53 protein-coding genes and 1 tRNA gene (2 of these 54 running past the window's edge) are annotated in these 57,671 nt (G+C 35.7%); 33 read left to right on the top strand and 21 right to left on the bottom strand.

The annotated features are described in order from the left end of the window. Positions 1-1,475, bottom strand: partial view of a hybrid sensor histidine kinase/response regulator gene (locus QWY91_RS12015; RefSeq protein ID WP_290235407.1) — the 5' portion only. 964 nt of this gene lie to the left of the window's left edge; only the first 1,475 of its 2,439 coding nucleotides appear in the window; its start codon is at positions 1,473-1,475; its stop codon lies beyond the left edge, outside the window. Between the two features lie 288 nt (positions 1,476-1,763). Between QWY91_RS12015 and QWY91_RS12010 the strand changes: the two genes are divergently transcribed. After that, positions 1,764-4,118, top strand: a complete 2,355-nt coding sequence (locus tag QWY91_RS12010) for a TonB-dependent receptor (protein WP_290235406.1) — start codon at positions 1,764-1,766, stop codon at positions 4,116-4,118. 123 nt (positions 4,119-4,241) lie between these two features. Here the strand turns inward: QWY91_RS12010 and QWY91_RS12005 are convergent, their stop codons facing one another. Continuing rightward, the gene (locus QWY91_RS12005) at positions 4,242-4,676 is read right to left on the bottom strand and encodes a Rieske (2Fe-2S) protein (RefSeq protein ID WP_290235402.1); all 435 of its coding nucleotides are present in this window, start codon (positions 4,674-4,676) and stop codon (positions 4,242-4,244) included. 289 nt (positions 4,677-4,965) lie between these two features. Here QWY91_RS12005 and greA point away from each other — a divergent pair, with 289 nt between their 5' ends. From greA to QWY91_RS11990, 3 genes are all read left to right on the top strand, one after another. Next, entirely contained in the window at positions 4,966-5,442 is a 477-nt protein-coding gene (greA, locus tag QWY91_RS12000; protein WP_290235399.1) for a transcription elongation factor GreA, read from the top strand. Positions 5,443-5,544: 102 nt separating this feature from the next. Next, positions 5,545-5,934 (top strand): HIT family protein, encoded by a 390-nt coding sequence (locus QWY91_RS11995; protein WP_290235395.1) that lies wholly within the window; start codon positions 5,545-5,547, stop codon positions 5,932-5,934. Between the two features lie 7 nt (positions 5,935-5,941). Next, on the top strand, positions 5,942-6,340 hold the full coding sequence (locus tag QWY91_RS11990) for an acyl-CoA thioesterase (RefSeq protein ID WP_290235393.1): 399 nt from the start codon (positions 5,942-5,944) through the stop codon (positions 6,338-6,340). Here QWY91_RS11990 and QWY91_RS11985 read toward each other — a convergent pair. Then, on the bottom strand, positions 6,337-7,488 hold the full coding sequence (locus QWY91_RS11985; RefSeq protein WP_290235391.1) for a sensor histidine kinase: 1,152 nt from the start codon (positions 7,486-7,488) through the stop codon (positions 6,337-6,339). The two genes, QWY91_RS11990 and QWY91_RS11985, sit on opposite strands and share 4 nt — an antisense overlap. 117 nt (positions 7,489-7,605) lie before the next feature. Here QWY91_RS11985 and QWY91_RS11980 point away from each other — a divergent pair, with 117 nt between their 5' ends. The 4 genes from QWY91_RS11980 (at position 7,606) to QWY91_RS11965 (ending at position 10,081) form a co-directional block, all read left to right on the top strand. Beyond that, entirely contained in the window at positions 7,606-8,481 is an 876-nt protein-coding gene (locus QWY91_RS11980; protein WP_290237094.1) for a flavin reductase family protein, read from the top strand. 6 nt (positions 8,482-8,487) lie between these two features. After that, entirely contained in the window at positions 8,488-8,865 is a 378-nt protein-coding gene (locus QWY91_RS11975; RefSeq protein ID WP_290235388.1) for a DUF3127 domain-containing protein, read from the top strand. 95 nt (positions 8,866-8,960) lie between these two features. Beyond that, complete coding sequence (aat, locus tag QWY91_RS11970) at positions 8,961-9,599, top strand: leucyl/phenylalanyl-tRNA--protein transferase (RefSeq protein ID WP_290235385.1); 639 nt, start codon at positions 8,961-8,963, stop codon at positions 9,597-9,599. A 44-nt stretch (positions 9,600-9,643) separates the two neighbouring features. Then, positions 9,644-10,081, top strand: coding sequence for a membrane lipoprotein lipid attachment site-containing protein (locus tag QWY91_RS11965; protein ID WP_290235383.1), 438 nt, complete (start codon positions 9,644-9,646; stop codon positions 10,079-10,081). Between the two features lie 3 nt (positions 10,082-10,084). Here QWY91_RS11965 and QWY91_RS11960 read toward each other — a convergent pair whose 3' ends face one another. Then, positions 10,085-10,663, bottom strand: coding sequence for a DNA-3-methyladenine glycosylase I (locus tag QWY91_RS11960; protein ID WP_290235381.1), 579 nt, complete (start codon positions 10,661-10,663; stop codon positions 10,085-10,087). Between the two features lie 8 nt (positions 10,664-10,671). Next, on the bottom strand, positions 10,672-11,382 hold the full coding sequence (locus QWY91_RS11955) for a hypothetical protein (RefSeq protein ID WP_290235378.1): 711 nt from the start codon (positions 11,380-11,382) through the stop codon (positions 10,672-10,674). A gap of 212 nt (positions 11,383-11,594) precedes the next feature. Here QWY91_RS11955 and QWY91_RS11950 point away from each other — a divergent pair, with 212 nt between their 5' ends. After that, a complete protein-coding gene (locus QWY91_RS11950; RefSeq protein WP_290235375.1) occupies positions 11,595-12,155 on the top strand; it encodes a hypothetical protein in 561 nt (186 codons plus the stop codon). Here QWY91_RS11950 and truB read toward each other — a convergent pair. From truB to QWY91_RS11930, 4 genes are all read right to left on the bottom strand, one after another. After that, entirely contained in the window at positions 12,152-12,862 is a 711-nt protein-coding gene (truB, locus tag QWY91_RS11945; protein ID WP_290235373.1) for a tRNA pseudouridine(55) synthase TruB, read from the bottom strand. The genes QWY91_RS11950 and truB overlap by 4 nt on opposite strands. A gap of 149 nt (positions 12,863-13,011) precedes the next feature. Then, positions 13,012-13,806 carry an undecaprenyl-diphosphate phosphatase gene (locus QWY91_RS11940; protein WP_290235370.1) on the bottom strand — a complete coding sequence of 265 codons (795 nt, stop codon included), beginning with the start codon at positions 13,804-13,806 and terminating at the stop codon, positions 13,012-13,014. A gap of 3 nt (positions 13,807-13,809) precedes the next feature. Continuing rightward, on the bottom strand, positions 13,810-14,064 hold the full coding sequence (locus QWY91_RS11935) for a DUF3098 domain-containing protein (RefSeq protein ID WP_290235369.1): 255 nt from the start codon (positions 14,062-14,064) through the stop codon (positions 13,810-13,812). A gap of 17 nt (positions 14,065-14,081) precedes the next feature. Beyond that, positions 14,082-14,960, bottom strand: a complete 879-nt coding sequence (locus tag QWY91_RS11930) for a cell division protein FtsX (protein WP_290235366.1) — start codon at positions 14,958-14,960, stop codon at positions 14,082-14,084. 178 nt (positions 14,961-15,138) lie between these two features. Here QWY91_RS11930 and QWY91_RS11925 point away from each other — a divergent pair, with 178 nt between their 5' ends. Beyond that, on the top strand, positions 15,139-16,062 hold the full coding sequence (locus tag QWY91_RS11925) for a ketopantoate reductase family protein (protein WP_290235364.1): 924 nt from the start codon (positions 15,139-15,141) through the stop codon (positions 16,060-16,062). Between the two features lie 325 nt (positions 16,063-16,387). Next, positions 16,388-19,411 carry a leucine--tRNA ligase gene (locus QWY91_RS11920; RefSeq protein WP_290235362.1) on the top strand — a complete coding sequence of 1,008 codons (3,024 nt, stop codon included), beginning with the start codon at positions 16,388-16,390 and terminating at the stop codon, positions 19,409-19,411. 548 nt (positions 19,412-19,959) lie between these two features. On the opposite strand, the gene rimM is transcribed toward QWY91_RS11920, so the two are convergent. After that, positions 19,960-20,487 carry a ribosome maturation factor RimM gene (gene rimM, locus QWY91_RS11915; RefSeq protein ID WP_290235359.1) on the bottom strand — a complete coding sequence of 176 codons (528 nt, stop codon included), beginning with the start codon at positions 20,485-20,487 and terminating at the stop codon, positions 19,960-19,962. A gap of 14 nt (positions 20,488-20,501) precedes the next feature. Next, entirely contained in the window at positions 20,502-21,050 is a 549-nt protein-coding gene (locus tag QWY91_RS11910; protein WP_290235354.1) for a 30S ribosomal protein S16, read from the bottom strand. Positions 21,051-21,322: 272 nt separating this feature from the next. Between QWY91_RS11910 and QWY91_RS11905 the strand changes: the two genes are divergently transcribed. The 5 genes from QWY91_RS11905 to QWY91_RS11885 all read left to right on the top strand — a co-directional run bounded on the left by QWY91_RS11905 (position 21,323) and on the right by QWY91_RS11885 (position 28,296). Beyond that, on the top strand, positions 21,323-21,772 hold the full coding sequence (locus QWY91_RS11905) for a ferritin-like domain-containing protein (protein ID WP_290235352.1): 450 nt from the start codon (positions 21,323-21,325) through the stop codon (positions 21,770-21,772). Positions 21,773-22,011: 239 nt separating this feature from the next. Beyond that, positions 22,012-26,400, top strand: coding sequence for a DNA polymerase III subunit alpha (gene dnaE, locus QWY91_RS11900; RefSeq protein WP_290235350.1), 4,389 nt, complete (start codon positions 22,012-22,014; stop codon positions 26,398-26,400). A 213-nt stretch (positions 26,401-26,613) separates the two neighbouring features. Continuing rightward, complete coding sequence (gene trxA, locus QWY91_RS11895) at positions 26,614-26,931, top strand: thioredoxin (protein ID WP_290235346.1); 318 nt, start codon at positions 26,614-26,616, stop codon at positions 26,929-26,931. A gap of 275 nt (positions 26,932-27,206) precedes the next feature. Further along, on the top strand, positions 27,207-28,136 hold the full coding sequence (locus tag QWY91_RS11890) for a DUF58 domain-containing protein (protein WP_290235344.1): 930 nt from the start codon (positions 27,207-27,209) through the stop codon (positions 28,134-28,136). A gap of 86 nt (positions 28,137-28,222) precedes the next feature. Continuing rightward, positions 28,223-28,296 (top strand) — tRNA-Asp (locus tag QWY91_RS11885). A gap of 366 nt (positions 28,297-28,662) precedes the next feature. On the opposite strand, the gene QWY91_RS11880 is transcribed toward QWY91_RS11885, so the two are convergent. The 4 genes from QWY91_RS11880 to QWY91_RS11865 form a co-directional block, all read right to left on the bottom strand. Beyond that, positions 28,663-29,838, bottom strand: a complete 1,176-nt coding sequence (locus QWY91_RS11880; protein ID WP_290235341.1) for a porin — start codon at positions 29,836-29,838, stop codon at positions 28,663-28,665. Continuing rightward, positions 29,838-30,284, bottom strand: a complete 447-nt coding sequence (locus tag QWY91_RS11875; RefSeq protein WP_290235339.1) for a PepSY-like domain-containing protein — start codon at positions 30,282-30,284, stop codon at positions 29,838-29,840. Before QWY91_RS11875 ends, QWY91_RS11880 begins: the two co-directional genes overlap by 1 nt. Before the next feature lie 74 nt (positions 30,285-30,358). After that, on the bottom strand, positions 30,359-31,636 hold the full coding sequence (locus tag QWY91_RS11870; protein ID WP_290235337.1) for a sensor histidine kinase: 1,278 nt from the start codon (positions 31,634-31,636) through the stop codon (positions 30,359-30,361). After that, positions 31,633-32,310: a response regulator transcription factor gene (locus QWY91_RS11865; protein WP_290235334.1), complete on the bottom strand. Its 678-nt coding sequence runs from the start codon at positions 32,308-32,310 to the stop codon at positions 31,633-31,635. The genes QWY91_RS11870 and QWY91_RS11865 overlap by 4 nt, the downstream gene beginning before the upstream one ends. Positions 32,311-32,996: 686 nt before the next feature. Between QWY91_RS11865 and QWY91_RS11860 the strand changes: the two genes are divergently transcribed. From QWY91_RS11860 to QWY91_RS11850, 3 genes are all read left to right on the top strand, one after another. Continuing rightward, positions 32,997-33,332 (top strand): single-stranded DNA-binding protein, encoded by a 336-nt coding sequence (locus QWY91_RS11860; RefSeq protein ID WP_290235331.1) that lies wholly within the window; start codon positions 32,997-32,999, stop codon positions 33,330-33,332. An 84-nt stretch (positions 33,333-33,416) separates the two neighbouring features. Further along, the gene (locus QWY91_RS11855; RefSeq protein ID WP_290235329.1) at positions 33,417-33,866 is read left to right on the top strand and encodes a JAB domain-containing protein; all 450 of its coding nucleotides are present in this window, start codon (positions 33,417-33,419) and stop codon (positions 33,864-33,866) included. A 614-nt stretch (positions 33,867-34,480) separates the two neighbouring features. Beyond that, positions 34,481-35,203, top strand: coding sequence for a helix-turn-helix domain-containing protein (locus QWY91_RS11850; RefSeq protein ID WP_290235326.1), 723 nt, complete (start codon positions 34,481-34,483; stop codon positions 35,201-35,203). Between the two features lie 47 nt (positions 35,204-35,250). On the opposite strand, the gene QWY91_RS11845 is transcribed toward QWY91_RS11850, so the two are convergent. The 4 genes from QWY91_RS11845 to QWY91_RS11830 all read right to left on the bottom strand — a co-directional run bounded on the left by QWY91_RS11845 (position 35,251) and on the right by QWY91_RS11830 (position 38,810). Further along, positions 35,251-36,087: a helix-turn-helix domain-containing protein gene (locus QWY91_RS11845; protein WP_290235324.1), complete on the bottom strand. Its 837-nt coding sequence runs from the start codon at positions 36,085-36,087 to the stop codon at positions 35,251-35,253. Positions 36,088-36,097: 10 nt separating this feature from the next. After that, complete coding sequence (locus tag QWY91_RS11840) at positions 36,098-36,982, bottom strand: NAD(P)/FAD-dependent oxidoreductase (RefSeq protein WP_290235321.1); 885 nt, start codon at positions 36,980-36,982, stop codon at positions 36,098-36,100. Between the two features lie 380 nt (positions 36,983-37,362). Then, positions 37,363-38,175, bottom strand: coding sequence for an SDR family oxidoreductase (locus tag QWY91_RS11835; protein ID WP_290235320.1), 813 nt, complete (start codon positions 38,173-38,175; stop codon positions 37,363-37,365). 77 nt (positions 38,176-38,252) lie between these two features. Next, a complete protein-coding gene (locus QWY91_RS11830) occupies positions 38,253-38,810 on the bottom strand; it encodes a Crp/Fnr family transcriptional regulator (protein ID WP_290235318.1) in 558 nt (185 codons plus the stop codon). 182 nt (positions 38,811-38,992) lie between these two features. Here QWY91_RS11830 and QWY91_RS11825 point away from each other — a divergent pair, with 182 nt between their 5' ends. The 8 genes from QWY91_RS11825 to QWY91_RS11790 all read left to right on the top strand — a co-directional run bounded on the left by QWY91_RS11825 (position 38,993) and on the right by QWY91_RS11790 (position 45,538). Further along, a complete protein-coding gene (locus QWY91_RS11825; protein WP_290235316.1) occupies positions 38,993-39,940 on the top strand; it encodes an NAD(P)-dependent alcohol dehydrogenase in 948 nt (315 codons plus the stop codon). Between the two features lie 9 nt (positions 39,941-39,949). Beyond that, on the top strand, positions 39,950-40,096 hold the full coding sequence (locus tag QWY91_RS11820; RefSeq protein WP_290235315.1) for a hypothetical protein: 147 nt from the start codon (positions 39,950-39,952) through the stop codon (positions 40,094-40,096). A 5-nt stretch (positions 40,097-40,101) separates the two neighbouring features. Next, complete coding sequence (locus QWY91_RS11815; protein ID WP_290235313.1) at positions 40,102-40,647, top strand: SRPBCC family protein; 546 nt, start codon at positions 40,102-40,104, stop codon at positions 40,645-40,647. Positions 40,648-40,732: 85 nt separating this feature from the next. Beyond that, positions 40,733-41,629: an NmrA family NAD(P)-binding protein gene (locus QWY91_RS11810; RefSeq protein ID WP_290235312.1), complete on the top strand. Its 897-nt coding sequence runs from the start codon at positions 40,733-40,735 to the stop codon at positions 41,627-41,629. Between the two features lie 18 nt (positions 41,630-41,647). Then, on the top strand, positions 41,648-42,811 hold the full coding sequence (locus QWY91_RS11805) for an alkene reductase (protein ID WP_290235310.1): 1,164 nt from the start codon (positions 41,648-41,650) through the stop codon (positions 42,809-42,811). Further along, positions 42,808-43,389, top strand: a complete 582-nt coding sequence (locus QWY91_RS11800; protein WP_290235307.1) for a TetR/AcrR family transcriptional regulator — start codon at positions 42,808-42,810, stop codon at positions 43,387-43,389. The genes QWY91_RS11805 and QWY91_RS11800 overlap by 4 nt, the downstream gene beginning before the upstream one ends. Positions 43,390-43,434: 45 nt before the next feature. After that, positions 43,435-44,226: an SDR family NAD(P)-dependent oxidoreductase gene (locus QWY91_RS11795; RefSeq protein ID WP_290235305.1), complete on the top strand. Its 792-nt coding sequence runs from the start codon at positions 43,435-43,437 to the stop codon at positions 44,224-44,226. A gap of 211 nt (positions 44,227-44,437) precedes the next feature. Continuing rightward, on the top strand, positions 44,438-45,538 hold the full coding sequence (locus tag QWY91_RS11790) for a Fic family protein (protein ID WP_290235304.1): 1,101 nt from the start codon (positions 44,438-44,440) through the stop codon (positions 45,536-45,538). Positions 45,539-45,638: 100 nt separating this feature from the next. Here QWY91_RS11790 and QWY91_RS11785 read toward each other — a convergent pair whose 3' ends face one another. Next, positions 45,639-46,220, bottom strand: coding sequence for an RNA polymerase sigma factor (locus tag QWY91_RS11785; RefSeq protein ID WP_290235302.1), 582 nt, complete (start codon positions 46,218-46,220; stop codon positions 45,639-45,641). Positions 46,221-46,329: 109 nt separating this feature from the next. On the opposite strand from QWY91_RS11785, the gene QWY91_RS11780 reads away from it, so the two are divergent. From QWY91_RS11780 to QWY91_RS11760, 5 genes are all read left to right on the top strand, one after another. Beyond that, entirely contained in the window at positions 46,330-47,490 is a 1,161-nt protein-coding gene (locus tag QWY91_RS11780) for a FecR family protein (protein WP_290235300.1), read from the top strand. A gap of 153 nt (positions 47,491-47,643) precedes the next feature. Beyond that, the gene (locus tag QWY91_RS11775; RefSeq protein ID WP_290235298.1) at positions 47,644-50,874 is read left to right on the top strand and encodes a SusC/RagA family TonB-linked outer membrane protein; all 3,231 of its coding nucleotides are present in this window, start codon (positions 47,644-47,646) and stop codon (positions 50,872-50,874) included. A gap of 12 nt (positions 50,875-50,886) precedes the next feature. After that, positions 50,887-52,404, top strand: coding sequence for a RagB/SusD family nutrient uptake outer membrane protein (locus QWY91_RS11770; protein ID WP_290235297.1), 1,518 nt, complete (start codon positions 50,887-50,889; stop codon positions 52,402-52,404). Positions 52,405-52,543: 139 nt separating this feature from the next. After that, positions 52,544-54,475, top strand: coding sequence for a pectinesterase family protein (locus QWY91_RS11765; protein ID WP_290235296.1), 1,932 nt, complete (start codon positions 52,544-52,546; stop codon positions 54,473-54,475). Between the two features lie 921 nt (positions 54,476-55,396). Continuing rightward, positions 55,397-55,912 (top strand): outer membrane beta-barrel protein, encoded by a 516-nt coding sequence (locus QWY91_RS11760; RefSeq protein WP_290235294.1) that lies wholly within the window; start codon positions 55,397-55,399, stop codon positions 55,910-55,912. A 193-nt stretch (positions 55,913-56,105) separates the two neighbouring features. Here QWY91_RS11760 and QWY91_RS11755 read toward each other — a convergent pair whose 3' ends face one another. Further along, positions 56,106-57,227, bottom strand: a complete 1,122-nt coding sequence (locus tag QWY91_RS11755) for a 5-methyltetrahydropteroyltriglutamate--homocysteine S-methyltransferase (protein ID WP_290235292.1) — start codon at positions 57,225-57,227, stop codon at positions 56,106-56,108. Positions 57,228-57,388: 161 nt separating this feature from the next. Between QWY91_RS11755 and QWY91_RS11750 the strand changes: the two genes are divergently transcribed. Continuing rightward, positions 57,389-57,671, top strand: partial view of an Lrp/AsnC family transcriptional regulator gene (locus QWY91_RS11750; protein ID WP_290235291.1) — the 5' portion only. 182 nt of this gene lie beyond the right edge of the window; 283 of the gene's 465 nt are visible here — the first part of the coding sequence; the start codon lies at positions 57,389-57,391; its stop codon lies beyond the right edge, outside the window.

Genomic DNA, 57,671 nt, shown 5'->3' with positions numbered 1-57,671 from the left:
CTAAATTCTTCAAATATGACCTCTTGTTTTTCTTTAGAAATTCCGATACCGGTATCCTTTACTTTAATAATCAGCGAAGAATGCTTGCTTCTTTTCTGAATAGCACCTGTGACGAGAATTTCACCTTTTTCAGTAAATTTAATAGCATTGGTTACCAAATTCGCGATGATTTGTTTGATTCTGAAAGGATCACTGGAATATTGTGAATCGGCTTCTTCAGAAATTTCAATGTTAATTTCAAGATCTTTATTTTGCTTTGCAGGAATATTATTTTGGACTGTATCGGTAATAAGATTTTTGGGATTGAAAGGTAAATTTTCAACCAACATTTTACCGGCTTCCAGTTTCGATAGATCCAGTAAGTCGTTTACCAATCGGAGAATAAAATCTGACGACTTGTTAATCTGACTCAAATAGTGTTGCTGTTTGCTGGCAAGTTTGGTTTTATCCAGTAATTCAGAATAGCCAATCACAGTATTCAATGGTGAGCGAAGATCGTGCGTAATGGCCGCCATTAATTGCTCTCTTCTTTTTAACAAGGTCTCCGCGAAGTTTTTTGCTTCCTCCAGTTCTAAACGATATTGTTGGCTTCGGCGTACATCGCGAATAATGAGCATCAAAAAAAGCAAGATTACTATCACACAAACAACACCAGAAATGAGTATAATGCTAACAGTATCTTCTAGGGTTTGCTGTGCTTTTTCAGTTCTTTCGATAGATGCTACACGCTCATCTTGTTCAATATTGGCAAGAATTTTTCTTAGTTGCTGATTAAGAACCATATCGTTATCCAGCAGGTCATTTTCTTTTTCGAATACTGAGTTTCTAAATCGAATATTAGCTTCCTGAAAATCGTTTAGTACTTTTTTTACCGAGCTCACTAGTGAGTCTGCGGTTTGATTAGTAAGTGACTTTGCGTTGTCTTCTCTGGCATATTCCAGCCATTTTACTAATACTCTTTTTTGATAAGGCTCTAGATCGTTAAAGCGATTATCGTAACCCTGATTGGCTTCAAAATTTTCGTTTACGCGATTAAGTTCTTCCATTACTTGTTTATAGTAATTGGTGTTTCTTTCTTGCTCGCGTAATTTTATAAGGGCTTCCAGGTTTTCTGTTTTTAAATCCAGAAGTTTATAAATGCTATCTAACTCGGTATGCAGATTGTCTTCATCGTATTCCTGATCTAATTCGATCAGGTTTAATTTTATGGAGTCTAATTGCTCCTGGTAAAGTTTAATATCTTCTTTAGTTCCTGTTTGGATAAGACGGCGGCTAACATTTTCTGTTTCATAAAGATCACTTGTAATTTCACTCACCAAAAATAATTGCGCGTTGTTGCTGCTGTTACTTTGAGCCATATTGCTAAAGATGACCACGCGATTGTAAATAAACCAGACCGCTACAACCACTAAAATTGCGATAAGAAGGTAGCCTGCAACTACTTTTAGGGTTATAGATCTTTTGGTGTTTTGCATATCTTTTTCAAACTCTTCAAAAATACGGGATTTAAATCAATTGGAATGATAGCTATAAATCAAAAAAACCGTTTTACATTTGCAGCGATCTCATAAGGGGTGCCTTTAGGGCTGAGATTATACCCAATGAACCTGGGCAGGTAATGCTGCCAAGGGATAAGTGCTTAAACAAAGCACTAGCGCTCCTGGATATGCTCTAAATTTTTTAGAGAAATTCAGGATTTATTTTTTTCAACCAAATTTTTAAATGGAATAATGGCCCCTTTTATTCGTAAATCATTGTTACGAATGAAAAATATATTATTCAGTAGTTTAGTTATACTTTTTAGTATGTCTGCTCTTGCGCAGCAATATGAGCTAAAAGGTATAGTAAGTCGAAAAGGAGAACCCTTAAGCGGAGTAACAGTTTATGTTTCTGAAGAAAAAGAAGGTACGCAAACCAATGATTTAGGGGAGTATCGACTTGTTTTGTCAGAAGGTGATTATACTATCGATTTTGTCTTCGGAAATAGAAAATCCTACGAAGTAAACCTTACTGAAGATCAAATATTAGATGTAGATTTTGGTGATGCTGAAGAGGTTTTAGGAGAAGTTTTTTTACGTTCTATTCGTGTAGATGCCGATTCTCCTATCACTTTTAGCAATTTATCTAACGAAGAAATTGAAAGTAGGAATTTAGGACAGGATATTCCTATTTTGATGAATTATCTGCCATCTGTAGTAACAACCACAGATGCCGGGAACGGCGTAGGTTACACGGGGATTAGAGTGCGTGGTAGTGATGCTACTCGAACAAATGTAACAATCAACGGTGTGCCTTATAACGATGCTGAAAGCCAAGGAACTTTCTGGGTAAATTTGGGAGATTTTGCTTCTTCTACAGAAAATATTCAGTTACAACGTGGTGTAGGAACTTCAACTAATGGAGCCGGGGCTTTTGGTGCCAGTATCAATATTTTAACCGATAGGTATAGTGAAGAAGCATCTGCTGAGGTTGCCAATAGTTATGGATCTTTCAATACCCATAAACATACTGCTAAATTCAATACAGGTCTTTTTAATGATCATTGGGATTTTTCAGGAAGAGCTTCATTAATCAAAAGTGACGGATATATTGATAGAGCAGATTCTGAACTGAAATCTTACTTTTTGCAAGGTGCTTATGTTGCAGATAATACGTTGGTAAAAGCTATTATGTTTGGAGGAAAACAACGCACATACCAGGCTTGGAACGGTATACCAGGTGATGTATTGGATACTAACCGAACTTATAATCCCTCTGGTGAATATACCGATGAGCAGGGCAATATAAAATTTTACGATAACCAAACCGATAATTATCAGCAAGATCATTACCAGTTATTATGGAATCAAAAATACGATACTAACTGGTCTTCAAACTTGGCGTTCCATTATACCTACGGAAGAGGTTATTACGAAGAATATGAGGAAGACGCCAATTTAAATTCTTTTGGATTATCTAATTTTATGGCTAATGGAGAAGAAGTAACTACATCAGATCTTGTAAATACGAGCTGGTTGGATAATCATTTTTATGGTACGACTTTTAGTTTGAATTATAAAAATAGTAAAGTAGACGCTATTTTAGGAGGAGGTTGGAACCGCTACGACGGCGATCACTTTGGAGAAGTGATTTATACCCGATTTGCCAGAAATAATGATCCATTAGAACCGTTTTACTTTAATAATGCCGTTAAAACCGATTTTAATATCTACGGAAAAACAACAGTCTCTATTACTGAAAAATTAGCTATGTATGGCGATTTGCAATTAAGAACCATTAGTTATGAAGCTACCGGTCCAACCGAAGAATTGGAAGTATTTAACGTCAACGATAGTTTTTCGTTTTTTAATCCTAAATTTGGCTTCACTTACCAGTTCAATAAAGCACATCAATTATATGGTTCGTTCGCCAGGGCACATCGCGAGCCGGTAAGGCGCGATTATGAGGCGGCCATTAGTAACAACAAACCCAATCCAACAGAAGAAAAACTTAATGACTACGAATTAGGATGGCGATTTAATGATTCCAAAACCCAAATAAACGCTAATCTTTATTTTATGGATTATAAGGATCAATTAGTTTTAACAGGGCAAATTGATAATGAAGGCGCTGCTTTAAGAGAAAATAGCGATGAAAGTTATCGTTTAGGGTTAGAAATAGATGCTACTTTTAGGATTACAGATTATTTGAGCATACGACCTAATATTGCTTTAAGTCGAAATAAAAATATAGACTTTTTAACTATTGTAGATGATGAACAGGTGAATATTGGTGATACCGATATCTCATTTTCTCCTTCGATTGTAGGCGGGAATATGATACAGGTAAATCCTTTAAAAAATTTGCGAATAAACTGGTTAACCAAATATGTAGGAGAACAGTATATGAGCAATATTGAAGCAGAAAGTTCAGAATTGGATGATTATCTTGTAAACGATTTAAATATTCAATATACCTGGGATAATGCACCGCTTTTTAAAGAAGTACTATTTACCGGTTTGGTGAATAATATTTTTGATGAAAAGTACATCTCTAATGGATATTATGATGATGGTTATGTTGCTTATTACCCGCAGGCTACAATCAATTTTCTCGCTGGGGTTACGCTTAAATTTTAAATATATTTGATTTATTTTTAGTTCTAATGCCTGAAATTTGAGAAAAATTTCGGGCATTTTTTATTCTAACTGCTCTTCAAATTATTTGAATACAAATCCCTCTTCTCGCAGTAGTTTTAATAATTAATTAGAAATGGTAATTGTATTGCCTCGCTTTTCTACTCTATAGGGTTTCATCGCATAATCATCTTCTCCTTCCACCTGTTCACCGGTGATGATGTTGTATACATTTCCTTCGCAACTACAGGTAGCTTCAATCCCATTCAAAGTCATTGCAGAACAATCATTGGGCGCATGATTTGGATCACTTAATTCGTAAGCTAGAAAAAGATCGTTATTTACATTATAAATAACTACTCCTTTAATCCCAATTCCTTCATTATAAATAGTTATTTGATTCCCCGGGAAATTTAATTGATTGTATTGTGGAAGATCAAGATTGACATTGAAACCGAAGTTTATATTGACTAAATTGGGGTTGTTATTAATACCATCGTCGCTCGAAGAACAGCCTGTTAATAAAACCAATAGCATATTAAAAAATAAAAAACGCTTCATTCAATTTCTTTTTTTATCGGAAATGTAAATTTCTTATATTTGTTAAGATCAATCCCATTACTGGTGGGATTTTTTTTATTAATAACAATAATCTAATGATAATGCAGCTTAGAATATTCAAGTTCGCAGTCAAACCGCGAGACTTGAAAAACCTCATTTAGTGGATAATCTTTTTATTCCCTACGCCTAGTTAAGGCCGTTAGATTTATACAATCATTAAAAACATATTATTTTTTGGAAAAAGGCCTCTTTTTAATGGCCCTTTACCAATTATAAAAACGACGAAGTTATGAGTAAAGTATCTTATTACACTGCAGAAGGACTAAAAAAGTTGAGAGAAGAATTAAATCAACTTAAAGATGTAGAACGTCCAAGAGCTTCTGAAGCTATTGGTGAAGCCAGAGATAAAGGTGATTTAAGTGAGAATGCAGAATACGATGCGGCAAAAGAAGCACAGGGGCTTCTAGAGATGAAGATTTCTAAACTGGAAGAGGTTGTAGCAAACGCACGTGTAATTGACGAATCTCAATTAGATACTTCTAAAGTTTTAATTCACTCCCACGTGAAAATTAAAAATCAAAATAATGGAGCTGAAGTAAAATATAAATTGGTAGCACAAAGCGAAGCCGACTTAAAATCCGGGAAAATATCTGTAGATTCTCCTATCGGAAAAGGACTTTTAGGTAAAAAAGTAGGTGAAGTAGCCGATATTGCTGTGCCAAACGGTGTAATGAAGTTTGAAGTACTTGAAATCTGGAGAGAATAATTTGATACTGTTTAAGAATTAATAGAATCCTTTTCTAAATCTTTTAACTTAGATTGAAGAAAAGGATTTTTAATTTTATAGAACCTAATCAAAATTGAAATTATGTCCAGCTTATTTACAAAAATAGTTCACGGTGAAATTCCTGCTTATAAAATTGCAGAGGATAGTCAGTTTTTAGCCTTTTTAGATGTTCGGCCTAATGCTAAAGGTCATACGCTATGTATTCCTAAAAAAGAGGTCGACTATATTTTCGATATGGACGAACAAATGTATATGGAACTTATGCGTTTTTCTAGAAAAGTAGCATTAGCACTAGAAAAGACAGTTGAGTGCAAAAGAGTAGGTGTCGCCGTTGTAGGTTTGGAAGTTCCTCACGTGCATGTGCATTTAATTCCGTTAAATGATATGGGAGATATGAATTTTGCAAATCATCACGAGATGAGCGAAGAACAACTTAAAGAACTTGCTGAATCAATTCATGTAAATTTATAAGCTGACGTTGTTTAAACTTGAATTAAAATTAAGGATAGATTGGAGCGATCTAGATATGTATCGCCATGTAAACAATCTTAGCTTTATGCGTTTTATGCAATCTGGCAGAGTAAATCTTTGGGAAGCTACCGGATTGCATAAAATGTATACTGAAAGTAAAAAAGGTGCAATGTTAGTTTCTACGCATTGCGATTTTAAAAAGACGTTACACTATCCGGGAAATGTTCTTATAAAAACAAGAATCGCTGAAATTGGCACTAAAAGTTTTAAAATAGAACATCATATTCTAAACGATAATCAGGAAATTTGTGCAATAGGTAAAGATGTGGCTGTATTTTATAATTTCAAAGAAGAACAAACAAATGCGATACCAGATGATCTTAGAGCAATCTTAAATCGATATTAGGTTTTTCTCAGCATAATTTCAAAAGTAGTTCCTTCTCCAATCTCACTTTTTGCAACGCGAATGCGCCCGTCGTGATACTCTTCTACAATTCGTTTAGCTAATGATAGTCCTAATCCCCATCCGCGCTTCTTTGTGGTTTGTCCTGGCTCGAAAATAACCTTAAAACGGTTTTTATCGATTCCTTTTCCGGTATCATGAACATAGACAAAAACTTGTTTTTCATTTTGTCTAATTTCAAGAGAAAGTTTTCCTTTTCCGCGCATTGCATCGATAGCATTTTTTACTAAGTTCTCGATGGTCCAACTATAAAGCTGCGTATTTAGGTTTACTTTAATTTCTTCTCGTGGTACGATCAGATTAAAATCAATTAGTTTAGAACTTCTGGATTGTAAGTATTGATAACTTTCTCTGGTGGCTTCTACAAGATCGGTTTCCTGTAATAAAGGAGCCGAACCAATTTTAGAGAATCTTTCAGTTATAGTTTGTAAGCGATCAATGTCTTTTTCAATCTCAGCAACGTAAACTTCATTTACGTTTTCTTGCTTAAGAATTTCTGTCCAGCCTATAAGTGAACTTAAAGGAGTGCCAATTTGATGCGCAGTTTCTTTTGCCATTCCTGCCCATAATTTATTCTGCTCACTATTTTTGGTGGTTGTATAAAAGAAATAAATTACTCCAAGAATTAGAAAACCAATGGTTACCAGACCTAGCGGATAATACTTTAAACTATTTAAAACGGGAGAATTTCCGTAGAAAACTAAATGAGTCCTAAACCGATCTAAATGCATAATAATCGGTTCGTTTTCAGCTCGTAACCGGTTTAGATAGTTTTCGGCTTTTTCAGGAGTGTCAATCTTTTCAGGATCGATATAATGGGTAGACACAATATTCCCTTCCTCGTCGGTTTGGATGGTAGGAATGCTGGTATTGCTGTTTAAAACATTTAATATAAGCGGACTCAAATTTTCGTTGCTGCTAGCGCGATCTAATTCCAATAGCGCTTCAGACCAAATGCTCATTTTTGTACGCTCTTCATCTTTTAGTCGGTTAAAAAAAATGGTAGTATTCCACAAGACTAAAATAATTACAGCTAATCCTGCAAATATGATAAACCAGCGGTTAAACTTTCGTTCGTCATTAAAAATCATAAAGAGTTCCTCTTCATTTTAAAAGCGGTTAAAGATAAGCGTTTTAATGTGAATATTATTGTGCGAGCATGCTTTAAATTCCTTATCCTAATTATTACCTTTGTGAAAAATAAAGACATGTTAAGTATAGATTCTAAGGAATCGCCTTCAGGCGCTCTTTATAGATATTTGAGTGGTGCAGTTGGGCCTAGGCCTATTGCGTTTGCAAGCACGCTGGATGCTGAAGGGCGACCAAATTTAGCTCCTTTTAGTTTCTTTAATGTGTTTAGTGCAAACCCGCCAATATTGGTGTTTTCACCAGTTCGAAGGGGTAAAGATGGAAGTCTAAAACATACATTTTTAAACCTGAAAGTAATTGAAGAATGTGTGATTAACATTGTAGATTACAAAATGGTGCAGCAAATGTCTTTAAGTAGTACAGATTATGCTGAAGGAGTAAACGAGTTCGAAAAATCTGGGCTTACCATGCAGCCATCAGATCTTGTAAAGCCATTTAGAGTAGCAGAATCTCCCGTACAGTTTGAATGTAAAGTGAATGAAATTATTGAACTTGGAGATGAAGGTGGGGCAGGAAATCTGGTAATATGCGAAATTTTAAAAACGCATATTAAAGAAGAAATTCTAGATGAAGATGGTTATATCGATCAAGTAAAAATCGATCAGGTTGCAAGAATGGGTGGGAACTGGTATACTCGAGCCAAAGATGGTATGTTCGAGGTCCCAAAACCTATTGCCAATTTGGGGATTGGTGTAGATGCTATACCAAAAGAAATTAGAGAAAGTAGTATCTTAACAGGAAATGATCTTGGTAAATTAGGAAACATCGAAGAATTGCCAACTATAGAAGAGGCGAGATCTTATGTTTCTGAAGATGATTTATTTACTGAAATTATTGCAGCAAGAGAAAAAGAAGCAATTCATAAACAGGCGCAGTTATTGCTAAATGAAGAACGAGTGATAGAAGCGTGGAAATTATTACTAGCAAATTATTAAACGAAGATGGAAGTACAAGGAAAGATTAAATTAATCGGAGATACCAAAACTTTTGGTAATAACGGATTTAGAAAAAGAGAATTAGTTGTCACTACAGAAGAGCAATATCCACAACATTTAATGATTGAATTTGTTCAGGATAAAACAGATCTTTTAGATACTTATCAAGTAGGGCAACCAGTGAAAGTTGGTGTAAACCTTCGTGGTAGAGAGTGGGTAAGCCCGCAGGGAGAAACCAAATATTTTAATTCTATCCAGGGTTGGAGAATAGAGAATTTGCAACCATCACAATCAGGAGGAGGTCAAAATGTTCCGCCACCGGCAGATCAATTTGAGCCAGCTCAGGATTTTAAAGATGAAGACTACGACGATCTTCCTTTCTAAAAATTAGCACATATTTTTTTTGAAAAGCTTAGTATGCACTTAACGTACTAAGCTTTTTTCTTTTTGTAATTTTCTGAAAACTAAAACCCCTAAACGTGCAAATTCTAAAACCATACGAGCCATTTCCCGATGTAGCTTACGCTTCTGATGAAGGACTTCTAGCTGTTGGTGGATCGTTAACAGAAGATCGTCTAGTGGAAGCTTATAGTAATGGTATTTTCCCATGGTACGACGATACTCAGCCTATTTTGTGGTGGAGTCCAGATCCAAGAATGGTTTTATTTCCTCATAATTTAAAGGTTTCTAAAAGCATGAAACAGCTTTTTAAAAAAGATGCTTTTAAAGTGACCTATAATGAGGACTTTGAAACTGTAATTGAAAATTGTGCGGAAATTAACCGAAAAGGTCAAGCTGGAACCTGGATTACCGATGAGATGAAACAAGCGTATATCGGTTTGCATCAAAAAGGGATTGCGCAATCTGTTGAGGTTTGGGAAAATGGACAGATCGTGGGAGGCTTATATGGCCTTTACCTAAAACAAAAGCAGGTTTTCTGCGGGGAAAGTATGTTTACACGCGTAAGTAATGCTTCTAAATATGGTTTTATAAGTATGGTAAGAAGACTTCAGAAAAATGGAGTGAAATTAATCGATTGTCAGGTTCATACAAATCACTTAGAAAGTCTGGGAGCCGAGGAAATCTCTAGAAAGGAATTTTTAAAATTTTTGAAATAATATATGATTTTTGATTACTTTGAACAGATCAATCAAAAATTCAGATGAAAAAAATAGTTTTCCTTTTGTTCAGCTTAGTCATTTTAAGCTCATGTTCTTCAAATAGTGAAGATGACAAACCAGAAGTTTTAGCTCCTGCTGAAATAAATGCGGAAGTCGATTTCTTTAATTTTGAAATAGACACGGAAGCTAGAACTACTTTCATGGAATATAGAATGACCTTTTACAACGAATCAGATTTTGATGTAGAAGGATACCCTCAGATTTATATCGGTCAGGAAGGAGTAGAAGATTTTAGCGTTACAACAGAGCGTTATAATGGCGAAAATCCCTGTAATTACCTTGAAGCAAATAGTAGTTGTACCCAAGAATTTTCAGAACTCTTATCTTATGATCAAGGCGATTTGGAAGCATGGTCGGGGGAGGTACCTGTATTAACGCTTGAAGATATTCAGTATAGGATATTAGAGGAGCATCGTTAGAATTCAGGAAAGACGCTTTACTTCTTCATATCGAAAACAGGAAACTTCGTGATCGTTTACCATACCGGTCGCTTGCATGTGTGCGTAAACTACTGTAGAACCTACAAATTTAAATCCGCGCTTTTTAAGATCTTTGCTTAACTTATCACTAATTTCTGTAGTTGCGGGCGCTTCTTTATAATTTTCAACTTTATTTTGGATCGGTTTGCCATCTACAAAACTCCAGATGTAGCTATTAAAACTGCCAAATTCTTCTTGAATCTCTATAAAATGCTGCGCATTTGAAACTGAGCTTCTAACCTTAAGTTTGTTTCGAACAATTCCTGGATTTTGCAAAAGTTCCTGAATTTTCTCTTCGGAATAATTAGCCACTTTCTTATAATTAAAATCATCAAAAGCTTCTCTGAAGTTTTCTCTTTTCCGCAAAATTGTAATCCAACTTAGACCAGCCTGAAATGTTTCTAATATCAAAAACTCAAATAGTTTTTGCTCATCGTGCACCGGTATGCCCCATTCTTCATCGTGATAAGCTTCGTATAAAGAATCGCCTTGGCACCAGCCACATCTATGTTTATTAGTCATAAATTATTTTAAGGTTTAAATTGATAAGTAATTGTACCTGGTTGATTGTCTCTGCCAGAAAGCTTGCTAAAAACCGCTTCAGAAGCATAAAGCATAGCATTTTCTACAAGACATTTGTTATCTGAAGAAGAACTCGCCTCGTTAAAGGAAGTCGATGTAACTCGGCCAGATTCATTTACTTTTATATTGATCACTATTTTACCGGAAAGACTACACTTATAAATAGGATTGGGAATATTTACTGCCGTTCTTCCTTTAAGATTGAAAGAAATAGAACTATTTTTTAAACTACCAGATTTAGTAGAAGTTTGAGAGGATGCGTTGTTTCCATCAGACTGTTGTTGATTTTTAGTTCCAGATTTTTTGAGATTATAACTACCTGAAGTAGCAGTTTCGCTATTCTCTGAGGTTTCTTGCTGTGAAGCAGTATTTTTCTCAAAAATAGCATTTAGTTCTTTATTGAAATTGGACGATCTGGCTTCCTGATTTTGGTTAAAAGCGCGATGTGTTTGTTGCTTAGTGTTGGCAGGTTGCTCCTCAGGCTTGGCTTCTTCTTTCTCGACTTCTTTTAAAGAGTTTGTATAAGATTCTAAATCAACCAAAAACTCCTGATTCTTTTTAGCGTTACTTCCCAAATGCCAATTGAAAAGCAACAACAGTAGCACCATAAAAAATAATATGGTTACTAGAAGTGCTTTATATTTTTCAATGAATGGCATCAATTTAATTCTTGCAATTTTTTGTGAAGTTAGTGTCTTTCAAACCTATAATCAATAAAAATAATATGGATTTATTATTAACAAATTTACAAATCTGTTTGTGGTTAATACCGCATAATGTATTCCAAAAAATAAAAAAAGATTAGTGACGGAAGAAAAAAAGCGCAACCATTTCAATATTTAAGTATCTTAGTCTCATAAACATCAATCAAATGAGAACTAGATTACTATCGTTATTTATTCTAAGTATGTCACTTTTTGTTTCAGCACAAGAAACGGAAGAAACAATTGATCTTACGAAACAAGAGTTAAAATTAAATTTAGGAATGTCGGTAGCAGGGATTCCAGAAGTAACTTACGAGTATTTTTTAGAAGATAATAGCAGTATAGGATTATCTATCGGAGTTGGCTTAGATGAACCAGAGGATTTGTCGCTACGTTTTATTGCTACGCCTTATTATCGTCTTTTCTTTGGGAAAAAGAAGAATGCTGGTTTTTTTATCGAAGCTAACTCGGCAATAGCTTCTTACCGTGATACATACTATAGCTATGAATATTTTTATGATGATAACGGTAATTATAGTGAAACAAGAGAAAGTGTTTATGATGAAAAAACAACCAATTTTGGTTTAGGGGCTGCAGTTGGTTTTAAGTTGCTAACACGTAACAATTACGTAGGAGAAATTTATGCCGGTGCTGGTAGACTTTTTGGTGATAGCAACGATTTTGAAGTTTATCCTCGTTTAGGAATTAGTATAGGTAAACGCTTTTAAATTTCAGCAGGTAATTTATTTTCGAAATCTTCAAGGTTTAAAGCCTCTTTTACATCGAACTCTCCAATTTTTGTTCTTAGTAATTCAGAAAGATGGGCGCCGCTTTTTAACGATTTTCCGAAATCGTGTGCTAAGCTGCGAATATAAGTTCCTTTGCTGCACACCACTTTAAAATTAATATTGGGGAAATTAGCAGCATCAACTTCGAAATTTTCGATAGTGATTTTTCGGGATGGTATTTCTACTTTCTCGCCTTTACGAGCGTATTCGTAAAGTCGCTTACCGTCTTTTTTCAATGCTGAAAATACCGGTGGATATTGGTCAATTTCACCTATAAAATTTTTAGTGGCTTCGGTAATGTCTTCTTCGGAAATATGATCTATTGGAAAAGTTTCATCAACTTCGGTTTCCAGGTCGTAAGAAGGAGTGGTTGCGCCAAGGCTAAAGATGCCGGTGTATTCTTTTATTTGCCCCTGAAGTTCTGGAATTCGTTTTGTGAATTTCCCGGTACAAATAATTAAAAGGCCGGTAGCTAAAGGATCTAAAGTTCCTGCGTGGCCTACTTTAATCTTTTTGATGTTGCAGCTCTTACGAATCATCCAACGGACTTTATTCACCAACTGAAAAGATGTCCAGTTTAACGGCTTGTCAAAAAGTAGTATTTGTCCTTCTTTAAATTCTTCAGCGGTAATTATGGGATGCTCCATCTTCAATTTATTTTCGGCTTCAAACTTAAATACAAATTTAAAACTAGCGCAGGTAAATTTAGAGTTTTTACAGACTTATCAAGAATTCGGTTACTTCAACTTTATTCAGCATAAATAACTCAGAACACTTCAGAAAAAATAGTCAGATTTTAACCAAAATAACCAAATCCGATTGCCAGAACACCTACAATAAGGCAGTAAATAGAGAAATAAGAAAGTTTACTTTTTCTTACTAAAGAGATCATCCAGGTACAGGCAACAAGACCAGATAAAAATGCTGCAATGAACCCAATGATTAAGTGAGATCCTCCTACAGATTCTTCAGTAATATTACCGTCTAATAAATCTTTAGCGATTTTACCGAATATTAGCGGTACAACCATTAAGAAAGAAAATCGAGCTGCTTTGGTTTTATCGTTTCCTAAAAGTACAGAAGTCGAAATTGTAGAACCGCTTCTTGAAATTCCCGGTAACATGGCAATAGCTTGTGATACACCAATAATAAATGCATTCATAAAACTTACCGGCTTTCCTGTATTTTTTGCTTTATCTGCCAACCATAGTAAAAGAGCCGTAATGATAAGCATGAAGCCAACAAAGACCACACTGCCACCAAAAAGTTCTTCTAAATGTTCTTCAAAGAAGACACCAATTAACGCAGCAGGAATCATAGAAATAATGATCTTGGCTGAAAATTGTGTTTCCTCGTTCCATTTAAATTGAAAAAGGCCTTTAAAAATTTCAAAAATGTCTTTTCTAAAAACTACAATGGTACTTAATGCCGTGGCGAAATGCAGTACAACGGTAAACATCATAGATTCTTCAGGAACACTATTGTCTCCTAAAATTGCTTTTCCTAATTCTAAATGTCCGCTTGAAGAAACAGGTAAAAATTCAGTTAACCCTTGGATAATTCCAAGAATGATGGCATCTAAAGTATCCAAATTTTATTTTTTGTTTGGGTTTAATAAAATAGCATAAACCTGAATTCCAAAACCAATCAAAACGATTGCAGGAGCTAGGCGAATACGTCTAAAATTATATACAGCTTCATTAAACTCGTTAGGATCGTCGCTACCTCCGCCTGCCATCAAAATAAATCCTAAAGCGATTACGGCCAGACCGATAAACATGAATTTGTAATTCTTTTTACCAAATACAAAGTTTTTGTCTTGTTCTTGGGGTTTAGTGTTATTGCTCATGTTTTATAATTTTAGCTTTAATAATAAAGCTCGTCTGTTTGTAAATTCAAAAATCTGGTTGTGGCAAAGAATGTACTTAACCAGGTAATAATAATTCCTGTTAAGAAAACACCGCCAAATAAAGCTAATATTAGTTTTTTATCAGCTAATAAATTGAGTTCTGTAAAACTATTGTTTAGATAATAGATTACTGCAGCCATGCCTATAAGCGCTACTATGGCGCCAATCATTCCTAATTTTACACTATTCCATATAAACGGGCGACGAATAAAACCTTTGGTCGCGCCAACCATTTGCATGGTTTTAATAGTAAACCTTTTGGAATATACAGATAGTCGTATCGAACTGTTGATAAGTAAAACTGCGATAAAAGTGAATAGAGCACTTACTACAAGAACCCAAAAACTAATCTTTTTTAGATTATTATTTAATAGAGAAATCAAGGGTTTGTCGTAAGAAACCTCGTCTACCAAAGTGTTTTCTGAAAGCTGAGCGGCAATTTCCTCTACTTTTTCAGAAGAAACAAAATCGGCATTCATGTAAACATCAATAGAATTCTGCAATGGATTATAATCCAGAAATTCCATAAAATCTTCACCAATAGCTTCTTTAGTTTGCTTGGCAGCTTCTTCTTTCGACACAAATGTGACCGATCTGGTGTAAGAAGCAGTATCTAAGCTTTTCGTAAGCTTTTGCATGGCATCTTCTTTCGCATCGTCGTTAAAATAGACCGTTAATGCGATTTGTTCTTTAAAGTGGTCGGCTACTTTTTTGGTATTTAGCACCAATAAACCAAGCATCCCCAATAGAAATAGTACCAGCGCGATACTAAGTACTACTGAAAAGTAAGATGAAATTAACCGACGCTTTTGATATCTTTCAAAAGATGTGCTCATATACAGCTACCAATTTTTTGTAAAAATAATAAAGTAAATGGTTTCCTAACTTTCTTAACGTGCAAACTTTACTAATTATTCTTAGAAGTTTAAATTTGAAGAAATAAGCATAAATTATCCGTAAAGGGATTACAATTTTGGCTAAAAATTAATGAAATTCAGAATAAAAATTAAAACTATGAAAATTCTAATTTATGGCACTGGTGGCGTTGGTGGTTATTTTGGAGGGCGTTTAGCGCAAGCAGGACAAGATGTAAGCTTTATTGCCAGAAATGAACATTTAAAAGCGATAAAAGAAAACGGACTTACCGTAAAAAGTGTCAACGGTGATTTTTTAGTGAAAGATGTAAAAGCTACAGATAAGCTTAGTGAAATAGAGACACCAGATTTGGTAATTCTGGGTCTAAAATCCTGGCAGATTACCGATGCAGCTAGCAAATTAAAATCGATTATTTCTGAAAATACCATGGTGTTGCCCTTGCAAAATGGTGCTGATAATATGGAAAAACTTCAGGGAATATTACCTAAACAGAATGTTTTAGCCGGATTTTGTAAAATTTATAGTAAAAAAGAAGCGCCGGGAGTAATCAATCATTTTCAGTTTGATCCTGAACTTATTTTTGGTGAGTTGGATAATGAAAAGTCAGAGCGCGTTTTAAAATTGAAGCAAGTTTTTAACAATTCTGGTTTTAAAGCGATTGTTCCGGGAGATATATTTAGAGAAGTGTGGCGAAAGTTTGCTTTTATTGCTACCGTTAGCGGATTAGGAGGATTAACTCGTGTAAGTATTGGTAAAATGTGGCAAGACGATTACTTACAAGATATTTTGAAGAAAACCGGTCTTGAAATCCAAGCCATCGCACAAGCAAAAGGGATTAATTTTGATGATGAAGATGTAGAACAGCTATTTCAATTTATCGGAAAGCAGGGACTCACAGCAACAGCTTCAACGCAACGAGATATTATGGCGGGACGTCCTTCTGAATTAGAAAACTTTAATGGATATATCGTAAAGCAAGGCAAAAAATTGGGAATTGAAACTCCCGTAAACGAATTTATTTATCGCGCATTACTGCCGATGGAAAAAGAAGCGAGAAATTAGACCGCTTCGCTTTTAGAGGTTAGAGAATAGATAATAGAAGTTAGATTAAAAATGTTGAATTTCGATTGTTGAATTTAATTTCTTCATTAGCGTCATGCTGAACTTGATTAGAATCTCATTAAGATTCTCTAATTATTAAACATTAAATGCTGTAAACCGTCAGCCGTAAACTTTCAACTATCCATCAAACCTATTTCCAATCTTAATTATTTCCAACCATTTTAAAATTGTAAATTTGCGGGCATTGTTAATTATTGATGATCACGGAATTCAGTAAAATTCCGACTAAAATAAAGTCCGTTAGGACCTTCAGAAATAGATAGAAATGAACTACAACTTCAACGAAATTGAAGCCAAATGGCAAAAGCACTGGGCAGAAAACCAGACTTTTAAAGCATCTAATACTTCAGATAAGCCAAAATATTACGTACTCGATATGTTTCCTTATCCTTCGGGAGCGGGATTGCATGTTGGGCATCCATTAGGATATATTGCTAGTGATATTTATGCACGTTACAAACGTCACAAAGGTTTTAATGTTTTGCATCCACAAGGTTACGATAGTTTTGGGCTTCCGGCGGAACAATATGCTATACAAACCGGCCAGCACCCTGCAATTACTACTAAAAATAACATTGCAAGATATCGTGAGCAATTAGATAAAATTGGATTTAGTTTCGATTGGAGTAGAGAAGTACGTACTAGTAATCCTGATTATTACAAATGGACGCAGTGGATTTTTAGCGAGCTTTTCGAATCTTGGTACGATGTTGAAGTTGATAAATCTCGTCCTATTTCAGAACTTTCTACAATTTTTGCTGCGGAAGGAAATACAAGAATAAAAGCAGCTTGTGATGATAATATCGAGGCTTTTTCAGCAGAAGAATGGAATAATTTTTCTTCCGAAGAAAAACAACAGGTTTTATTAAAATATAGACTTACTTATTTAGCTGAAACTGAAGTAAACTGGTGCCCGCAATTGGGTACAGTTTTAGCAAACGACGAGATTGTAAACGGAGTTTCAGAACGTGGCGGTTATCCGGTTGTTCGTAAAAAAATGACCCAATGGAGTATGCGAATCTCTGCATTTGCAGAACGTTTACTCAAAGGCTTGGAAGAGCTGGATTGGACTGACAGTTTAAAAGAAAGTCAGCGTAACTGGATCGGGAAATCCGTTGGAGCACATGTAGATTTTAAAATTCAGGGAACCGAGCATCAAGTTGGTGTTTTTACTACTCGTCCAGATACAATTTTTGGAGTTACGTTTATGACCTTAGCTCCAGAGCACGATTTAGTAAAAGAAATAACTACTGAGGCTCAGCGAGAAGAAGTAGAAGCATACATCGAAGCAAGTGCAAAGCGTAGTGAGCGTGAGCGAATGGCCGATGTAAAAACAATAACCGGTGCTTTTACGGGAGCTTATGCAGAACATCCGTTTACTAAAGAGCCAATCCCGGTTTGGATTGGGGATTATGTATTAGCGGGTTACGGAACCGGAGCTGTAATGGCAGTACCATGCGGAGATCAACGTGATTACGATTTTGCTAAGCATTTCGAAATTCCGATAAAGAATATTTTCGAAAATGCCGATATTTCTGAAGAAGCCCATAGCGGTAAAGAAGGAACGGTAATTTCAAATTCCGATTTCTTAAGCGGATTAAAATATAAAGAAGCGCTACAAAAAGCGATTCTTAAATTAGAAGAATTAGATTGCGGTTATGGTAAAACAAATTACCGATTAAGAGATGCAGTATTTTCTCGCCAGCGTTATTGGGGAGAGCCATTTCCGGTTTATTATGTAAATGGTTTGCCGCAAATAATCGATATAGAACATTTACCATTACATCTTCCAGAAGTAGAAAAGTATTTACCGACCGAAACCGGTGAGCCACCATTAGGAAACGCTACAGATTGGGCTTGGGATACTACCGCGAATCAAGTAGTAAGCAACGATAAGATCGATGATAAAACGGTATTTCCATTAGAGCTCAACACGATGCCGGGTTGGGCTGGAAGTAGCTGGTATTTATTCCGTTATATGGATGCCGCTAATGATGAGGTTTTTGCTTCGGAAGCAGCTTTAGATTACTGGGAAAATGTAGATTTATATATCGGCGGAAGCGAGCATGCAACCGGCCATTTATTATATTCTAGATTCTGGACCAAATTCTTAAAAGATCGCGGACATTTAAAAGTGGAAGAACCTTTTAAAAAGCTGATCAATCAGGGAATGATTTTGGGGACGAGTGCTTTTACCTATAGAATCAATTCAGGTTACTATTATGGAGCTAGTGAAAATTTAACTTCAGAAGAATTAAAAGAAAAAGATAGAAATTTTGATAGTTTATTCGATGAAGTTTTTGACGGTCGTTTAGTTTCATGGAAGTTATTGGAAGATAAGAACTCTGAATCTGTAATTACTGGTATCAAGTTTAAATTGACTGATGTTTTTGAAGCTGATCTAATTAAGGAATTTTTTGAGACTTCAGGTTTTGATGTTGAGCAAATATACTTTTCATTAAATAAAATAGTGGTTCCAATCGATTTTATAAATCTAAGTAATGAAATTGAAGATGAAGTCTCTCTGGCCGATTGGTATGATATGGATATTGATCCAAGTGAACTGTTTAGAAGCGAAGGTAAATTGATAGTTTCTCGAGAGGTTGAAAAGATGTCGAAGTCCAAATATAATGTGGTAAATCCAGATGATATTTGTGAAGATTATGGAGCAGATACTTTACGTATGTACGAAATGTTCTTAGGGCCAATCGATCAGGCAAAACCTTGGAATACTGCCGGAATTACAGGAGTGCATAACTTCTTAAAAAAACTTTGGAAATTATACTTCAAAAACGACCAATTTGAAGTTTCAGAGGAAAAAGCCTCAGCAGATTCTCTAAAAACGTTACATAAAACCATTAAAAAAGTAACCGAAGATATCGAGAATTTCAGTTTTAATACTTCGGTTTCTACATTTATGATTTGCGTGAATGAATTAAATGCCCAAAAGTGCAATAGCCGTGAAATATTAGAACCTTTAGCAGTTTTAATAGCGCCTTATGCGCCACATATTGCTGAAGAACTTTGGAGTAAACTTGGATATTCAGAATCTATTGTAACGGCTAAATACCCCGAATTCGAAGAGAAATTTTTAGTAGAAAGTACTAAAAATTATCCAATTTCATTCAACGGAAAAATGCGTTTTACCATGGAATTACCAATGGATATGAGTAAAGATGAGATTGAGAAAACGGTAATGGAAGACGAACGAACTCAAAAACAATTAGACGGAAGAACTCCTAAAAAGGTAATCGTAGTTCCAGGTAAGATTGTAAATATTGTAGGGTAGTTTTTGGCTTATAGCTATTAGCGCTAAGCTCTCAGCTAATTTTTAAAATAATACATTAAACCTCACAGGTTTTAAAACCTGTGAGGTTTTTATTTTTAGCCCAATGACGAATAGAATCGCTTCAGACCCGCAATAACTTCAGTTAAATTAATTCAGTTATGAATATCAGGAATGAATCATAATAAGCTGTCGTCACCCTGAACTTGATTCAGGGTCTCAGCCACAAGTTCATGTTTTTCAATACCGTAGGAGATTCCGGATCAAGTCCGGAATGACGAAAATAAATAACTATCACAGATTACGGATAATCAAATTCAGATTATTGTGTTGAAATTAATTTTGCGTAGTTTTTAAACTCTCATATTTATCTCTTCGAGTAACTTATAATAGTCCTTTAATCGGCAGTAGCAGGTGGCGTAAACAATTATCAATAAGTTATGAATTATAAACAGAAAAGAATTCAGCGGAAACAATTCAAAATTCCATCTTAGTTCTTGAATCCTGATTCTTTTATCTTTTTCTATATTCTCTGGCCTATTCTCTAGCTTCTAGCCTAAATACAGGTCAATAAGTCCTTCAGGAGTGGTGAGGTGGATGGTTTGCTTCGGCTTGTCGATTTTTTCGATAAATTCATCATTCATCGGTATCAGAATTTCTTTACCGTCTTTTTTAATTTCGAATAAAGCCTGAGCGGTGCTGTCGTTTATTGAAGTGATTATACCAATATCGCCATGTTCGGCATCAATAACCTTAAAACCTATAATTTCGTGATAATAGAACTGATCTTCGTCCAGTTCAGGAAGGAAAGTAAGTGGAAGATAAAGTTCGCAGCCAATCATGTCGTCTGCATCATCTTCAGTGGCGATATCTTCGATCTTAGCACGTAGGAGTGTGCTTTTGTGTAAGGAACTTTTTTCAATAAAAAATGGAACCAGATTATCGTTGTATTCAACGAAAACTGATTCCATTTCTGTGTACAATTCGGGTTCGTCTGTATCTAATTTGATAAGGAGTTCCCCTTTAAAGCTATATTTACTAACGATTTTACCTAAGTAGAAACATTCTTCTTTAGTCATCGTCAGCTAGTAAATTAACCTTGTTTTTCTTCAGTCTTAGCTTCTTCACCTGTAGCTTCGTCAACTTCTTTGTTAACATCAGCTTCTGGCTCGCCTTCTTCTGTAACTGCAGCAGCTTCAGCAGCGGCAGCTTCACGCTTAGCATTTACTTCTTTCTCAGCAGCTAAAGCTTTATCTCTAGCTTCTTGTTCTGCTTTCGTAAGATTTTCTTTCTTGTCGTTGATTTTGCTTTCTTTTTCATCTAACCAAGCCTGGAATTTCTTCTCAGCTTCTTCTTCAGTTAAAGCGCCTTTTCTAACACCACCAGCAAGGTGATTTTTAAGCAATGCACCTTTGTAAGAAAGGATAGCACGAGCAGTATCAGTTGGCTGTGCTCCATTTTGCAACCATTTTACAGCACCGTCAACATCTAATTCGATTGTTGCAGGATTCGTATTTGGATTATAAATTCCTACTTTGTCTAAGAATTTACCATCTCTTTTTGAACGAGCGTCAGCCGCTACGATCCAGTAAAAAGGTTTTCCTTTTTTACCGTGTCTTTGTAATCTTATTTTTACAGGCATAAAAATTAATTTATGGGGTTCCCGACCCCTATTATTAATAAGGCTGCAAAGATACTACATTTTTCTAATATACAAGACCTTGGCAATAAAATATTGTAACGCTTCTAGAATGATAATGAACTCATATCAATACTAAATAAAAGACAATAAAAATCAGTAAAATCCTGCACTCTTGTTAAAAGCAGTTAATTAGTGCTAAACCCTGTTAAATAGGTTGTTGCGGCGGTATTTGCGTTGTAGATTTACTTCACAAAACAATAAAAAAAAAGATTATGAAATATTCAGAAGAAGTATCAGAAAAGCTAAATGATCTGTTGGAAAAAAATTATGACGCTGAAAAGGGTTACAAGTTTGCAGCGGAAAATATAAAGAACGATAAACTAAAATCTTTTTTCACTGAAAGAGCACAGGAAAGATATGATTTTGGACACGAATTAAAGTCTGAAATTAGAAATTATGGCGAAGTGCCAGATAAGGGTTCTAGTTTAGCCGGTGATGCTCACCGCACATGGATGAATCTAAAAACAGCACTTTCTGGAAATAAAGAAGAAGCAGTTTTAGAGGAAGCTATTAGAGGAGAAGAAGTAGCTGTTGAAGAATACCAAAAGATCTTAGACGATACCAATGTGCCGGCATCTACTCAAAACATTTTGTTGAAACAGAAAAATTCAATTTTGGCTTCATTAAAAGAAGTAAAGTCTCTTGAGTATAAATTTGACTAGAAGAAATAAAATAAAGTTATGATGCGAATAGATGTTTGATTGAAGTAGTAGTAGTTTTAATGTTCGTATCGAGCCTCACGGAAAAGGAGTTTTACTTCAATTACCGTGAGGCTTTTTTAATGGTTAATAATTGTTGAAAAACACACTTTTTCTCAACTGAAATTATGCTTAGTTTTGCAAGATAAGATGTTGCTGAATTACCCTTTTTCTTCATACAGGGTATAAATAACTAAGAGCCAATGTATTTAATTTTTGATACCGAAACTACCGGATTACCAAAGCGTTGGGACGCGCCTTTAACGGATTCTGATAACTGGCCAAGATGTATACAGATCGCGTGGCAGTTACATGACGAGATGGGAAGGCTTATAGAACATCAGGATTATCTGGTGCACCCAGAAGGTTTTGATATTCCTTATGATGCTGAAAGGATACACGGTATTTCTACAGATTTGGCAAAAGAAGAAGGAATTTCACTACAGGAAATGTTAGCGAAATTCAACGAGGCTTTAGCGAAAACTAAATTTATTGTAGGTCAAAATCTTGGTTTCGATGTTAATATTATGGGAGCCGAGTTACATCGTGCCGGCATGGATAGCCAGTTACTGGAGCTTCCGGTTTTAGATACCTGTACAGAAACTACGGCAGAGATGTGTAGGATTCCCGGTGGGCGTGGAGGTAAATTTAAATTACCAACACTTACCGAATTACACGAATATCTTTTTGAAGAACCTTTTGGGGAAGCGCACAACGCAACGGCCGATGTTGAAGCAACAACGCGTTGTTTCTTAGAATTGGTTAGAAAAAGAACGTATTCTGCGGAAAAACTTAATGCTTCTCCCGGTTATTTTGAAGATTACATCGAGGCGAATCCCGAGCCGTTTCAGCCCATTGGTTTAAAGCATATTAATCTTAAGAAAGCTTCCGAAGCAATTAGAAAAAGGCTGGAGAAATTACAGCCAACCGATGAGATTACTACGGAAGAAATCGAGGAGAATCTAGAGAAATTAGATGAGGTTCCTTTTGCGCATCTTCATAATCATTCACAGTTCTCGGTATTACAGTCGACTATTAGTATTCCCGATCTTGTAAATGCAGCAGGCGAAGAAAATATGCCGGCAGTAGCGCTTACCGATCATGCGAATATGATGGGCGCTTTCCATTTTGTAAAAGAAGTGGGGAATTTTAATAAAAGTGTAAAGGCGAAGAATGAAGAAGCGATTGCTAACGGTGAGCCTGCTGAAGCTAAAGAATTAAAAGCGATTATTGGCTGTGAGTTTTTTGTTTGTGAAAATCACACCGATAAATCGAGAAAAGATAATGGCTACCAGGTGGTAATGTTAGCCAAGAATAAAAAAGGATACCACAATCTGGCAAAAATGTCTTCCAGAGCGTATACCGATGGATTTTATTACGTGCCGCGTATCGATAAGGAATTCATCAAACAGTATAAAGAAGACATTATCGTGCTTACGGGTAACCTCTATGGTGAGGTGCCAAGTAAAATCCTGAATGTTGGTGAAAAGCAAGCCGAGGAAGCTTTGCTTTGGTGGAAACAGGAATTTGGCGATGATCTTTATATCGAGATGATGCGTCACGATCAGGAAGACGAAAATCGTGTGAATCAGGTTTTGGTAGAATTTTCCAAAAAACACGATATAAAATTAATTGCAACCAATAATACCTATTATTGGAATAAAGGTGATGCCAATGCGCACGACATTTTACTTTGTGTAAAAGATGGCGAAAAGCAGGCTACTCCAATTGGTCGTGGTCGTGGTTATCGTTATGGTTTGCCAAATCAAGAGTATTATTTTAAAACTGCTGAAGAGATGAAAAATCTCTTTAAAGACCTACCTGAAGCAATTTCTAATATTAAAGAGATTGTCGATAAAATTGAACCTTTTGAGCTGGCTCGTGATGTATTACTTCCAGCCTTTACTATTCCGGATGAATTTTTAGTGGAAGAAGATAAAGTTGATGGCGGTAAAAGAGGAGAAAATGCCTATTTAAAACATATCACCTTTAAAGGAGCTGAAGGTCGTTACGGTGATATTACTCCGGATATTAAAGAGCGACTGGATTTTGAACTTTCTGTAATTGAAAATACAGGTTATCCAGGGTATTTCTTGATTGTAGAAGATTTTATACGCGAAGCCCGAAATTTGGATGTTTCGGTGGGGCCGGGGCGTGGATCTGCTGCCGGTAGTGCGGTGGCTTATTGTTTAGGAATTACCAATATCGATCCTATTAAGTACGATCTGCTTTTTGAGCGTTTCTTAAATCCCGATCGTGTGAGTATGCCCGATATTGATATCGATTTTGATGATGAAGGGCGTAGCCGGGTTATGGATTATGTAATCGGGAAGTATGGCGCCAATCAGGTAGCGCAGATTATTACCTATGGTACCATGGCTGCAAAGTCATCGATTCGAGATACCGCAAGGGTTTTGGATCTACCGCTTAATGATGCAGATAGAATTGCAAAACTGATACCCAATACAAAACTTGGGAAGCTTTTCGCAATGGATGAAAAGACGATCAAGTCTAAGTTCCGAAGTGAAGAAATTGATAGTATAAACGAGCTGCTTAATATTTCTGAAGGAGACGATCTTGAAGCACAAACGGTAAATCAGGCGCGAGTTTTAGAAGGATCGGTTAGAAATACCGGAATCCATGCTTGTGGGGTAATTATTACGCCTAGTGATATTACCGATCACGTTCCGGTTTCGTTAGCGAAGGATTCCGATTTATATGTCACGCAGTTCGATAACTCGGTTGTAGAAGATGCGGGTCTACTAAAAATGGACTTCTTGGGGTTAAAAACCTTAACCCTGATTAAGGATACGATTAAGATTGTAAAAGGAAGACATGGTATTGATCTGGTTCCCGATGAATTTCCTCTGGATGATGAAGAAACTTATAAACTCTTCCAGCGTGGAGAAACCGTAGGGATATTCCAGTATGAATCTCCCGGAATGCAGAAACACATGCAGGCCTTAAAACCAACGGTTTTTGACGATTTAATTGCGATGAACGCCTTGTATCGTCCAGGACCAATGGAGTATATTCCAAGTTTTATTGCCAGGAAACATGGGGACGAAGAGATTAGCTACGATCTTCCCGATATGGAAGAATATCTAAAGGAAACTTATGGTATAACAGTTTACCAGGAGCAGGTGATGTTGCTTTCGCAAAAGCTTGCTGGTTTCTCTAAAGGTGAAGCCGATATGCTGCGTAAAGCAATGGGTAAGAAGTTGGTCGCTCTTTTGGCTCAATTAAAGCCCAAGTTTATTGGCGGCGGCGAAGCAAAAGGACACCCTAGTGAGGTTTTAGAGAAAATTTGGAAAGACTGGGAAGCCTTTGCTTCTTACGCTTTTAACAAATCTCACTCTACTTGTTATGCCTGGATTGCATATCAAACAGCCTATTTAAAAGCCCATTATCCTGCGGAATATATGGCTGCGGTATTGTCTAATAACATGAACGATATTAAGCAGGTAACCTTCTTTATGGAAGAATGTAAGCGGATGAAGCTTAATGTACTTGGGCCAGATGTGAACGAATCGTATTATAAATTTTCGGTAAATAAAGATTATGCGGTACGTTTTGGAATGGGAGCGATAAAAGGAGTTGGTGCCGGTGCAGTGGCGACTATCGTTGAAAACCGTAAAGATGAAAATGGGCATTATCGATCTATTTTTGATATGGCGAAACGTATCGATCTGCGAGCAGCCAATAAAAAAGCATTTGAGAATTTAGCGCTAGCAGGTGGATTTGATTGTTTTAAAGAAACGCATCGTGCGCAGTATTTTCATGATGAGGGCGATGGCATGAGCTTCCTGGAAAAAGTAGTGAAATTTGCCGCTAAATTTCAGGAAAATGAGAATTCCTCTCAGGTGAGTTTATTTGGCGAAGCCAGTGAAGTGCAGATTCCGGAACCAAGTGTACCACCTTGTGAAGAATGGGGAACCATGGAAAAACTTCGTCGAGAGAAGGAAGTGGTCGGGATTTATATTTCGGGACATCCATTGGATGATTTTAAAAAGGAAATTCAGTATTTCTGTAATGGGAGTTTGGCCGATTTTAGAGAGTTAGAAAAAGTGGTGAATCGCGAAATTTCTTTTGGCGGTGTAATTAGTGATGTACAGCATAGAACTTCTAAAATGGGTAAAGGCTGGGCGATGTTTACCGTAGAAGATTATACCGAATCTTACGAATTTAGAATGTTTGGTGAAGAATACCTTAAAAACAGGCACTTCCTGGTTCCGAATTCGTTTGTGCATATAAAAGCTTTTATTAAAGAAGGCTGGACAAATAAGGATACCGGGAAAAAGGGAGAGCCTAGAATTCAGTTTAATACTTTTCAGTTATTACATGATATTATGGATTCGTACGCTAAAAAGCTTACGATTCAGTTAGATATTAATGATCTTAAAGAAGAGAAAATCGATGTTTTAAAAGACATTTTTAGAAGCTACCGCGGTGACCATAAACTGAATTTTGTAGTATATGAAATGAAAGAGCAATTGAAATTACACATGCCGAGTAAACGCCAGAAAATAAAGATCTGTCCTGAGTTATTGGACACTTTGGAAGCTGAGCAGGTGGTATATAAGCTGAATTAATGCTGAGGTTTGATGATTTCGGGCAGGGATTGAAGCAAGCTACCGTGTAGCGCGGAAAGCCCGGTCTTTCCTGAAGATGTAATCTGAAGGAAAGAGCCCGCCAGATAGCTATTACCAATCTGCTTATAAGCAAATCTAATATTTGGAATGTAAGGTTTCCGAAAATATTTGACTACTTTTACGTATTGATAATTTACAAGAAAAATAAAGATTATGGCTATTGAAATAACAGATGCAAATTTTGAAGAAACAGTATTAAAAAGTGATAAACCAGTAATGGTAGACTTTTGGGCAGCTTGGTGTGGACCTTGTAGAATGGTAGGACCGGTAATCGAAGAGCTTAGCGGAGAATACGAAGGTAAAGCAGTAGTTGGAAAACTAGATGTTGATGCTAACCAGGAATTTGCTGCAAAATACGGAGTTAGAAATATCCCAACGGTACTTATTTTCCAAAACGGAGAAGTTGTAGGTCGCCAAGTAGGTGTTGCTCCTAAAGATACTTATGCTGGTGCTTTGAACGAGCTTTTATAATCAGAACGAATTTTATAGAATATAAGAAAGAGCCCGGTTTTTACCGGGCTTTTTTGTTTTTAAATCTGCGATTTAGATCGCTTCACTTTTAGGGGTTAGAAAATAGACTGGATAAAAGAGAATCAAGATTGAATAATTTCAGCATTAATTCTTGAGTCCATGAATAACATCTAGTGTTGCTGCAAACTGCAAACCGTAATGATAGCTGAAGGCTGTAAACTGACTGACTTTCTATCAACTTGTTTTCGTATATTCCAGCAACAAATATTTCAATTTTGAAATTACAGGAACAGGTATATCAAACAGAAGGATTTTTAAATCTTGAAATTTTAGCTCGCCAAATTGTAGAAGGCTATATTTCGGGGATGCATAAGAGTCCGTTTCACGGTTTTTCTGCGGAATTTGCGGAACATAAAATCTACAATCAGGGAGAAAGTACCAAGCATATCGACTGGAAGTTATACGCCAAGACCGATAAGCTTTATACGAAGCGCTACGAAGAAGAAACTAATTTGCGCTGTCATCTCATCATCGATAATTCGGCTTCGATGCATTACCCCGCTATTAAAAAAAAAAGTGTTTCCAAATTAAATAAAATCGGTTTTTCTGCTTTGGCGTCGGCTTGTATCATGAATATGCTGAAGCGCCAGCGTGATGCTGTTGGTTTAAGTGTTTATAGTAATGAGTTTGAATTTTATGCTCCCGAGCGCGCAGGAGAGCGGCATCATCATTTATTACTTAATAAGCTTGACGAAGCATTAGCTTCTCAGGCTTCAAAACGGAGCACTCAAACCTATACTTATCTTCACCAAATCGCAGAAAAATTAAAAAGAAGATCGCTGGTCTTTCTTTTTACTGATATGTTTCAAAGTGATAAAGAGGAGGCAGAACTTTTTGAAGCCTTAAGACATTTGAAATATAATAAGCATGAGGTAGTATTATTTCATGTTCTGGACACTAAAAAAGAATTGGGTTTTGATTTCGAAAATACACCAAAGCGATTTTTTGATGTCGAGACCGGTGATGAAATCGATCTGTATTCAGAAAACATCCAGGAAAATTATAAAAATTCAATTGAAAGTTATTTTAAAAATCTTGAATTGGAATGCGCGAAGTATAGGATTAGTTACGTTCCGGTAGATATCAATAAAAATTTCAATAAAATTTTACAAACGTATTTTATTGAAAGACAAAAGCTTGCATAGCGGCCGAAAAAAAGATTGAAAAAAACTCAAAAAAAAGTTTGTGGAAGTGAAAAACAGCTGTATATTTGCACTCGCAATAACGCAACGGTCTGGTAGTTCAGTTGGTTAGAATGCCTGCCTGTCACGCAGGAGGTCGCGAGTTCGAGTCTCGTCCAGACCGCAAGATTGCAAAAAGCCTTTCATTTCTGAAAGGCTTTTTTTATTGTTACTATTCAATTTTGCCGAAAATACCGCTAAGTGTTTGGTAGTGAATTCGACGCATATTATTTAGACCTTTTTATATGCACCTCGAAAATCCTAATGCACTGTTAATAAATATCTTGCGGCTACCTATTACAATAATGAAATACATCCGGGATTTGTAAACTTCTGGGGCTTGATTAATTTCGATCTTAGCCTAAGATGTCACTATGTCTATGCCGTCACTAACAGTCTAAATGTAAAAACTAACAAATAGTTTTAAAAATATGTGATCTTGTTTGGAGTGTAAAGTTTCACTCTTTTATTAGGTAGTTACTCTTTGAAACTAGAATTTTACTTGGGCCTGTAATCGCATAAGGTTACCTGTTTGGTGATTGATTGGGTTTTGGAAATCTTCATAGCGCCTATCAGAAATTGTATATTCTGCTAAAAATTCAAAATGGGGCAAGGGATGCCATTCAATGCCAACTTCGGTTTCCTTTACCGTATAACTTCGTGCGTCCAATTCATGTTTTTTCCCACCGTTATAATATTGAAAACGAACAAATGGATAAAATCGCTGGTTCCATTTTTTTACGAAATAGGAAAATGTGGCATAACCTCCAGATAATTTTTTGATTTTAATGGTACGGGATGAAGTGTCGAACTCGGGCCCACGGCCTACATTATACTCGGCCTGGATCCCAAAAGGTTTTGGGAACAAAACAAAAGATAAAGCGGCTCTTTGATCAATATATCCTTCTGGATTTACCGTAACTTCTGGACTATGTTTTAAAATCATATATTTTCCTGAATAAGCCTGAATACCTGGCTCAATCACTTGATTGCCTAATTGGATTGGATATGAAAAGCGAGTAACTATATGGAAACTGTCATTTTTATCATAGTGGTTCGCGGTTTGACCGTTATAGATTCCCAAAGCAAAAATGCCAAAATCACCACCACTTAGTCCAGCTTTTCTTAACTGGCGGATAAGTGCTCGTTTCTTGCTCGTGGCCCAGTAGAAAAAAACACCGAGATCTCGTTCATCTTTGACGCCACTATTAAAGGCATCATTTCTATCCAAGGGTAATCTATTGCTGCTGGATTGCATATTTTCATACCCATAAGGTACTTTGCTTTGCCCTATGCGTAGCCTAAATTCGTTTTTAAGATCGAGCCCTACATCAATATACGCATCTTTTAGTCTTCCTACATGATGATCTTCGTTGATGGATTTAGCAAAATCGGGTTGAAAATAGACAAATATTCTGGGGGTAATTTGGCCTTTTATTTTAAATCGAACCCGACGAAGCGATAGCCCGCCTCCAACATCTCCCCAATGTTCGTCACACTGCTCGCAACCTAAATTGGGATTGGTTTGAAATAAACTGTTATATCGTACTTGCATATAGCCTCCTAAATGAATATTGTCGTACCATTTTTTTGAATTGTCTGATTGTTGTGCCAGTAGTGATGACTTCACTACTAGCACAAGGATACATGAAAGAAGATATCGCATTAGTCAGCTTTTTTACTAATGATACTTCCTTTATTATCTATAACAACCTCCCAGTCTTCTTTGAGTAAAGCTTCAAAATCTATATGATAATAAACTTTACCACTCTGGCTGATGCGCTCTAGATCATCTATAGCATATCCATCAAATTCAGATTTAATGGTTTCACTTACCGCTTTAGGTAAATCTTTTTCAGAAATATCTTCTTTGTGCTTTAATAATTTTCCCTGCTTATCATACCATAATTCATGATCGGTATTCCAGTCCAGTTCAAATTCAACAGCATATTGATTGCCTTCCAATTCCCATTCTATATCTTTTGCTTCGGGATAATTTTTACTGAATTCATTTACAATAATCGAAGGAACTTCAGTTTGTGGAATTTCTTGAGCCTGTAGGCTTGAAGCTATAGTTAAAGCTGTGCCTAAAATTAAAATTTGTTTTTTCATCTTGTATATTTTTTTAATTACAAGACAAATGAAGTTCCTAAATTTGGAAAGACTTGGGAATTTTCTCGCTATCCTTAAAATTCTAACTTAAAACTGTGTAAACTTTGCTGAAAGGAATAGGATACTTTGATGTCATAGATATCTGAAATCGCTTTAACGATGCTAAGACCTAATCCGGTCCCTGAAGATGAATTTTGAGACTTGTAAAATCGAGTGAAAATTAAATCCCTGGCAAGTGGGTGCTCCCTCCCGGTATTACGTATATAAAGTGTATTTTCTGTAATTTCAATTTGTACCTTTCCTTTTGGGATGTTATGAAAAATAGCATTTCTCAGTAAGTTTGAAATCAAAACATTAGCGAGCGCATTATCCATATTTTTGCGAAGCTGGCCGGTTTCTTTGATGCCTACATCAATATTTTTGAAGGACGCCAAATCCTCTAAATCCACTATATTTTTTTGAATGACTTCATTTAACGAAACTGTCTGATTTTCTAAAAACTGCTTATTCTCAATTTTGGTAAGCAACAATAAAGATTTATTTAAGCGTATTAAACGCTCAATAATACTCATAACTTCAGCAATATTTTGAGCTTGCTGATCTTGCAGATTTCCATCTTCTATAAGAAGCTCTAATTTATTCCTGGATATAGCAAGTGGCGTCTGCAGCTCGTGAGAGGCATTACCAATAAATTGTTTTTGCTGTTCATAAGTTTCTGTAGTATGTTGTAAAACAGCATTTACAGCTTGTTCTAAATCCAAAAATTCTCGTGTTTTTGTTTTAGCCTTAGGAAGTTTGCGATTTGTACCAAGCCGGAAGTTTTTAAGTTCTGCTAAAAGGTGATAGAATGGCCTCCAAAGTTTTTTTAAAATAATATTGTTGATGATAATGATTCCAATAATTAAACTAAGATACAACCAAACGATATCGTAAAGCAGTTCTCCAATGAGATCATCTTCTTCAACCATAGAATTTGCTACCTTAAGCTCATAATATTCACCATTCATTTTAAAGGCGGTTATAAGCATTCTTACGGGTTCCAGTTCGGGTTCTTCATCATCAGCATCCTGCATATAGAGCATGGTATCATAAAACCTGTCTTTTAGTGGCAGCGCTTGTTTTTTGGAGATTTTTTTAACGGTAAAAAAGCTTTCATCAAAATATTTTTTGGTTAATATACTTGAATCATCTTCGGCATTTTCAATAATAAGACATTTGTAGTTTTCAAGGCCTTCATCAATACTGCTTTTAATTTCGTGCAGCATGTTGAAATAGAAAATTACAGCCCAAATGGTGACAATAGCAAAAATTGAAACAGATAAATATCTTAAAGACTGGTTTAGTAATTTCATAACGCGACCAATTTATAGCCTATACCATAAATCGATTCAATTTCTATATCTGCTGTGGTCGAATGTATTTTTTTACGCAGGTTTTTGATTTGATAATATACGAAATCGAAATTGTCAGCATTATCGCTATGGTCTCCCCAAACATGTTCTGCTAATGCAGACTTAGTAACTAGTCTATCTTTATTAATCATAAAGTAATACAATACGTCAAATTCTTTTCTGTTTAAGCTCACCATGACTTCATTAACCCAGAATTGCCTACTATCGAAATCTAATTTGGCATTAGCAATTTGAAGGATGTTTGTGCCATTTAGATCTTTTCTTCTTAAAACGGCTTTAATCCTGGCGTTAAGCTCGGCTAAATGGAAAGGTTTGGTTAAATAATCATCTGCGCCAAGTTCTAAGCCTGCAAGTTTATCATCCAGGGAGTCTTTGGCTGAGATAATAATAACGTTATCGCTTTTGCCTTCTCTTTTTAATATCTTAAGTATATCCAAGCCACTTCCTTTTGGAAGCATGATATCCAGTAAAATGCAGTCATATTCGTAAACCAGTGCTTTCTCCAGAGCCGTGTGATAATCTATGGCTGTCTCTACCAGAAATGTTTCTTTCTCCAGGGATTGCTGGATACTGCTAAGCAGTTGCTGTTCGTCTTCTATTATTAATATTTTCACGATTTAAATGTGCTAAAAGATTTTAGAAAGAAATGGGAATACGACATTTTAAAATGGAGGATTCATCATTTCAATTTTCTGAACAGGTATGTCATTAACCCGTAATAAGCTAAACATCTTAGCAATGAGAATCTTTTGGTTTTAATAATTAATTTATTACTCGAATTTCGAACTAATTCTGTAAGGACAAAAGTATCTACATTTTATTTTTTATAGTGATTTATTTTAAAAATACTACACAACATTTTAAGATACCCGATTACTATTTATTCCGATCTAGAAATGTTAAAACCATATAAACATTGAATATGCATTCTTGCATTTTCCCGGCTCCCGGTTGTTTTTCGATTTCAGTGTTTCCATTTCCTTCCCGGCCGTGGCTGGTCTCTCCCTTTTTTGTGATGCAAAATACCAGGATTTAGAAGTTAGTCCACATTGCATAAGCCAGTCATGCTTCCTTTTTATAAATGCTCCCTAATTCTAAATCCTGAAAATGTATAAGCATCAAAAAAGGGAACAGCTCACGGCACTATAGGAAGTAAATCAAAATAAAACACTTATGAAATCATCTCAAAACAACATAATCGGAAGCCAGGAAAAAAAATCAAAAAAAGAAAACGCTTCGGATATAAAAAGTAAATCATTGTTTAATCCACCTGCCCTGGGAAGGTATAAATTTTAAAGTTATGAGTAATCTAAGAAACCAAGTACAGTTAATCGGAAATGTAGGAAACACCCCGGAAATTACTAATCTGGATAATGGTAAAAAAGTAGCTCGTCTGAGTTTGGCGACTAATGATTATTACCGAATTCAGAACGGAGAATCTATACAGGATACTCAATGGCATCAACTGGTAGCATGGAATAAAAAAGCGGAGCTTATCGAAAATTATGTGACTAAGGGGAAAGAAATCGCTATGGAAGGGAAATTAATTTCAAGGTCCTATCAGGATAAAGAAGGCCATACCCGATATATCACCGAAATACTGGTACAGGAAATTTTACTGCTGGGAACTAAATAAAACGAAAAGGAGGGCAGATCTTAATTTAATTGCTGCCCTCTTTTCACTAACCTAATTCGAAAAAAACTTTTAATACTTCATCCTATGACTACTAAAGTAAATGAAATAAAATTATGCTACAAGGACAGGATTACAATTTCTAAATGTCCCAAAATTTCCTGCTCTAAGGATGCGGCTAATATCTATTATCAAAACTGGGATAAAAACGAAATTCAGTTGCAGGAATCTTTTAAAGTCATGCTACTGAATAATTCTAATATCGTAAAAGGAATTTGCCAGATTTCTTCGGGTGGACTTACGGCTACTTTAGTGGATATGCGCATCTTATTTGCACTGATCTTAAAAAGTCTTTCTACTGCTATTATCGTTTGCCATAATCATCCCTCAGGAAAATTACAAGCGAGTGAAGTCGATAAGCGACTTACCAATAAAATAAAAAGGGCTTGTGAGTTTTTAGATATTAAACTCCTTGATCATTTGATTATAACCAGTGACGGAAACTACATGAGTTTTGCCGATGAGGGTATTTTGTAGGTAATATTTAGATTTTTTCTAAAGGAGCTTCTTGAGGCTCCTTTTTTTGTTGGTATGATACATCTTTTCATTTTACAACAGATCTTTATTTTTAAATCATACTGCATTTTTTCACTTTCGATAGTTTGAGAATGAACTTCGAAAATGAAGAGTTTCAGGTTTTATCAATATAAATTTAAAGCCTGATCTGGGATCAGGTTTTTTGAGTTTTCCAGCGGCACGCTGGAAAAAAGGAAAAGCAAGAGGATAACACGCTACGCGATGTTATAAAGCGTTCTTATTTGCCGATCCCCCGTGAAATCATAGGGTTGAGGTTTTTTACTCTTTTTAAAATTGGAGATTTTTCCATGAAAATGTGACTCAGCCCTTTGTTTTCGGTAGGTTTTTCACGAAAAAATGGTTGAAGATTTTAAAAATGATCGTTTTACCAGTCGCACCAGTAAAACACTTGTAACCGAAAAATTTAAAACCTACTAGTTTGAAAATACTATGATTACTTTACTACTTGAACATGGCATATTTCATTATGATCTTCTTTTTTAATAAAGCGTTCGAAGGTTTTAATGTTCAGGATTTTGAATAGCTTTACAACTCTGTTTTAATCTCATGCATAAATGAACCCATTTATTCTTGCTCTAAAAGCCCGAAACCTGACTGTAGAAATTCATCATCACTCGGCGTATCAGATTGTACTCTCTAACGACCTGCCGTTTACCTCAATTATTAGCGGTATAAAGCACGAGGAGATTCATGGCTTTGTCATCAAGCCGCAGGTGACCCATCATTGTATTGCTGAAAAAGGGACACTGAATATTTTAAATATTGAACCGTACTCAAATATTGGTTTAGAATTATCAAATAGGTTTAAAGAAGATAAAGATTATATTATATTCAATTCACCGTCTGAGACACATACATTTTTTAAAACTGAAAAAGAAAATTTGGATCTCAAAAAAATTATCGATGCTTTGATTGCAGAATTGCCTTCGACCAATTACGATGAACGGGTTACTAAAATTGTAGATTATATCAAAAACAACTATAATCAATCTGATATTACACCCAAAACCTTTGCCGATATCGTTTTTCTTTCTCCATCCCGATTAGCCGCACTCTTTAAGCAACAAACCGGGAGTAGCCTTTCTAAATATTTATTGTGGACCCGCTTACGCCAAGCCATTTATCTCACACTGTCCGATAAAAATAGAAGTCTTACCGATATTGCTTACGATACAGGATTTTATGATCTCCCACAGCTTAACAAATACATGTATGAAATGTTTGGTATGCCGCCAAAAGCACTTAAGCATAACAGCGATTTGATTCAGATTTATTAAAATCTTTCCTTAAATTATCCAAGAAAACCGAATCGCATTATAAGCTGTTAATGGTTGGATTGCCTATAAATTTGAGGGCTTACGCCTGTATTCTTTTTAAAAAACCTACAGAAATAAGATGTGTCATTGAAACCTAAATGATAAGCTATTTGATTAATTGTGTCTTCCGTTTGAATAAGTTCTCCCTTAATCTCTAAAATGATGCGTTCCTGTATGGTTTCACTGGCACTTTTCCCCGTAACTTCTTTTACGGTATCATTCAGATAAGTTGGTGATATGTATAGTTTTTCAGCATAATCGGAAACCTTACGAATAGTTTTAAAATTTTTTTCCAATAGTTTCTTGAAACGAGCCGTGATCATATCTTTTCTTGAAAGTGGACTGTGATTATCGTCATCATTAGAGTTTTTTACGCGCTCTATTTCAATTAGCAAAACATTTAAATATAATCGACATAATAAGTTATCGTTTATGCTTTCACTATTATTCACCTCATAGCTTATACGTTTCAGTAAAGAACTTAGATTCAGGTATTCGTTTTTACTTAATGTAAGCACCGGGACGCTGTTAAACTGAAAGAACGGATAGAAACATAATTTCACCTGATTTTTTAAGCATAACAGAAAATAATCGGTATCAAAAATCAATTGGCTGCCGTCCAGGTCGTCAGAAAATTTTGTAATTTGAGAAGTCTGTCCCGGTGCTAAAAAGAGTATAGTTTTAGAGGATGCCTCCCATTTTTTATCGCCAATACGTAAGGACAGATTCCCCTGTCTAACAAAAATTATTTTGTACTCATCTTTGTTATTTACAATATGAGCATTTAGTGTATTTAGTGCAACACCCTGTAATCTTGCTATTCTTATATAATTAGATTGTTGCATAAACTATTAATTAATAATTTGCCATAATTAGCTCGTGGTTAAGCGTAAAAGCTGCCTTGGCGCCAGAGGCATTGGCTAATGTTACCGAACGTAGGGGACTGGAAGAATCACCAACCGCATAAATACCTTCTATTGAAGTTTGCTGAAATTCATTCACTTTAATATGACCAGTTTCTGTTATTTCACAACCCAATTGCTCTGGGATCTTGCAATGCTGCTCATAAGCTGTTCTATGATATAGGGCATCTAATTTTGATTTTGAACCATCCTGGAATTGTAGGTGACTCATATAGCCTTTGTTATGTTCAATATGCTGTATGGCTTTTTCATTAATATGTACCCCCAAATTTTTTATTTCTTCTGAATTAAACCTCGCTTTTCCGTTTGAATAGATGGTTAAATCATCTGTCCAGTTCAGGATCAATTTAGCAAAATTCAAAGCATTTTCATCATTGATCAGTATTCCGGTTTTCTTATCCCTCACCTCATAGCCGTGGCAGTAGGGGCAATGAATAGCTGCAATTCCCCAACATGCTTGGAAACCTTCAATTTCAGGCATTATATCTTTTACGCCGGTTGCGAATATGATTTTCTTGGCCTGATAGTGTTCATTTGAGCGTGTACTAACCTTAAAGTTTCCATCATGTCCCGATACTTCATTAACCAAATCTTCTTTGAAGTTTACTGAAGGGTAGGCTAAAACCTGTTGTTTTGCTTTAGAAGCTATCGCTCCGGGTTTTTCACCGTCTTGCGTTATAAAATTATGCGAATAAGGTGTTTGGGCATTACACGGTTTACCGCTGTCGATGACCAAAGTTTTACGGATTGATCTCCCCATTGTCATTGCTGCTGCCAAGCCTGCATAACTACCTCCTATAATAATTACATCGTACATAAATTTTTAATTTTTGATTGAATAACATGCCTTCTGAAAAAAGGGGCATAAGCATTATACTGTCTGTGTTTAAAACAATAGTCTTGGTTAATTAATTTCTGAATATGGTACTGAGCACAGCATATTGTTGTTGTATATTTCTATTATTAGTCCCTGTTCTCTTTAAATCTTTCAATTAATAGCAAAGATAGCAGGTTGTGTTTTCTGAATTATATCACTTATTTCATTTCGTATGGTATAAATCACATCTGAAAATGATAACTATAGATTGGAGGAAATTTGAATTTTAAATCATATGGAAAAGTTAATGAGGCAACCCCAAAACTAATTATCACAGTTTTGGGGGTGAAAAATTGTTGGTATTGATACTGATGAAAGACCTAGCTATTTTTTCCAAAAAAGCGCTGCTTCATTTTATCCATTATGGCTTCTATACCGTCTTTTCTTAGCCATTGATGTTCTTTAGCAGAAAGCTCACCCGGGGTATAATGCAACTGATCATCTTTGCTTTCAGAAGCGCTATAAATAACTTCAGCGATACTTTCCGGGGTATCACGTTTAGCCGAAGCATCCGCACGCATAGCTTTCATATAATCTGCGAAAAGCTCCTGATAATCGGGGTGGGAAACCAGTTGTGCTTTACTCCCAAAACTGGTTTGCATATAAGCCGGCACGATTGTTTTTATAGCGATACCAAAGTGGTTTAGCTCATAGCTCAATCCTTCCGTCCAGGTTTCTAAAGCAGCTTTGGTAGCCGCATACACCGCAACAAACGGATAGGGAATATTAGCGGTTGAAGAAGTTACACTTAGAATGCTACCTTTTTTTCTGGCTCTAAAATAGGGGAGGAAGGATTTGGTTACCAAGATTGTTCCTAAAAAATTGGTGTTGATTTGCTGCGCAAGTTGGTCATCGGTGGTTCCTTCAAAAGGCCCCATTAATCCATAACCTGCATTATTCAACAACACATCGATCGGACTTATTTCTTCAGCTTTTGCCGAAATCTCGGCTATTTCTTTAGCATCGCTAATATCCAATTTCAATAGGTGAACATTTGAGAATTGGGTCAGTTCGGTTTCCTTTTCCGGTTGGCGCATCGTAGCGATGACCGTCCATCCTTTTTCAGCAAATAATTTAGCACTAGCTTTCCCTAATCCTGAAGATGCTCCTGTGATAAAAATGGTCTTTTTCATTTTTTAATTATTTAAAATTATCCTGCAAAGTTCCCGTATAAAAAGATGAACCTGTTTACCATTTGGTAAAAAGCAATTTAGCGGATATTTTTTCGTATTCTGCTTAAAGATTGCTGGGTAATCCCTAAATAGGAAGCGATGTAGGATAAAGGGATGCGATTGGCTAAGCTTGGATATTTTTCCAAAAATTCCAGATAGCGTGTGGTAGCATCCTGAGCAATAAGCGGGCTTACCCGTTTTAATTTTTCTACCAGTGCTTTATTGGTGATTTTTTGAATGATAGACTCCCAAATGATGATGGTATCTGTAATTTCTTTCCAGTCGGTATTCGAAAAAACCAATAGCTTACAAGGAGTCGCCGCCTGAATATACTCGGTGGAAGGTGCATTTTTTAAATCGTAGAGCAAATGGTTTTCTTCCACAAAAATCTTAGTGATTTCTTCCCCTTTATTGTTGTAATAGCAAATCCTCAGAATCCCATCCAACACAAAACAAACCTGGTGAAGCACCTTCCCGGCTTCCGCAAAGTATTCATCCTTGTCCAGTGTTATTGTTTTTGCTTTCTGACTTATCAGTTTTATCTGCTGGGTATTCAGCTCCCCAAACTGTAAGACAAACTCTATAAACTCTTTCATACGAATAAAGATACAAATAGTGACGATGCTACTAATTTACCATTTGGTAAAAAATGTATTTCGCTACTAAAAGATAGATCAATAAAAATGATCAAAACGATTACAGTGATTTGATACAAGTTTACGACACCTCTTCTACGCAACTTTGTAATAACATTATGAACCATTAAAAAAATAGTATTATGAAAGCAATCGCATACAACCAATTTGGAACTTCAGAAGTATTACACATCGTAGAACAATCCAAACCTTCCGTAAAAAATGATCAGGTACTGATAAAAGTAAAGACGTTTTCGATCAATTCGATGGATTGGAAAATCAGAAAAGGGGAAATGAAATTAATGTCGGGTTCCAAATTCCCTAAACATACTGGAGCTGATTTTGCCGGTATTGTGGAAGAAGTCGGCTCTGGAGTCAACCATCTAAAAAAGGGAGATGAAGTTTTTGGGGTGGTAAAAAATTTAATGAAAGAAGGTGCATCAGCCGAATATGTTGCCGTAAGCGCTTCATTGGTTTGGAAGAAACCAGCAGCGATCAGTTTTGCGCAAGCAGCTTCTATTCCGGTTGTGGGTACTGCAGCCTTATCCGCTTTAGAAAAAATGGGAAATATCACTCCACAATCTTCAATTTTAGTTAACGGGGCTACCGGAGGTTTTGGGATGTTTTTACTTCAGTTACTACAACAAAAAAATGCGAATATCTCTGCTGTAGCCAGCACTAAAGGATTGGCTTTTGCTAAAAAGTGGGGCGCTAATAAAGTCATCGATTATAGCAAGGAAAATGTTTTTTCAAAGCAAACCAAATATGATGTAGTGATTGATTTATCGGGAAAAATGAGCTATAAAAATGGCAAAAAGCTATTAAAAAACAGGGGATCATTTTTAAACGTGACACCACAACCCATTCAGATTATCGCTTCGCTATTCAATAATCTATTCACTTCCAAAAAGCATATTGTAGTCCTTTCAAATCCTTCAACAAAACAAACCGAAAAACTGATAAAGGCAGTAAATGAAGGTTTGCAGATTGAAGTCAATAAGGTGTTTCCATTTAACCAATTTAAAGAAGCCTATAAGTACGCTGAAAAAGGTGGGGTTATTGGAAAAGTAGTTGTTGAAATTAACGAATAAGCTGCGCTAATGATACCTAAACTAGAAAATTCCCTAAAGTATTGGAAGCAGCACGGTGGGTTTGGGATACAGATTTTATATCCCGGACTCATCATTACTGAATTGAATGATACCGGTTTTTCTATGATCGGGAAAATAGATAACAACTTAAAATAGAGAAAATGAAAACCACAGAAAATAGTACCAATATTAGGAACACAAATCCTGAAGTTATCGTAGAAACCACCATCAATTCTAAAATAGATCGTGCGTTCGATTATATCCCACCAATTAATTTAATGCACATATTTCGGGGCAATGCAATGATTCCTGCCATTATAGATACGAGTATCAAGCAAGGATGGAACAAAGCAGGCTTAAAAAGGACCGTTTACTTTGCAGATGGTTCCACTTCCCAAGAAACACTCTTAACCGTTGATGCGCCGACTTCTTTTTCCTACAAAAACGAGCATTTTACTTCAAAAGTACTCGCTGCATTACTTAAACGAATTGAAGGGGAATGGTTGTTCACTGATCTAGGAAATAATCGCACTAAAATTAGATGGATCTATCGCCCGGTCTCTACTAATTTTCTGGCAAAAATTGTGGTAAAACTGGTACTCCTAAAACCATTACGTGCTACACTCAGTGATGCGCTAGAAATTATAAAAAATGATCTCGAAAGCGGACAGCTTGAAAAAGGAACCACCTGGAAAAAGCAGGAGTAGAACAGTGATTTGATACAAGTTTTAAAAAAAGCCTAATCGCACCTTTGTAGTGCACATAATTAATAATAACAAAAAAATTAAAGAGATGAAAAAAATTGTAATTCTGGGAGCCACCGGAACAGTAGGAAGTAAAATCGCTAAAATCCTTTTAGAGGAAGGAAAACGTAAAGTAAAACTACTGGCAAGAAATCCCGAAAAATTAAAAGACTTTAAAAATTTGGGAGCAGAAATCATTGTCGGTGATGTAAATGATGTAAACGTACTTACCAAAACTTTTGCAACTGTAGATAGCGCATTCCTTATTTTACCAGACAATGTGAAAGCTGAAAATACCAGAGCTTACCAGAGACAAGTCACAAGCAGCTACATCGAAGCCATTCAACAATCAGGGATTAAACATATTGTAAATATGAGTAGCTTAGGTTCTCATATGCACGAAGGAAATGGAATGATGGCTGGAACCGGTGAACAAGAAGTACGATTAAATCAGTTAGAAGATGTAAACGTCGTACATATTCGCTCAGCTTATTTTATGGAAAACTGGCTAAGAACCATTGGCCTAGTCAAATCTAAAGGAATTAACGGAACCGCAGCAGTCGGCGACCATGCTATACCTATGGTAGCCACGCAAGATGTTGCTCAAGTAGCAGCAGCGCATTTATCTAATCTCGATTTTACAGGTAAATCTGTGCACCCGGTAATGGGACCACGAGATTATACCTATGCCGAATTTACCAGTAGTATTGGTAAAGCCATAGGTCAGCCCGACTTGCCTTATGTGCAAATTCCTGCAGAACAGGCCAAACACATATTCTTGGGAAATGGATTTTCAGAAGATTTTGTGGATAATCTGTTAGGAATGGCTTTAGCTGTTAAAGATGGGATCTTTAATTATCAGAAAAGAGATGTTTTCACCACTTCGCCTACCACAGCAGAAGCGTTTATAGCGGACACTTATCTTCCAATATACAATCAGCAATAATTTAAAAAACTAAAGATTATGAAACTTTTAGAAAAAACACAAATAGGAAATTTAACCTTGAAAAATAAAATGGGAATGGCCGCTATGACCCGCAGCAGGGCCGATAGTAACGGTTTAGTAGGGGAAATGACTGTGGAATATTATACCCAACGAGCCAGTGCCGGACTTATTTTTAGCGAGGCGATACGTATCAGTGAAGAAGCTACCGGTAGTCCGCTTACTCCTGGTATTTTCACTAAGGAACAAGTTGAAGCCTGGAAGAAGGTAACACAAGCCGTGCACGATAAAGGAGGAGTTATTATAGCCCAACTTTGGCATACGGGGCGTGTGGCGCATTCTATTGAAAGAAACGGAAAATTACCATTGGCGCCATCAGCCATACCTATCAGCGGAATGCAACATTTCACTTCTCAGGGAATGAAGGATTATGAAACACCTCAGGAAATCACCATTGAAGAAATTCAGCAGACCTTAAAAGACTATGGGGAAGCTGCTAAAAATGCGATGGAAGCCGGTTTTGATGGTGTTGAATTACACGCTGCTAACGGTTATTTACCGAGTCAGTTTTTAGCCGAAAGTTCCAATCAACGGACCGATAACTATGGGGGAAGCATTCCCAACAAGGTTCGTTTTGTAGTTGAAGTAATGCAAGAATTGATCGATGCGGTTGGCGGTGATAAGGTAGGGATTAAAATTTCGCCTTTGCATCCTTACGGGGATATGATTTTAGATGAACCGGTTAAAACCTATACGCATTTGATCGCGGAATTGAACAAACTGGATTTCGCCTATGTCGAATTGATGAAACGTAGCCCTTCTTTTCCTTCTCCTGCTCATTACCCAGATGTAGACGAGCTGGAACAGTTCGGAAAACAGATCAAACATACAGTGATTGCTAATTCGGGTTATGATAAGGTTTCAGCCGAAGCAGCATTGGAAAAAGGAATCGCCAATATGGTTTCTTTCGGAACCCTATTCTTGGCCAATCCAGATTTACCCAAACGCTTTGAACTGAATGCCGAATTAAATGATCCGGACCGCACAACGATGTTTGGTGGCAGTGCGCAAGGCTATATTGACTATCCATTTCTAAATCAGCAAAATTATAAGGATTACAAAAAAAATAATATTCCATGTAGTTGTTTTTGTTATTTTTGTATCAATCATTACAATAATAAATGAAAGGAAGACCAACAGTTTTTAAAGATCAAGAAATAGTACTTAAAGCCCAGGAAGTTTTTTGGAAAAAGGGCTATAGTGCTACTTCTTTATCAGATTTGAGTAGAGCAACAGGTGCTGGGGCAGGTAGTCTTTACAATACATTTAAAGGCGGAAAAAAAGAACTTTTCAAAAAAGCTTTGGCACAACGAAAAGAAGATTTGAAAGCTTTTCAATCAACATTGAAAAAGAGTGAGCATCCTGTTCAACTTATTAAAGATTTTTTTTTAAGTCTTGCTGCGGAAGCGGAAAAATCACATGCTAAAGGGTGTATTATCGCCAACACACTGGTAGAAATGTCATTTGTGGATAAAGAATTAGAAAAAGAAGCGATATTAATATTGAGGGAAACAGAAAACCTTTATAAAAAAACGATTCTTGAAGCGCAGAAAAATGGAAGCTTAAAATCCAAAATTTCCGCTGATGTTTTGGCGAAACATCTAATTAGTTTATGGTGTGGTATTAATTCGCTGCGCAGGATGTATCCTGATGAAAAAATTCTTCAGCAGCAGATTGAATTACAACTACAAATTATCAACTAAATTTTTTTATTCATTTTTTGAACGATCATTATAAATATTCATATAATGAATTTACAACTTAAAGGAAAAAAAGCATTTATTAGCGGTTCAACACAGGGAATTGGCTTTGCAATTGCGCAGCAACTTTTAGAAGAAGGCGCTTCGGTCATTATTAATGGGCGAAATAAAGAGAAAACAGAAAAGAGCAAAAAGCTGCTTGAAAAACAATTTCCAGAAGCTGAAATTTCAGGTATAGCTGCAGATTTTCATAAAAAAGATGAAGTTTCGAGCTTACTTGAAATGCTACCCGAAATTGATATTCTGATAAATAATTTGGGCATATTTGATATCGCCGAATTTGAAAAAATTCCCGATGAGAAATGGTATCGCTATTTTGAAATTAACGTGATGAGTGCGATACGGCTATCCAAAAAACTTTTCCCAAAGATGAAACAGAAAAACTGGGGTCGTATCATTTTTATCAGCAGTGAATCAGGTGTCAATGTACCAGAGAATATGATTCATTATGGGATGACCAAAGCGGCACTTTCAGCTGTTTCGAACGGGCTTTCAAAGCTCACCAAAGGAACTGAAATTACCGTTAATACCGTCTTAGGTGGACCAACGTATTCAGACGGTGTTGCAGAAGCTGTTAGTCAGATAGCTTCTAATCAGAATATCGAAATTGAAGCAATGAAGAAAGCCATTATACAACAATCTAATCCACATATCCTGTTGCAGCGTTTTATCAAGCCCGCTGAAATTGCCAATTTAGCGACCTATTTGGCAAGTCCGCTCTCGATCGCGACCAATGGGGCTTCTTTAAGAGCAGATTCTGGGGTATTAAAGACAGTTTGAATTTTTTGGTTTTTTATGATACTGATCTGAATTTGCCTTCGCAAACTTAAACTATGTAAAACTTGTTGGAATTGAAATCTGAAAATGCTAAAATAACTTAGGTAAATATTCTAATTAATCTGAACAATAAACAAAATGAGCCGATTAACTTCCTTTATTCGGCTCAAAAAATTTATATATTTGATGTGAATAATATGTTTATTTGGCTCATATGTATAACTGGCAATTTGAAAACTGGCCTTATTTTGAGTATAATTCGAAAGCGATCGATGATATTGTCATTGAATTCGCCTCAGAGACGGGAGAGGTTAAAGGGATTATAGATAGTTTGCCTGCTGATTTTAGGCAAGATGCCATAATTCATATTATGCTTGATGAGGCTATTAAAACTTCAGCGATTGAAGGGGAGTATTATAGTCGGCAGGATGTCATGTCTTCCATCAAAAATCGATTGGGTATAGGTGATGGCACTAATATTAGGGATATTAATGCCAGAGGTATTGCTGAGTTAATGGTAGAGGTGAGGGAAAATTTTTCTGCAACTTTAAGTGAACAAATGATTGAAGGATGGCATACAATGTTATTTAACCGATCCAGGTATATTCAGGAAGGTAATTATCGATCTGGAGAGGAACCCATGCTTATTGTATCAGGGAGATATGGGAAAGAGGAAGTTCACTACGAAGCTCCTCCGTCTCATTGTGTTCCAGTTGAGATGAAACAGTTTATCCAATGGTATGAGGAATTTAATATTGAAAATAATAATATTCGGGAGTCATTAATTAAAACTGCTATAGCTCATTTGTATTTTGAAACGATACATCCATTTGAAGATGGGAATGGACGTATAGGTAGAGCAATAGTCGATAAATGTCTGTCTGAATCTTTAGGTAGGGTATTGGTTTTAAGTATTTCTACTGCCATCGAACAAAACAAAAGGGATTATTACGAAGCCTTAAAGACTGCACAACGTTCCATGGATATCACGGATTGGATTGTTTATTTCTGTGAGACTATCTTAAGCGCGCAGAAGAGCGCAAAAGCGATTATTAGGTTCATTTTAATGAAAGCTAAATTTCTGGATCAACATCGAGAGAATTTGAATGATCGCCAATTTAAAGTAATTTTGAAAATGTTCGATAGAGGCATAGACAGTTTTGAAGGAGGAATGACAGCAAAGAAATATATTTCAGTAACCAAAACTTCAAAAGCAACGGCCACAAGAGATTTACAGGATATGGTTTCTAAAGAAATTTTAAGGCCAATAGGTGGAGGGCGAAGTATACATTACTATTTAAATTTACCTGATTAAAATTGAATTTTCTTAAAATATGCTGAATTCAGTGTAGGTTAAAAGCTTACTTTTTAGGCGTTTATTTTTTTAATTGAAAAAAGAATAGATTCCAATCAAGCTAAATCAACTTGTGGAGAAACAGGAAAATATGGGAATTTGCGTCTCCGACTTTTAATCTTAAGGTGCTAAAAGCCTTTGTAATATGCTTTTCGACAGATTTTATGGAGATGTTTAAATAATCAGCAATTTCTGTATTGGTGAGCCCTTCTTTTTTACTGAGCAAAAAAGTTTGCTTGCATTTAGGCGGTAATTTTTCTATTTCATTTCTTACAATAGCTATAAGTTGATCAAGCGAGTGTTCAGACTCTTCTTCAACAATGCTGGAAAGGGTATCAATATATTTCTTTTCTAAATATATCGTTTTTTTGTTTTTTCTATACTGATCTAAAAATTCATTATATACAGATTTATATAACAGATTTTTGATTGAAAGTGTAGGTTTAAGATTTTCTTTATTCTTCCAGATCTTTATAAATACATTTTGGACAATATCTTCAGCAAGATCTTTATCTGCAATTAAATGACATGCATAAACGTATAATTTATGATGATAGATATTAATAAGATATTTATAGGCATCTTCATTACCCTTTTTTAAGGAATTAATTAAACATACATTATCTGAAAAGGTTTTCGTCATGACGTATTGATTAAAAAAAGCTATTATAATTATCTAATTTATAAAATATTTGTTTTAAAAAGGTAGGGTTTGCAAAATTTCAGCCGTATTAATAATAAGATTTTAATCTATGAACGCTGAAATAGAATCTATAATCGTAAAATTTTTTTGTAAAGAAGCCACAGCTCAAGAGTTGGATAAACTTGAGCTATGGCTAAGATCTTCAGATAATACCAAGTTGTTTCGAGAATTATTAAGATTAAATTTTGCAATTGATAATAGCTTAAAACATTTTAATGATGATAAAGTTCATCAATTATTGAGAGAACATATAAAGAGTGATCAGAATGCAAAAAAAAGAAAGAAAAGAAGGAAGCATTCTTTATACACTTTGGCAGCAATTGCAATTATTGCAGTTGCCGGTGTTTTCTATTTAAAATTCGAAAAGAATAATTTTGATGAAAAGAATGTAACACCAAACATAGTAGAGACCCCTACTGGGACTCCTGGTGCTATTCTAACTTTGGAGGATGGTGCAGAGGTTATATTGAAAAAAGGCGATGCCTATCAAATCAAAGGAATTAAGAGTGATGGTAAGCAGCTTATTTATAATGACAATCAAGACGCTAAAAAAATCGCATATAATTATCTAACCGTACCTCGTGGAGCACAATTTGAATTAAAACTATCTGATGGCACAAAAGTCTGGCTGAATTCTGATTCTAAACTGAAGTATCCAGAGTCTTTTATTGAAGGTAAATCGCGTAGTGTATATCTACTGTATGGCGAGGCTTATTTTGAAGTTTCCCCTAGTGATTTACATCATGGAAGTTTATTTGAAGTACATAATGAAGGACGAGTTATTCAGGTACTGGGGACACAATTCAATGTAAAAAGTTATAAAGAAGAAACTAAAACCTACACCACCTTAGTAGAAGGAAATATTCTCTTAAAATCACGCGATAAAAAATATGCTTTAAAGCCGAATGATCAGATGATATACAGTAGAGGAAAAGGAGAATTTAAAAAGCAGCAAGTAAATGTATATAACGAAATCTCCTGGAAAGATGGTGTTTTCAGTTTTGAAGATAAAAAGCTAAAAGATATTATCCAGGTATTGGCCAGATGGTACGATGTAAAATTTGATTTGAAGAATCACCAACTTGGAGAAGAGGAATTTGTAGGAGTTTTAAGTAAAGACCAGGAAATTGAGGAAATACTGGAAAGTATAAAAAGTTCAGGCATTATCAATTCATATCAAATCAAACAAAAATTAATTATAATAAATTAAAAAAAGAGGGAACGAAGTTTTGACATTTTGCGGTATCGAACTTCGCCCCTCACCTAAATTAATCAAACATGGTGTTTAACTAATCTATTTTGTATGAAAAACAAAACTATAAAAAACAAAGCTTATCTAATTAAGCGGTGTACAATTTTAATTATGAAAACCTTTTTAATTTTCTTTTGTTCTACAATTCTGGCCTTTAGCCCGAATGAAACATTTTCTCAGCAAAAAGTACACATCGATAAAGATCAAAAGCTGAGTGTGGATCAAATCTTCGATATTATTAAAAGCCAGACCGATTACAGGTTTATTTATCCTAAACAATTGTTTAAAAATAAACCAAAAGTTCAAGTTTATCAAGGAGATATTAAAGTAACAGAAATGCTTAGTCTTGGTTTGGCATCAAGTGGGCTAACTTATGCCATTACTGATAACAATAATATCTTATTCAAAGAAAAGGCAGATTTAGGTACTAAATTGATTGAAGATCAAAATATTGTAGAAGGTTTGGTTCAAGATACGAATGGTACACCTTTACTAGGAGTAAATGTGCTTATTAAGGGTACTTCAATTGGTACCACGACAGATTTTGATGGGAAATATTCTATTGAAGCGAAACCAGGAGATGTTTTGACGTTTTCCTTTATTGGGATGAACACGGTTTCAAAAACAGTAAATAGCGAAAATACGCTTAATGTTACGCTTACAGAAAATGCTGCAGCTTTAGACGAAATCGTTGTAGTTGGGTATGGTACACAAAATGAAAAAGATATTACAGGTGCTGTAACTTCGGTTTCTGCTAAGAACTTTAATAAAGGTGTACAACAAAGTCCGCAACAACTTCTTCAAGGTAAAATGCCTGGTGTTAATATTGCTCAAAATAGTGGTAAGCCCGGAGGGTCAAATACTGTCTTGATTCGTGGAGGAACTTCTTTAACCGGGTCAAATGAACCTTTATATGTTATAGATGGGGTGCCAATTTCTACATCTTCTGGTACGGGTCAAGCAAATATAAGTGGTAGTGGAACCGATTTTTTTGATCAAGAACCGGTTAATCCATTAATGACTTTAAATCCCAGTGATATAGAATCTATAAGTGTGCTGAAGGATGCATCTGCAACAGCTATTTATGGCTCTAGAGGTGCCAATGGTGTGATTGTGATAACCACTAAAAATGGAACTGCAGGGAAAATGAATGTTTCTTTGGATGTATCCCATGGGGTTTCGGTTGTTTCTAATACGATCGATGTCCTATCTGCAGATGAATATCGAAAGGTGGTAAATGATCTTGATTTACCATTAAATGATGGTGGTGCATCTACCAACTGGCAGGATAAAGTATATCGAACCGCTGAGGTGCAGGATTATTATCTTTCTCTTAGTGGAGGCTCAGAAAATACAAATTACAGAGCATCTCTGGGCTATAGCGATCAAGAAGGTGTGGTATTAGGTTCCAATTTAAATCGAGGAACTGCGCGTATTAATATTGGGCAAAAAATGTTGGATAAAAAATTATCTTTTGATTTAAGGTTAAACTACGGGCAAACAGTTTCAAATGCAGCTCCGGTTTCTAATACCGTGGGTAGTGAAGCTGGTTCCAGTATCAATTATGAGGCTTATGTTTTTAACCCTACATATCCGGTATACGACGAAAATGGAAACTTTAATCATATTTTACCCTATAGAGTGAATCCTTTGTCTTTCTCAGAGCAGGTTATTGATGAACGTACTAATAACAGGTTTCTAGGAAATTTCACTACAGATTATAAGATCATTGATCCACTTAGTGTCAATGTAAATTTAGGATATACTAATCAAACTATTGATCGTAATTCTTACCTAAGTAAGGAAAACCCATTAGGGCAGGGCTTAGGAGGTTATGCTAACGTACAAAAATTAACAAGCTTCAATAAGTTACTTGAAACTACCTTAAAGTTTGAGGAGAAATATGGAGATCATAATATTAATGCATTAGCAGGATATTCATACCAATATTTCGTAGATGAAGGCTTAAGAAATGATGCTAATGGTTTCTTGTCTGATGAATTTAAATGGTATGGTTTACAAGCAGCAAGTAATGTACGTACCGTATCTTCATTTAAACAGAGTAATACTTTGATCTCTATGTATGCAAGACTTAATTACGATTATCAGGGTAAATATTTGCTCACAGCTACTGTTCGTAGAGATGGTTCCAGTCGCTTTGGAAGTGGAAATAAATGGGGTGTTTTTCCTTCAGGCTCTGTAGCATGGAGAATATCAGATGAAGAATTTTTTAAATCCAATACGATTAACGATTTAAAATTGAGAACAAGTTACGGGGTAACCGGGAATCAAGAAATAGGGAATTTAAATTCTATAACAACATTGGGAGCCAGCACCACTGGATACATTGTAGGAGGACAAAGAATCACCGTGGTTTTGCCGCAGCAGTATGCTAACCCCGATTTAAAATGGGAGCAAACTGCACAATTCAATGTTGGTGTTGATTTTAGTCTTTTAAAAGGTAAAATCTATGGTACTGCAGATTATTATAATAAAGAAACAAAAGATCTTTTATTGAGAATTCCAGTTCCTACTCCTACTGCGGTAAATACACAGCTTGCCAATGTAGGAAGTGTACGTAATCGCGGTATTGAACTATCATTAGGAGCATATGCTATCGAAAAGGAGAATTTCCAATGGCGATCAAATTTGATTTTCAGTCATAATAAAAACGAAGTGCTAAGCCTATCTAACGCTCAATATCAGGGCGATGATATACAAGTTGGTCCTTTAAGAGGCCAGGGATTAACCAGTGGTACATATGCACAGTTAATACGACCAGGATTTGAAGTAGGTACTTTTTATGGAAGAGAATTTTTAGGAATAGAAGATGGAGTAGAGCAATTTGATCCAGAACTCAAGATTATTGGTTCTGCGCAACCTGATTTTACTTTCGGGTTTTCTAACAATTTTACTTATAAAGCTTTCGATCTATCGTTTAATTTAAGAGGCTCTGTAGGAAATGATGTTTACAACTTAACCGCGAATAATTTAGCGTACCTCAGTAATTTGCCGGGAAGGAATGTTTTTAAAGAAGCCGTAGAAAGCGGGGTAACCAGAGATCAGCCTAAACAATATTCTTCAAGATGGATAGAGGATGCATCGTTTGTAAGATTAGACAATCTTACATTAGGCTATAATTTAAATTCTGAAAATATATTCTTTTCCAATGCTAGACTCTATCTCACTGGCCAAAACCTATTTGTAATTACTGGTTATTCAGGTTTGGATCCTGAAGTAAATTCAGAAGTTTCCGGAGCTGGTATTGCTCCCCTGGGAATTGATTATCTCGCTTATCCTAAAGCAACAACTGTCACTTTGGGACTTAACTTAACCTTTTAATTTATACATATTATGAAGTTATATATACATAAAATAGCCATCATACTGGGCCTTGCCATCCTAGCTGTAAGCTGTACTGATCTGGATGAAGAAACTTTTGGTAGTTTATCGCCAGAGAATTTTTATAATACTGAAGAGGAAGCTCTTGCCTCTGTTGCAGGGATTTATCAGCAACTGTCTTATGTGCAAAGTATTGGGGATCCTTGGAGAATAGCAGAGTTTGGGACTGATGAATTTATTGTTCCTGGACGTGCGAGCGGTGGATGGTTTGATCAAAGCAACATTGATATCATGAGACATCAGGTGGATCCTGCAAATGCTACTACAGGTAGAGCCTGGAAAAATATCTTTCAGGAGATAGGAACAGCTAATGCCGTTATAGAAAGTTTGGAACAATCACCAAATAGCGAGAATTTAACTGCAATCATAGCAGAGGCAAAAGCATTAAGAGCGTATGGTTACTTTTATGCTATGGATTTTTGGGGAAATGTGCCTTTGGTGACGGTGGCAAGAATTGATCCTAACGATTTGCCACAAACCACCTCCCGATCAGAAATCTTTAGTTTTATTGAAAGCGAATTATTAGTTGCTGCTGAAGATATGCCATCTGTAAATGAAGTTAATCGATCTGATTATTACCCTAGGTTTACCAAAGAATCGGTCTATTCCCTTCTAGCCATGATGTATTTAAATGCAGAAGTTTATACTGGCACACCACAATGGCAAAAAGCGATAGAAATGTGTGATAAAGTTATTAATTCTGGTGGATATCATCTTTCTGGCGAAGTGATTGATAATTTTGCTTCTAATTCCCAAACAAATTCGCCTGAACTTATTAGTGCATTTACCAATGATCCCATAAGCAATGCTGGCAACAATCAATTTATTTTATATGCACAAAATGCTTTAGATCAATTGAAATATAATTTGCCTTTTGTGCCCGCAAATGGATACAGCACCTATCAAGAAGCTTTAGATCGTTATGGCGATAATGATGCACGTAAAGAGCTTTTGGAATATGGCCCGCAAACCTATCTTAATGGAGAACCATTATTAATGGACAATGGCGAGCAACTGGTTTTAATACCGGTACAGGATCTGGTAAGTGCGGAAGATAATGAAGGTTATAAAGTGCTGAAATATACGCCCGTTGGTGCTAGTTTCTCGGGATCTAATGCAGATAACGATTATGTTCTAACCCGCTATTCAGATATCTTATTAACAAAGGCAGAAGCACTGTTCAGACTAAATAATAATGCTACCGAAGCTTTAAATTTAGTAAATGAAGTTAGAAATAGAAGTAATGCAACTTCACTAAATGTTTTAAGCTTAGATATAATAGAGGAAGAGCGCGCTAGAGAATTTATCTGGGAAGGACATCGTAGAAGGGATATGATAAGGTTTGAAAGTTATTTTAATGACACCTGGGCTTTTAAGACTACACAGACCGAAGAATATAGGGGTATTTATCCTATTCCTCAGGAACAAATTACCGCCAATCCAAACCTTACTCAAAATCCAGGTTATTAAATTTTATTGCGAAAAAAATAACTCAAATTGGGCGATTTTAGGATACATTTTTTTAATCAGTATCTGGCAGGTCATCATTGCCAGGTACTGGGTCGACGAGCCTAGAGTAATCAAAAATTATAATTATTGAAAAGACAAAATGTCCACTATAAAAACCTATTTTAATTACAGTAAGCAACTCTTTCAACCACCAAACATCATTAACATGCAATGCTTTAGAACATTAATATTTCTTCTTTGCTTCGTGCAAACTTCAATTGCTCAAAAAGAAAAACTGAATATAAGACCTTATACAATCGCTACAAACTTTCAAAATTTGTCCAGCCATTATGACTTTCTTAGCCCTGTTCAGCTCGATTCCTCACTGGCTGTTAAGCAATTAAAAGACATACGATATAAGAAAACGGAAACTTCAGATTTAAAGCTTGACGCATATATTCCAGAACAAAAAAATAATGAAAAACTGCCTGGGGTTCTTCTTATTCACGGTGGAGGATGGTTTTCAGGAGAAAAAGAAAATTTAGGCGTATTAGCGCAGGCGCTTTCGGCTAATGGCTATGTTGCAGTAACACCAAGCTATAGGCTGGGTGGAGAGGCCATTTATCCTGCTGCGGTTTTAGATCTTAAAGATGCGCTACGCTGGATGCGAAAAAATGCAAAAAAGTTAAATCTGGATGTTAATCGTATAGCTACATTAGGTGGATCTGCAGGGGCACAATTAGCGATGCAAGTGGGTGTAACTCCAGATTCTGAAATCTATGATGAGGAGGATCAAGAATTCAGTTCTGCAGTGCAGGCTATCGTAAATATAGATGGAGTCACAACATTTGTGCATCCAGAGGTAGAAAAAGGCCGGCTTTTGAATACCTGGTTAGGAGGTACGTATGAGGAAAAACCCGAGACATGGAAAGAGGCATCTCCTATAGAATACGTGAATAGTAAAACGCCTCCTACACTTTTTATAAATAGTGCACAACCCCGTTTCCATGGAGGGCGTGACAGCTATATTGATTTACTGGATGAGTACAATATTTATAGTGAAGTTCATACTTTAAAAGATACTCCTCATGCTTTTTGGCTGGTTAATCCTTGGTTTCAACCTACACTAAGATACACACTCGATTTTCTGGATAAATTTTTAAAAGAACCATATACACCGCCGTATCGTACAATTCAGGTAGCTAAAAATGATCAGGCAGACTTTAGCAGTATTCAGGATGCCATTAATTCTGTTCGAGTATTTGGTCCAGGAGAAGTACTTATAGAAATTGCTGCAGGTATTTATAATGAAAAGATAGTAATTCCTTCTCATATAACTAAGCTCACTTTAAAGGGAAGCGATCGCGATAAAACTATTATAACAAACGATGATCATACTGGCAAGATTGATAAACTTACTAAAAAAGAACATGGCACTTTTTCTTCACATACCTTATTAGTGCAAGGAACAGATGTGCATTTGAAAAATTTGACGATACAAAATACTTCTTGTAATGAAGGTCAGGCTGTCGCTTTGCATGTGGAAGGTGATCGATTTGTAGCCGTAAATTGTAAGATTTTAGGGTGTCAGGATACTTTATACGCGGCTAAAGAAGGATCCAGGCAATATTATGAACAGTGCTTTATTCAGGGTACTACAGATTTTATTTTTGGCCAAGCCATAGCTGTATTTCAAGGCTGTACCATTAAAAGTCTTACAAATTCCTATATCACGGCAGCAGCAACCCCTAGAAATCAGGAGTTTGGTTTTGTGTTTTATAAGTGTAAGCTTATTGCAGATAAGGATGTTACTAAGGTATTTTTAGGAAGACCATGGCGGCCTTATGCTAAGACGGTATTTATAAATACAGAAATGGGAGCTCAGATTTTGGAAGAAGGGTGGCATTCCTGGCCAGGAGACTCCATGTTTCCTGAAAAAGAGAAGACAGTATATTATGGAGAATATGAAAGTATAGGAGCAGGAGCATCGCCAGAAAATCGAGTGGAATGGGCTCATCAATTGGGCAGGTGGGAAATAGAGCAATACAATTTGAATAATATTTTCCATCGATGGATACCTCAAGTTAAATAGATTTATTAGAAGACTTAGGTTTATAATAAAAGAAAGGTGCTTCATTCCAATGGACATCCCTTCTTCGTATTAAATAAAAAAGCTTGGGAAAAATCTAATACTACCGAAGTGAAGAAATGAATAGGTGAACATCAATACTCCGATATTATGCTATCTTAAAAGGTGTTTGAAATCGAGTAGCCTTAGAAATGAATTTGATAATGGCGATTAAAGTCCATTTCGAATAATTAGAACAACTACTGAACGTTCAGTTAAATGTTAAACTTTGTTAAAAGGTGCTTAATTCGGGGTAAGGTAAAAATTAAAATATTTTAAAACTCTAATAATCAATTAGTTAATGTTGTTGTTCGAGTCTCGTCTAGACCGCAAGATTGCAGAAAGCCTTTCAGAAATGAAAGGCTTTTTTTATGCTTGAAAATTTACTCCAACTTTTGGCTAATCCTTCCTTATTTCAATTATCCTTAAATAGTATATCAGAACTAAGTGAAAATTAGAAATTCCTGATCCTATCCAGAAAAGATTAATTGCTTTGGTAAAATTGAAAGTGTTTGTTTTGCAAAAAAAAATCTGGAAGTGTATTGGAGGTCTATTGTGGTAATACGACCAAACTTTCAATGGTTTGTTATGAAATTACTATTGTAGATCCTGAAATCCATACCTAAAACTTAGCCAGTTCATACAAACCTTTGACTTAGTGATTATTATTCAAGTTTATACATTTTTATTACCAGTCATTTATTAAACTTTTCAATCACTTAAAGAAGATTGCCTCCTGTAAAATCTATTCACGAATAAATGATAAATCGCTTAGTTCTGCGGGCTTAAGATTACATTTTAAGCATGTATTTTTTGATCCAAAGGGTTGATTTTTTCCAAAAAAAGATTACGTTTGCGCCCTTGAAAATTAAAATTTATTTGACAATGGTAAAAAAATTATTTCTAGTTATGGTTCTTTTTGTTGGGATCAATTCATTCGCTCAGGAAGTAGATTTCGGTTTCCAGGCAGGATATGCTAATGTTCGAATTTCAGAGAAAGCATCTGGTTATAGTTTGTCTGAAAACGAATCTGGTTTTTATTTAGGTTTTTTAGCCGATTTCCATTTAAATGAAAACTGGCATATACAACCTTCTGTAAACTACATGAGAGCTAAAGAGGTCAATTTTTTATCTGTGCCCGTATTAGCTCAGTATTATATAGCAGAATCTGGATTTTTTGTTCAGGCGGGTCCACAAGCAACTTTCATTCTTGAAGATGTAGAAATCAACACTGTAGGCTTAGATGCTGCTTTTGGAGTAGGATATCATATCGACGAGAACTTTTTTATAGATGCCAGATATGGGGTAGAGCTTACAAATCGCTATTCTAGTGATGATTTTTACGGAGATACTAAAGCTCGTTTGAATACCTTAAATATTGGTGTAGGTTACAAGTTCTAAAAACCTGTTACACCTATTTCAAAATGAAAAAAAGCGAAAGATCCATCTTTCGCTTTTTTTAAGTGTCTTAATTTCTGGTTATAATAGAGTTGAAACTCAAGTTTAGAGATTTTGAATTTAGGAATTTTAAATCTAAGGGGAAAAACCTCACTATGAGGAATAGCGAGATTTATATAGTATATATTTGAAGTTATTAACCCCAAACTTCTTCAGTAATTTCATTGATTAATTTTATCTTTTTCCATTGGTCTTCTTCGGTTAGAATATTCCCTTCTTCGGTAGAAGCAAAACCACATTGCGGACTCAAACTTAGGCGTTCCAAATCTACATATTGAGTCGCTTCTTTGATGCGATCGATAATAACTTGCTTGTTTTCTAAGGTCGCGTTTTTACTGGTAAGTAAGCCTAAAACAACATTCTTGTTTTTTGGTACAAATCTTAGCGGTTCAAAATCGCCAGAACGATCGTCATCAAATTCTAAATAAAAATTTTCTACCGCTTCCTTAGCAAAAAGTGTGTCGGCTACTGGTTCGTAACCGCCAGATGCGGCCCAGGTAGAATGGTAATTACCTCTGCAAACATGTGTTGATAAACGTAAATCTTCAGGTAAATTTTCTAAAGCCAAATTGTTTAATTTAAGATATGTTTCTTTAAGCAGGTTGCGATCAAAACCTTCACCGGCCATTGTTTTCCAAAAATTAGTATCACAGATCATTGCCCAGGTACAATCGTCGATTTTTAAATCTCTACAACCAAGATTATATAATTTTAGAATGGTTTGTTGATAGGCTTCAGCAATATCTTTATATAATTCTTCTTGATTAGGATAAAATTTCTTCACATATTCCTCATTATTGCCTCTAACTAATTCGGCATATAATTGAGCGGGAGCTGGAATGCTTTGTCTTGCGATATGGTTTTTCCCAGTATGTTTTTTCAGAAATAAAAAGCTTTCGAAAACCGGATGCTCAGGGTTGAATTTTATTTTACCCGAGAGTCTGGCAGAATCTTTTCTGGTTTCTTCTCCCTGAAATAAATAACCTTGATCTTTTAAGAAGTGCTCGATGCCACCTAATCCCCAAAAGAAATCTAAATGCCAGTAGCTTCTTCTAAACTCTCCATCGGTGAGTGCAGTTAGACCAGCCTCTTTTTGGTTCTCGATTAGTTTAATAATTTCTTCGTCTTCGATAAGTTTTAAGTCAGAAGCGCTAATTTGATTATTAGCAAATTGTTCCCTAGCCTTTTTTAAGGCTTCTGGGCGTAGAAAGCTTCCTACTACATCTGATTTATTTTGGATGGTTGAATGGGTACACATAATTTATTTCGTTAGGTTTTTATGATGGTCAAAGTTATATAATAGCGTTTTTTTGTCTAAATTTAATTCCTAATTAGGTTTAAATAACTGCATAGATTGATTATATTAGAATATTGTACTTTTAAGGTGAAATTATAGACTTTTAAAAAGAATATTATCCTATGGAAAACTTAGATGAGGTAGATCTCAAGCTGCTAAAAATACTTCACGAGAACTCTAATTTCACTGTAAAAGAGTTAGCGCAGCAGGTCAATTTATCAGCTTCTCCGGTTTTTGAACGGATAAAGAGATTGGAAAAAAAGGAATACATAAAAAAATATATTGCCATTCTGGATGCTGAAAAATTGCATCAAGGATTTATCGTTTTTTGTAATATTAAGTTGAAGAAGCACGATAGAAACATCGGAAATCAATTTGTAGACGATATTATGGCAATTAATGAAA

Source organism: Zunongwangia endophytica (assembly GCF_030409505.1).
GTDB lineage: Bacteria > Bacteroidota > Bacteroidia > Flavobacteriales > Flavobacteriaceae > Zunongwangia > Zunongwangia endophytica.
This window is presented reverse-complemented; position numbering and strand designations above follow the sequence as displayed.

Bases quoted from the DNA above. Each gene is read 5' to 3' on its own strand.
- QWY91_RS11815 (WP_290235313.1), top strand. From the start codon at position 40,102: ATGAAAACCACAGAAAATAGTACCAATATTAGGAACACAAATCCTGAA.
- QWY91_RS11860 (WP_290235331.1), top strand. From the start codon at position 32,997: ATGAGTAATCTAAGAAACCAAGTACAGTTAATCGGAAATGTAGGAAAC.
- QWY91_RS11755 (WP_290235292.1), bottom strand. From the start codon at position 57,227: ATGTGTACCCATTCAACCATCCAAAATAAATCAGATGTAGTAGGAAGC.
- QWY91_RS11980 (WP_290237094.1), top strand. From the start codon at position 7,606: ATGTTAAGTATAGATTCTAAGGAATCGCCTTCAGGCGCTCTTTATAGA.
- QWY91_RS11830 (WP_290235318.1), bottom strand. From the start codon at position 38,810: ATGAAAGAGTTTATAGAGTTTGTCTTACAGTTTGGGGAGCTGAATACC.
- QWY91_RS11925 (WP_290235364.1), top strand. From the start codon at position 15,139: ATGAAAATTCTAATTTATGGCACTGGTGGCGTTGGTGGTTATTTTGGA.
- QWY91_RS11795 (WP_290235305.1), top strand. From the start codon at position 43,435: ATGAATTTACAACTTAAAGGAAAAAAAGCATTTATTAGCGGTTCAACA.
- QWY91_RS11855 (WP_290235329.1), top strand. From the start codon at position 33,417: ATGACTACTAAAGTAAATGAAATAAAATTATGCTACAAGGACAGGATT.
- QWY91_RS11805 (WP_290235310.1), top strand. From the start codon at position 41,648: ATGAAACTTTTAGAAAAAACACAAATAGGAAATTTAACCTTGAAAAAT.
- QWY91_RS11965 (WP_290235383.1), top strand. From the start codon at position 9,644: ATGAAAAAAATAGTTTTCCTTTTGTTCAGCTTAGTCATTTTAAGCTCA.
- QWY91_RS11760 (WP_290235294.1), top strand. From the start codon at position 55,397: ATGGTAAAAAAATTATTTCTAGTTATGGTTCTTTTTGTTGGGATCAAT.
- greA (WP_290235399.1), top strand. From the start codon at position 4,966: ATGAGTAAAGTATCTTATTACACTGCAGAAGGACTAAAAAAGTTGAGA.
- QWY91_RS11840 (WP_290235321.1), bottom strand. From the start codon at position 36,982: ATGTACGATGTAATTATTATAGGAGGTAGTTATGCAGGCTTGGCAGCA.
- QWY91_RS11955 (WP_290235378.1), bottom strand. From the start codon at position 11,382: ATGCCATTCATTGAAAAATATAAAGCACTTCTAGTAACCATATTATTT.
- dnaE (WP_290235350.1), top strand. From the start codon at position 22,012: ATGTATTTAATTTTTGATACCGAAACTACCGGATTACCAAAGCGTTGG.
- QWY91_RS11850 (WP_290235326.1), top strand. From the start codon at position 34,481: ATGAACCCATTTATTCTTGCTCTAAAAGCCCGAAACCTGACTGTAGAA.
- QWY91_RS11870 (WP_290235337.1), bottom strand. From the start codon at position 31,636: ATGAAATTACTAAACCAGTCTTTAAGATATTTATCTGTTTCAATTTTT.
- QWY91_RS12010 (WP_290235406.1), top strand. From the start codon at position 1,764: ATGAAAAATATATTATTCAGTAGTTTAGTTATACTTTTTAGTATGTCT.
- QWY91_RS11950 (WP_290235375.1), top strand. From the start codon at position 11,595: ATGAGAACTAGATTACTATCGTTATTTATTCTAAGTATGTCACTTTTT.
- QWY91_RS11810 (WP_290235312.1), top strand. From the start codon at position 40,733: ATGAAAAAAATTGTAATTCTGGGAGCCACCGGAACAGTAGGAAGTAAA.
- QWY91_RS11770 (WP_290235297.1), top strand. From the start codon at position 50,887: ATGAAGTTATATATACATAAAATAGCCATCATACTGGGCCTTGCCATC.
- QWY91_RS11780 (WP_290235300.1), top strand. From the start codon at position 46,330: ATGAACGCTGAAATAGAATCTATAATCGTAAAATTTTTTTGTAAAGAA.
- QWY91_RS11845 (WP_290235324.1), bottom strand. From the start codon at position 36,087: ATGCAACAATCTAATTATATAAGAATAGCAAGATTACAGGGTGTTGCA.
- trxA (WP_290235346.1), top strand. From the start codon at position 26,614: ATGGCTATTGAAATAACAGATGCAAATTTTGAAGAAACAGTATTAAAA.
- QWY91_RS11835 (WP_290235320.1), bottom strand. From the start codon at position 38,175: ATGAAAAAGACCATTTTTATCACAGGAGCATCTTCAGGATTAGGGAAA.
- QWY91_RS11800 (WP_290235307.1), top strand. From the start codon at position 42,808: ATGAAAGGAAGACCAACAGTTTTTAAAGATCAAGAAATAGTACTTAAA.
- QWY91_RS11975 (WP_290235388.1), top strand. From the start codon at position 8,488: ATGGAAGTACAAGGAAAGATTAAATTAATCGGAGATACCAAAACTTTT.
- QWY91_RS11905 (WP_290235352.1), top strand. From the start codon at position 21,323: ATGAAATATTCAGAAGAAGTATCAGAAAAGCTAAATGATCTGTTGGAA.
- truB (WP_290235373.1), bottom strand. From the start codon at position 12,862: ATGGAGCATCCCATAATTACCGCTGAAGAATTTAAAGAAGGACAAATA.
- QWY91_RS11960 (WP_290235381.1), bottom strand. From the start codon at position 10,663: ATGACTAATAAACATAGATGTGGCTGGTGCCAAGGCGATTCTTTATAC.
- QWY91_RS11910 (WP_290235354.1), bottom strand. From the start codon at position 21,050: ATGCCTGTAAAAATAAGATTACAAAGACACGGTAAAAAAGGAAAACCT.
- QWY91_RS12005 (WP_290235402.1), bottom strand. From the start codon at position 4,676: ATGAAGCGTTTTTTATTTTTTAATATGCTATTGGTTTTATTAACAGGC.
- QWY91_RS11790 (WP_290235304.1), top strand. From the start codon at position 44,438: ATGTATAACTGGCAATTTGAAAACTGGCCTTATTTTGAGTATAATTCG.
- QWY91_RS11775 (WP_290235298.1), top strand. From the start codon at position 47,644: ATGAAAACCTTTTTAATTTTCTTTTGTTCTACAATTCTGGCCTTTAGC.
- QWY91_RS11995 (WP_290235395.1), top strand. From the start codon at position 5,545: ATGTCCAGCTTATTTACAAAAATAGTTCACGGTGAAATTCCTGCTTAT.
- QWY91_RS11930 (WP_290235366.1), bottom strand. From the start codon at position 14,960: ATGAGCACATCTTTTGAAAGATATCAAAAGCGTCGGTTAATTTCATCT.
- QWY91_RS11785 (WP_290235302.1), bottom strand. From the start codon at position 46,220: ATGACGAAAACCTTTTCAGATAATGTATGTTTAATTAATTCCTTAAAA.
- QWY91_RS11985 (WP_290235391.1), bottom strand. From the start codon at position 7,488: ATGATTTTTAATGACGAACGAAAGTTTAACCGCTGGTTTATCATATTT.
- QWY91_RS11820 (WP_290235315.1), top strand. From the start codon at position 39,950: ATGATACCTAAACTAGAAAATTCCCTAAAGTATTGGAAGCAGCACGGT.
- QWY91_RS11765 (WP_290235296.1), top strand. From the start codon at position 52,544: ATGTCCACTATAAAAACCTATTTTAATTACAGTAAGCAACTCTTTCAA.
- QWY91_RS11825 (WP_290235316.1), top strand. From the start codon at position 38,993: ATGAAAGCAATCGCATACAACCAATTTGGAACTTCAGAAGTATTACAC.
- QWY91_RS11935 (WP_290235369.1), bottom strand. From the start codon at position 14,064: ATGAGCAATAACACTAAACCCCAAGAACAAGACAAAAACTTTGTATTT.
- rimM (WP_290235359.1), bottom strand. From the start codon at position 20,487: ATGACTAAAGAAGAATGTTTCTACTTAGGTAAAATCGTTAGTAAATAT.
- QWY91_RS11920 (WP_290235362.1), top strand. From the start codon at position 16,388: ATGAACTACAACTTCAACGAAATTGAAGCCAAATGGCAAAAGCACTGG.
- QWY91_RS11875 (WP_290235339.1), bottom strand. From the start codon at position 30,284: ATGAAAAAACAAATTTTAATTTTAGGCACAGCTTTAACTATAGCTTCA.
- QWY91_RS11880 (WP_290235341.1), bottom strand. From the start codon at position 29,838: ATGCGATATCTTCTTTCATGTATCCTTGTGCTAGTAGTGAAGTCATCA.